This window comes from Megalodesulfovibrio gigas DSM 1382 = ATCC 19364 (genome assembly GCF_000468495.1).
GTDB lineage: Bacteria > Desulfobacterota > Desulfovibrionia > Desulfovibrionales > Desulfovibrionaceae > Megalodesulfovibrio > Megalodesulfovibrio gigas.
In genome coordinates this window covers 2,390,614-2,437,598 of the sequence record NC_022444.1, presented here as the reverse complement: position 1 = coordinate 2,437,598, position 46,985 = coordinate 2,390,614, and the positions used below count along the sequence as shown (strand labels likewise).

Annotated in this window: 41 protein-coding genes; 17 read left to right on the top strand and 24 right to left on the bottom strand. The window is 64.1% G+C overall.

The window, feature by feature from the left end; all coding sequences use genetic code 11:
* Positions 1-15: 15 nt before the first annotated feature.
* The 8 genes from DGI_RS10685 to DGI_RS10650 form a co-directional block, all read right to left on the bottom strand.
* Positions 16-213 carry a hypothetical protein gene (locus DGI_RS10685; RefSeq protein ID WP_027193017.1) on the bottom strand — a complete coding sequence of 66 codons (198 nt, stop codon included), beginning with the start codon at positions 211-213 and terminating at the stop codon, positions 16-18.
* 29 nt (positions 214-242) lie between these two features.
* On the bottom strand, positions 243-689 hold the full coding sequence (mlaD, locus tag DGI_RS10680) for an outer membrane lipid asymmetry maintenance protein MlaD (protein ID WP_021761032.1): 447 nt from the start codon (positions 687-689) through the stop codon (positions 243-245).
* A 105-nt stretch (positions 690-794) separates the two neighbouring features.
* On the bottom strand, positions 795-1,574 hold the full coding sequence (locus DGI_RS10675; RefSeq protein ID WP_021761030.1) for an ABC transporter ATP-binding protein: 780 nt from the start codon (positions 1,572-1,574) through the stop codon (positions 795-797).
* The gene (locus DGI_RS10670) at positions 1,571-2,380 is read right to left on the bottom strand and encodes an MlaE family ABC transporter permease (RefSeq protein WP_021761028.1); all 810 of its coding nucleotides are present in this window, start codon (positions 2,378-2,380) and stop codon (positions 1,571-1,573) included. Before DGI_RS10670 ends, DGI_RS10675 begins: the two co-directional genes overlap by 4 nt.
* Positions 2,381-2,445: 65 nt before the next feature.
* The gene (locus DGI_RS10665) at positions 2,446-2,997 is read right to left on the bottom strand and encodes a pyruvoyl-dependent arginine decarboxylase (RefSeq protein WP_021761027.1); all 552 of its coding nucleotides are present in this window, start codon (positions 2,995-2,997) and stop codon (positions 2,446-2,448) included.
* Between the two features lie 40 nt (positions 2,998-3,037).
* Positions 3,038-3,892, bottom strand: a complete 855-nt coding sequence (locus tag DGI_RS17270; RefSeq protein ID WP_021761025.1) for an SPOR domain-containing protein — start codon at positions 3,890-3,892, stop codon at positions 3,038-3,040.
* 15 nt (positions 3,893-3,907) lie between these two features.
* On the bottom strand, positions 3,908-5,587 hold the full coding sequence (gene argS / locus DGI_RS10655) for an arginine--tRNA ligase (RefSeq protein ID WP_021761024.1): 1,680 nt from the start codon (positions 5,585-5,587) through the stop codon (positions 3,908-3,910).
* Positions 5,588-5,683: 96 nt separating this feature from the next.
* Positions 5,684-6,637, bottom strand: a complete 954-nt coding sequence (locus tag DGI_RS10650; protein ID WP_021761023.1) for an ACP S-malonyltransferase — start codon at positions 6,635-6,637, stop codon at positions 5,684-5,686.
* Between the two features lie 191 nt (positions 6,638-6,828).
* Between DGI_RS10650 and DGI_RS10645 the strand changes: the two genes are divergently transcribed.
* Positions 6,829-7,464, top strand: a complete 636-nt coding sequence (locus DGI_RS10645; RefSeq protein WP_051349742.1) for a 16S rRNA (guanine(527)-N(7))-methyltransferase RsmG — start codon at positions 6,829-6,831, stop codon at positions 7,462-7,464.
* Here the strand turns inward: DGI_RS10645 and DGI_RS10640 are convergent.
* The 3 genes from DGI_RS10640 to DGI_RS10630 are packed head-to-tail and all read right to left on the bottom strand — an operon-like array spanning position 7,374 to position 9,544.
* A complete protein-coding gene (locus DGI_RS10640) occupies positions 7,374-7,676 on the bottom strand; it encodes a hypothetical protein (protein WP_021761021.1) in 303 nt (100 codons plus the stop codon). The two genes, DGI_RS10645 and DGI_RS10640, sit on opposite strands and share 91 nt — an antisense overlap.
* A gap of 33 nt (positions 7,677-7,709) precedes the next feature.
* Complete coding sequence (locus DGI_RS10635) at positions 7,710-9,113, bottom strand: ferredoxin reductase family protein (RefSeq protein ID WP_021761020.1); 1,404 nt, start codon at positions 9,111-9,113, stop codon at positions 7,710-7,712.
* Positions 9,113-9,544: a hypothetical protein gene (locus DGI_RS10630; protein ID WP_144284171.1), complete on the bottom strand. Its 432-nt coding sequence runs from the start codon at positions 9,542-9,544 to the stop codon at positions 9,113-9,115. Before DGI_RS10630 ends, DGI_RS10635 begins: the two co-directional genes overlap by 1 nt.
* Before the next feature lie 181 nt (positions 9,545-9,725).
* On the opposite strand from DGI_RS10630, the gene DGI_RS10625 reads away from it, so the two are divergent.
* Positions 9,726-11,873 carry an STT3 domain-containing protein gene (locus tag DGI_RS10625; protein ID WP_021761018.1) on the top strand — a complete coding sequence of 716 codons (2,148 nt, stop codon included), beginning with the start codon at positions 9,726-9,728 and terminating at the stop codon, positions 11,871-11,873.
* On the opposite strand, the gene DGI_RS10620 is transcribed toward DGI_RS10625, so the two are convergent.
* A complete protein-coding gene (locus DGI_RS10620) occupies positions 11,874-12,344 on the bottom strand; it encodes a 23S rRNA (pseudouridine(1915)-N(3))-methyltransferase RlmH (RefSeq protein WP_021761017.1) in 471 nt (156 codons plus the stop codon). It abuts the gene before it with no gap.
* On the opposite strand from DGI_RS10620, the gene DGI_RS10615 reads away from it, so the two are divergent.
* The gene (locus DGI_RS10615; RefSeq protein WP_021761016.1) at positions 12,337-13,002 is read left to right on the top strand and encodes an L-threonylcarbamoyladenylate synthase; all 666 of its coding nucleotides are present in this window, start codon (positions 12,337-12,339) and stop codon (positions 13,000-13,002) included. The genes DGI_RS10620 and DGI_RS10615 overlap by 8 nt on opposite strands.
* Before the next feature lie 421 nt (positions 13,003-13,423).
* Positions 13,424-14,101, top strand: coding sequence for an MgtC/SapB family protein (locus tag DGI_RS10610; protein ID WP_235621131.1), 678 nt, complete (start codon positions 13,424-13,426; stop codon positions 14,099-14,101).
* Here the strand turns inward: DGI_RS10610 and DGI_RS10605 are convergent.
* Positions 14,029-14,997 (bottom strand): glycosyltransferase family 9 protein, encoded by a 969-nt coding sequence (locus DGI_RS10605; protein ID WP_021761014.1) that lies wholly within the window; start codon positions 14,995-14,997, stop codon positions 14,029-14,031. The genes DGI_RS10610 and DGI_RS10605 overlap by 73 nt on opposite strands.
* A gap of 72 nt (positions 14,998-15,069) precedes the next feature.
* Between DGI_RS10605 and DGI_RS10600 the strand changes: the two genes are divergently transcribed.
* From DGI_RS10600 to glgB, 3 genes are all read left to right on the top strand, one after another.
* Positions 15,070-15,498 (top strand): NUDIX domain-containing protein, encoded by a 429-nt coding sequence (locus DGI_RS10600; protein WP_021761013.1) that lies wholly within the window; start codon positions 15,070-15,072, stop codon positions 15,496-15,498.
* Between the two features lie 193 nt (positions 15,499-15,691).
* The gene (gene glgA, locus DGI_RS10595; RefSeq protein WP_027193022.1) at positions 15,692-17,143 is read left to right on the top strand and encodes a glycogen synthase GlgA; all 1,452 of its coding nucleotides are present in this window, start codon (positions 15,692-15,694) and stop codon (positions 17,141-17,143) included.
* 111 nt (positions 17,144-17,254) lie between these two features.
* On the top strand, positions 17,255-19,213 hold the full coding sequence (gene glgB / locus DGI_RS10590) for a 1,4-alpha-glucan branching protein GlgB (RefSeq protein WP_021761011.1): 1,959 nt from the start codon (positions 17,255-17,257) through the stop codon (positions 19,211-19,213).
* Between the two features lie 266 nt (positions 19,214-19,479).
* On the opposite strand, the gene DGI_RS10585 is transcribed toward glgB, so the two are convergent.
* Both DGI_RS10585 and DGI_RS10580 read right to left on the bottom strand, forming a co-directional pair.
* Positions 19,480-21,477, bottom strand: coding sequence for a monovalent cation:proton antiporter family protein (locus DGI_RS10585; RefSeq protein WP_021761010.1), 1,998 nt, complete (start codon positions 21,475-21,477; stop codon positions 19,480-19,482).
* A 381-nt stretch (positions 21,478-21,858) separates the two neighbouring features.
* On the bottom strand, positions 21,859-22,887 hold the full coding sequence (locus tag DGI_RS10580; protein WP_021761009.1) for a UDP-glucuronic acid decarboxylase family protein: 1,029 nt from the start codon (positions 22,885-22,887) through the stop codon (positions 21,859-21,861).
* A 232-nt stretch (positions 22,888-23,119) separates the two neighbouring features.
* Between DGI_RS10580 and DGI_RS10575 the strand changes: the two genes are divergently transcribed.
* The 3 genes from DGI_RS10575 to DGI_RS10565 all read left to right on the top strand — a co-directional run bounded on the left by DGI_RS10575 (position 23,120) and on the right by DGI_RS10565 (position 26,897).
* Positions 23,120-23,800, top strand: a complete 681-nt coding sequence (locus DGI_RS10575; protein WP_021761008.1) for a response regulator transcription factor — start codon at positions 23,120-23,122, stop codon at positions 23,798-23,800.
* Between the two features lie 102 nt (positions 23,801-23,902).
* Positions 23,903-25,351, top strand: coding sequence for a sensor histidine kinase (locus tag DGI_RS10570; RefSeq protein ID WP_235619927.1), 1,449 nt, complete (start codon positions 23,903-23,905; stop codon positions 25,349-25,351).
* Positions 25,352-25,475: 124 nt separating this feature from the next.
* A complete protein-coding gene (locus DGI_RS10565) occupies positions 25,476-26,897 on the top strand; it encodes a DegQ family serine endoprotease (protein WP_021761006.1) in 1,422 nt (473 codons plus the stop codon).
* A 125-nt stretch (positions 26,898-27,022) separates the two neighbouring features.
* Here DGI_RS10565 and DGI_RS10560 read toward each other — a convergent pair whose 3' ends face one another.
* The 5 genes from DGI_RS10560 to DGI_RS10540 form a co-directional block, all read right to left on the bottom strand.
* On the bottom strand, positions 27,023-28,240 hold the full coding sequence (locus DGI_RS10560; protein ID WP_021761005.1) for a replication-associated recombination protein A: 1,218 nt from the start codon (positions 28,238-28,240) through the stop codon (positions 27,023-27,025).
* Positions 28,230-28,970, bottom strand: a complete 741-nt coding sequence (locus tag DGI_RS10555; protein ID WP_021761004.1) for an RsmE family RNA methyltransferase — start codon at positions 28,968-28,970, stop codon at positions 28,230-28,232. Before DGI_RS10555 ends, DGI_RS10560 begins: the two co-directional genes overlap by 11 nt.
* A 200-nt stretch (positions 28,971-29,170) precedes the next feature.
* A complete protein-coding gene (gene gcvT / locus DGI_RS10550) occupies positions 29,171-30,256 on the bottom strand; it encodes a glycine cleavage system aminomethyltransferase GcvT (protein ID WP_021761003.1) in 1,086 nt (361 codons plus the stop codon).
* Between the two features lie 13 nt (positions 30,257-30,269).
* Positions 30,270-32,015 (bottom strand): hypothetical protein, encoded by a 1,746-nt coding sequence (locus tag DGI_RS10545; protein WP_021761002.1) that lies wholly within the window; start codon positions 32,013-32,015, stop codon positions 30,270-30,272.
* Positions 32,016-32,240: 225 nt separating this feature from the next.
* Positions 32,241-32,585, bottom strand: a complete 345-nt coding sequence (locus tag DGI_RS10540) for an IscA/HesB family protein (protein WP_021761001.1) — start codon at positions 32,583-32,585, stop codon at positions 32,241-32,243.
* A gap of 155 nt (positions 32,586-32,740) precedes the next feature.
* Here DGI_RS10540 and recD2 point away from each other — a divergent pair, with 155 nt between their 5' ends.
* From recD2 to tyrS, 7 genes are read left to right on the top strand one after another with little or no spacing between them, the layout of a single operon-like run.
* Positions 32,741-34,993 (top strand): SF1B family DNA helicase RecD2, encoded by a 2,253-nt coding sequence (gene recD2, locus DGI_RS10535; protein ID WP_021761000.1) that lies wholly within the window; start codon positions 32,741-32,743, stop codon positions 34,991-34,993.
* 34 nt (positions 34,994-35,027) lie between these two features.
* Complete coding sequence (locus tag DGI_RS10530) at positions 35,028-36,590, top strand: response regulator (RefSeq protein WP_158407321.1); 1,563 nt, start codon at positions 35,028-35,030, stop codon at positions 36,588-36,590.
* A 25-nt stretch (positions 36,591-36,615) separates the two neighbouring features.
* On the top strand, positions 36,616-38,004 hold the full coding sequence (locus DGI_RS10525) for an NlpC/P60 family N-terminal domain-containing protein (protein WP_021760998.1): 1,389 nt from the start codon (positions 36,616-36,618) through the stop codon (positions 38,002-38,004).
* A gap of 14 nt (positions 38,005-38,018) precedes the next feature.
* Positions 38,019-38,732 carry a molybdopterin-guanine dinucleotide biosynthesis protein MobB gene (locus DGI_RS10520; RefSeq protein ID WP_021760997.1) on the top strand — a complete coding sequence of 238 codons (714 nt, stop codon included), beginning with the start codon at positions 38,019-38,021 and terminating at the stop codon, positions 38,730-38,732.
* A 9-nt stretch (positions 38,733-38,741) separates the two neighbouring features.
* Positions 38,742-40,028 carry a molybdopterin molybdotransferase MoeA gene (locus DGI_RS10515; RefSeq protein ID WP_021760996.1) on the top strand — a complete coding sequence of 429 codons (1,287 nt, stop codon included), beginning with the start codon at positions 38,742-38,744 and terminating at the stop codon, positions 40,026-40,028.
* A 6-nt stretch (positions 40,029-40,034) separates the two neighbouring features.
* Positions 40,035-40,805 carry a TIGR00282 family metallophosphoesterase gene (locus DGI_RS10510; protein ID WP_021760995.1) on the top strand — a complete coding sequence of 257 codons (771 nt, stop codon included), beginning with the start codon at positions 40,035-40,037 and terminating at the stop codon, positions 40,803-40,805.
* 27 nt (positions 40,806-40,832) lie between these two features.
* On the top strand, positions 40,833-42,020 hold the full coding sequence (gene tyrS / locus DGI_RS10505; RefSeq protein WP_021760994.1) for a tyrosine--tRNA ligase: 1,188 nt from the start codon (positions 40,833-40,835) through the stop codon (positions 42,018-42,020).
* Positions 42,021-42,084: 64 nt separating this feature from the next.
* Here tyrS and DGI_RS10500 read toward each other — a convergent pair whose 3' ends face one another.
* From DGI_RS10500 to DGI_RS10485, 4 genes are all read right to left on the bottom strand, one after another.
* A complete protein-coding gene (locus DGI_RS10500; protein ID WP_021760993.1) occupies positions 42,085-42,549 on the bottom strand; it encodes an EVE domain-containing protein in 465 nt (154 codons plus the stop codon).
* Positions 42,550-42,573: 24 nt separating this feature from the next.
* A complete protein-coding gene (locus DGI_RS10495) occupies positions 42,574-44,139 on the bottom strand; it encodes a DUF3369 domain-containing protein (RefSeq protein WP_021760991.1) in 1,566 nt (521 codons plus the stop codon).
* A gap of 50 nt (positions 44,140-44,189) precedes the next feature.
* On the bottom strand, positions 44,190-46,310 hold the full coding sequence (locus tag DGI_RS17265) for a PAS domain-containing sensor histidine kinase (RefSeq protein ID WP_021760989.1): 2,121 nt from the start codon (positions 46,308-46,310) through the stop codon (positions 44,190-44,192).
* A 163-nt stretch (positions 46,311-46,473) separates the two neighbouring features.
* Entirely contained in the window at positions 46,474-46,923 is a 450-nt protein-coding gene (locus DGI_RS10485; protein ID WP_021760988.1) for a metal-dependent hydrolase, read from the bottom strand.
* Between the last annotated feature and the right edge of the window lie 62 nt (positions 46,924-46,985).

Sequence of the window (46,985 nt, the reverse complement as noted above, 5' to 3'; positions counted from 1 at the left end):
GAGAATTGTGGGTAATCAGGATGCGTTTTGATTGGGACCACCCTTGAAGTCCGGATTGCGCAGGATACCCAGGATTTTGTCCACAGACGTCTGCAGCGTCTGCTGGGCATCGGGTGCGGCACTGGCGGGGGAAACCCGGCACAGCGTGCCTGCCGTCAACAGCAAGGCCAACACAGCAACAGCAGCGCAAACACGATACGGAGGCAACAGCATGATCAACTTCCTTGGATTCTTACGGCACGCTACACATTTCCGAAAATATACTTGCTGATGAGTTCCTCAAGATCAACGGCGGATTCTGTTTCCGCAATCACACCGCCATCCGTGAGCGTCTCGTCGCCGCCGCCAGGGGAGAGCTTGATGTACTTGTCGCCAATGAGGCCGGCAGTTTTTACAGAGGCTATGGTGTCTTCAGCAAGAGCCACGCCAGGATTGATGCGCATGGAGACGACGGCCGCGCCGGTTTCCTGTTCCAACGCAATGCCGGCAACCCGGCCAATGGGCACGCCGGCGACTTCCACATCAGCCCCGGTGCGCAATCCGGCAACCGACGCAAACTTGGCGCGCACCGTGTAGCCATCACCCCCCATCACTTCCATGCGTCCCAGATTGATGGTGAGGTACGCCACACACAGCAGCCCGGCAAGAACAAAGCAGCCCACCAGCGTTTCTTTGCGGTATTTTTCCATGGTGTTCAGGCCTCAAGCAATGCGGAAAGGATCTCTTGCATTGCGATTCAAGAGTACATGCAATCGATACCGACTGCAATAAAAATCTACAACGCTATAAAAAGTCTAGAAATTTGCCGGGCGACGGGAAAGAAACGTCCGGACGTACGGATCATCGCAGGCCAGGAGTCCTGGAACATCGCCCTGATACAGCGCCCGACCCTCATGCAGCAGGATCACATGCTCTGCAAGAATGCGGACGCTTTCCAGATCGTGACTCACGGCTACAATAGTGGCATTGAAGCGCTGATGCATGGCCTTGAGCAATGCATCCATGCTGGCGGCGTTGATGGGGTCCAGCCCGGAGGTGTGTTCGTCGCACAGGAGCACGGGGGGATCCGTGGCCAGGGCCCGGGCCAGGCCTGCGCGCTTGCGCATGCCGCCGGAGAGCTGGCCGGGGTGGTAGTCCTTGAACTCTTCCAACCCCACGAGTGTCAGCTTTTCATGCACAATGTCGGCAATGCGCGCCTTGGGTAACCGGCTGTGCTCCACCAGGGGCAGGGCCACGTTCTGGGCCAGGGTCAGGGAGCCCAGCAGCGCCCCGTCCTGGAACAGCACGCCCATGCGTCGGCGCAAGTGGCGAAATTCCCGGCGCGACAATTTCGCCGTATCCTTGCCATCCAGCAGAATGCGGCCGGCCATGGGCCGGGCCAGTCCCAGAATGTGCTTGAGCAGCGTGGACTTGCCGCAGCCGGAGCCGCCCAGGATGCAGGTGATCCTGCCCGCGGGAATCTGCGCCGAGAGGGACTCCACGACCACCGTTTCGCCGTACCCCAGGCGCAAGGATTCAAGCGCGATGCTCCAGCCGGCTGGCTGGTCCGGGGGGGTGGCGGCGTGGGTGGTCATAGCAAAAAGGAGGTGGCTACATAATCGAACACCAGGGTGGCGACGCAGGATAACACCACGGCGGAGGTGGTGGCGTTGCCCACACTTTCGGGGCCGGCACCGTCGCGGCGCAGGTGTGTGTAGTAGCCTTGATAGCAGCAGATGGTGGAGACGAGCACGGCGAACAGCAGGCTCTTGTAAAAGCCGCCCATCACATCCGAAAGTTCCACTGACGCATGGATGCGATGAAAGTAGACCCCGGCGTTGACGCCCAGCAGCTTCACCCCGGTCAGGTATCCGCCCAGGATGCCGATGACGTCGAACATGGCTGTGAGCAGCGGAAAACTGATGAGGCTGGCCCAGATGCGCGGCCCCACCAGATAGGCCATGGGCGGGATGTCCATCACTTCCAGGGCGTCGATCTGGTCTGAGATGCGCATGACGCCGATTTCCGCCGCCATGGACGAGCCGGCCCGGCCCGTGAGCATGATGGCCGTGAGCACCGGCCCCAGCTCCCGGATGAGGGACAACGCCACCGCGGAGCCCAGCATCCCTTCGGACCCCACCTTGGCAAGCGCGTAATAGCCCTGCAGCCCCAGCACCATGCCCGTGAACAGGCCGATGAGGGCCACCACGAACACGGACTTCACGCCGATGAAATACACCTGCAGCACCGTGCGCCCCAGCTGGCGGGGCGAAGCAAGCCCGCTTGCGAGCCCGTCGAGCAAAAACAGAAAGACCGCGCCCAGATTGCCCACAGTGGCGATGCCGGCCCTTCCAAGAGCGGGCAGTACAGGCAGGGAGGAATGCGGCGGGGTGGGAGGCATGGTACAATGCATACATGCCGGAAGCCGCAGACGCAGGCGGCTCCCGGCATGATGGTGGTTGTGTGCTACGGCAGGAAGACCACGGCAGAAATGGTGGTGGTCCACATGCCGGCCACCCCTGTGGTGACGCAGGGGTTGGAGATGGAGTCGATGACCTTGCCGCTCATGAGGTACACTTGGCGGCGTTCATCGTACCCGGTTTCAGGATCGAAATCCACGCCCAGGGTGGAGGCCAGCATGGTGGAGGCCAGATCTTCGGCAAAGTCCCCAATTTCCTGCGCATCCATCCCGTAGGCGTGGTGCTCGGAAATGTAGCCGTAATGTTCGTGGCTGGAAGGGAACGCGATGCCGACGGACGAGCCCACCAGACGCCCCTTCTCGTCTGTGGCGTTGCGCGCCATGACGCAGAAGGTGATCTGACCCGGATGCAGTTCTTTGATGCCTTCTTCCGGGCTCAGAATCTTGACGTTGGGCGGCAGGATGCTGGAGACGTAGACCAGATTCAATTTTTCGATGCCGCCTTCTCGCAAAGCCAGCTCGAAGGACTGCAACTTGTTCTTATGACGCCCGATGCCTTTGGTGAAAAAGGCCTTGGTGGGAACGAACGAATGGCTCATGGTTCGCGTCTACCTCTCAAACATGCCGGAACATACCGGTTTAGATGGGTTTTTTGGATCGAAGCAAGGCTTTTTCAATGCCCGCTTGCCTGAGCTTTTCTTTCAGAGCCCTGGTGTCTTCGGGTGAGCCCTCAAAGTGTACCATTACTCTATGCCATGTTTTTCCGTTGTCTTCCACCTTCTGAACGCTGGCTTTCAAATTTAATCCATGCATTTTGGATTTGAAAGCGTCTGCCTTGGCGGCCTCGCTGAAGGCTGCGGCCTGGTAGACATAGGCGTACCGTTGCCCAGGCGGGCCAGTTTCGTCATCGGAAAGAGGTGGTTGCGCCGCCGGAGGAGCCGAAGGCGCCGGTTTTGGAGGGGTTGGTTTGGCTGGCGGCTGTTGCGGGGCAGGCTGGTGTTTGGCCGAGGCCGCAGGGGCAGACGCAGGATTGACGGTGCTGGCCTTGGCCAAATTCTGCACCACTTCCGCCGGCGGCAGATCCTCGTCCTCAAAGGAAGGGTGCATGCCGTCTGCCGTGCCGCCGTTCGCCGCACCGCCGGCCACTTGTTCACTGGGCAGGTGGGGCGAGACATTGCTGCCTTTTTTCAGAGCGTCATAGAACTCCAGCTCTTCGGGCGGCAGCACGCCCTGGTCCGCCAGCACCTTGCTGGCGTTCTGCTCTGCCGGCATGATGCGCGCCAGCTCCGGCACGGCGGTTTCCGGCCGGTAGCCCCGGCCCACCAGTACCCCGAAAATGAACACCCACACCAGCCCCAGCAGCGTCACAGCCACAAAGCCGATGAGCCCGGTGCGGGAAAATTCCAGGGCGTAGCGCTTGCCCCCCGGCGGCGGTGGCACGGGCCTGCCGCCACCAGGGGCAGAGGCGGCGTTTTTTTTCAGGTCAAACTTCATGGCTGCCCTCCTTGCTTACTGGGCAGGGGCGGACGGCATGCGGTCCGGTGCGTGCACGCCCAGCACCTGGAGCCCGTTGCGGATGGCCTGGGCTGTGGCGCGCAACAGGGCGAGCCGAGCCAGGGCCACAGCGGGATCTTCCGCATGCAGCACGGTGTGTTGCGTGTAATGCCGGTGCAGGGCCTGGGCCGTTTCCTGGCACCAGGTGGCCACATGGTGCGGGCTGAAGCCTTCGGCCGCCGTCCAGATGACGTCGGGAAACTGTTCCAGCTTGCGCAGGAGGGTCATGTCTTCGGGAGTGTCCAGGGGAGCCAGGGCCGGCAGATCCACGGCGGCGGTCAGCAGATCCGTGCGGCCGTCTTCCTCGGCCTTGCGCAGCACGGAGCAGACGCGGGCATGCGCATACTGGACGTAAAACACGGGGTTGTCCATGCTCTGGCGCTTGACCACTTCCAGATCGAAATCCAGCTTGGCATCGGACTTGCGGGAAAGAAAGATGAAGCGGGCGGCGTCTGGCCCCACCTCGGCCACCACTTCAGACAGGGTATCGAAGGCGCCGGCCCGGGTGCTCATGGCCACGGGTTCGCCGTCGCGCAACAGCGCCACCAGCTGCACCAGCAGGATCTGGATGGCCGAGACCGGCTTGCCCAGGGCTTGCACCGCGGCGTGCATCCGGGGCACATACCCGTGGTGATCCGCACCCCAGATGTCCACCACCAGATCGAAGCCGCGGGCGTATTTGTCCGCGTGATAGGCGATGTCCGAGGCGAAATAGGTCAGCGATCCATCGGACTTGCGCAGCACGCGGTCCTTGTCGTCACCGAAGGGGGTGGAGCGGAACCACAGCGCGCCGCCGTCTTCGAACAGGTGCCCGGCCTCGCGCAGCAGGGCCAGACCGCGCTCCACGGCGCCGTCGTCCACCAGGGACTGTTCGGAGAACCAAATCTGGTGCTCGCAGCGGAAGTCCTGCAGATCCTTCTTGATGCCGTCCAGGATGTCGTGCATGGCCCGCTGCTGGCAGATGGCCACGGCCTCGTCCTCGGGCATGGACAACAGGCCGGGATGATCCGCGAGGACGTCCGCGGCGATGTCCTTGATGTATTCGCCCTTGTAGCCTTCATCCAGGAAGGGCAGGTCCACGTCGGCGGTTTGCTGGGCGCGGCGATAGACGGACTGGCCGAGCATGCGCATCTGACGGCCTGCATCATTCAGATAGTATTCGGTGGTCACGTCGTAGCCGGCCTTGCGCAGCAGGCGGGCCAGGGAATCCCCCAGGGCGGCGCCACGGCCGTGGCCGATGTGCAGCGGGCCGGTGGGGTTGGCGCTCACGTATTCCACCTGCACCTTCTTGCCCTGGCCCAGGAGTACGGCGCCATAGGCATCGGCCTGGTCCAGAATCTCCAGCACCGTGGCCTGCCAGAAGGCAGGGGTGAAGCGGACGTTCAGGAATCCCGGGCCGGCGATGTCCACAGTCTGGATCTCGTCGGCATCCTTGAGGAGGTGTTCGCGCAGCACCTCGGCGATCTGCCGGGGCGGCTTGCCGGCCTCCTTGGCCAGGAGCATGGCCAAGTTGGCGGCCAGGTCGCCATGGGCCGGGTCGCGAGGAGGCTCAATCTGGGCCTTGGCCGGCCAGGGCCAGCCCTGGGCAGTCACGGCCTCGTGCAGGAGACGATGGAGGAGGAGACGTGCGCGCATGATTCCTCTATACTTTATCTAGAGATGCCCGTCGAGATACCATGCCGCTGCAGCAAGCGCAAGTGGAGGCGATCCGCGTGCGGCAACGATGCAGCATTACAGCGTCAGGGATGCGACGGCGTCGCGTTTGCCAAGGGAATGGATTTCGTAGGATGCAGCGTCAGCCGTGAGGTTGCCTTGCACCAGCTTGGCCAGCACGTTCTTGGGACCAAGCTCCAGGAAGCGGCGGCGGCCGTCATCCCACATGGCCTGCACCAATTCGATCCAGCGCACCGGGGAGACCATCTGCTGCAGCATGGCGGCCTTGATGCCGTCGGCATCCGTAATCTTGCCGCCGGTGACATTGGAGAAGACAGGCAGTTTCGGCGTGTTCCAAGTGCGCTTTTGCATCACGCCGGCCAGTTCCTTGTTGGCCTCGGCCATCAGGGGACTATGGAACGCGCCGGACACGGCCAGCATGAGCAGGCGGCCCTTGCGTTCCTTGGCCAGGGGCGCCAGGGCTTCCACGGCGGCCTTTTCCCCGCTCACCACATACTGGGCCGGGGAGTTGTAATTGGCCACCAGCAGTTCCTTGCCCAGGGACTCCCTGGTGGTGCTGACCATTTCCTCCACAGCTTCCCGCGGCAGCTTGACCACGGCAGCCATGCCGCCCTTGCCGGCGGGGTCGGCTTCGGCCATGAGCCGGCCGCGCAGGGCCACGAGCTCCAGCACATCATCCACGGCCAGGGCCTGGGAGGCGGCCAGGGCGGAGAATTCGCCCAGGCTGTGCCCGGCCACGCAGGGCAGGGGAGACAGGGCCATGAATTTTTCCGCCAGGGAAAGGAAGATGCTCAGGTTGACAACCGTCAAGGCCGGCTGCAAAGAGCGGGTGTCCGCCTGGGCGGTGTCGTCGCCCTCCCAATAGATTTCGCGCAGGGGCAGGCCGCTGATCTTTTCGGCCCGCTTCCACAGGTCCATGATGGCGGCATCGGCGTCGGCCAGGTCGCGGCCCATGCCGGGTTCCTGGGAACCTTGGCCGGGAAAGAGCAGGGCAGTGGCAGGGCTGGTCATGGATGGAGACCTCCGGAGGCGGCGCGCCGTACCCGGGCGCTCCGGCAAGGCCGGATGGCGGGGGGCGCCTTGTTCGATCAATCAGGGAGCGGTGTTTCTAGTGCCTTTCGCTCCGGAATGCAAGACCAGAAAAGGGGATCCACCGCATGTGTGCGCAGTCGTCCGAGTGTACAATCAATGATGTTGCCGCCTTGTTGGCATCCAGGGACTTTGCTGCCGTGCCGGCCGGGCCGGTGCATCAGTATCTTGGCCTGTTGCTGGCCTGGAACCGGCGCATGAACCTGGTGGGCAGCCAGGATTGGCGCACCGTGCTGCTGGATTTGGTGCTGGACAGCTTCCACCTGGCCAGCTTCCTGGAACTATTGGATCTTGACGATCAGGCCGCCGTCCTGGATCTGGGTGCCGGAGCCGGGTTGCCGGGCATTCCCCTGCGCATGGTCTGGACCCGCGGCGTGTATCGCATGGTGGAGGTGCGCCAGAAGCGCCAGGCTTTTTTGGCCCATGCCCTGGGGCAACTGGGACTGCCGCGCACGCATGTGTTTCCCGGCACGGCCGAGGCGGCCCTGGCGCGTTTTGGGCCGGCGCTGGTGGTGAGCCGGGCGTTCAAGCCCTGGCCGGAGGTGCTGGATCTCGTTCAGGACCATGTGCCGGGCCGGGCCGTCCGCACGGTGTTCATGACCAACGAGCCCCCGCCGGCCCAGTGGCCTGCAGGATGGCGGCTGGAGCGCTCGCACCGTTATTGCAGCGGGTTGGTGGGCTTGTCCGAGTCGTCCTCTTCGGAATCATCCTCGCGCTGGCTCTGGATGGTCGCGGCCTCGGCAGACTGAGCACCCGCCCCGCCGGCCAGCATCTCCAGCAGGCCGCCCTTGAAGATGAGGGACGTGGCCAGGGCGTCCGCGGCCTCGCCCAGTTCGATAAGCTGTTCCAACAGATCCAGGACCTTGTACCGTGTGTCTTCGGAACCGTAATCGAAATCCATGCGGGCGTCGCCGGAATCGAGGTAGTCCTTGAGCAAGGCGAGGGCGTCTGCGCGTGTCATGCAAAAACCGTCCAATGCCGAGGCGGCGTAGAATTAAAGAGAAAACCGTTCCACATGGATGCGCCGTGCCGGCATGCCCAGGCCAAGGAGGGACTGCCGGGCCACCAGCATCATGCTTGCGGGACCGCAGATGAAGGCGTGCGGGGGCGGATCCTGCGGCGTGTGCGGCAGGATGGCCAGGGCATCCTTGAGGATGCTCGGCCGCAGCCGGCCGCTGCGTTCTGCCAGATTGGCACTCATGCGCTGGCGGGAAAACACATGGATGACCCGCAGATTTTCAAGCGCCACTTCAAGTTCCCTGAGTTCCTGGGCGTGGAGCACGTCTTCCCTGGTGCGGGTGGACCACACCAGACACAGCGCTCGCGGATCCTGCTCGTGAGCCAGGGTGCGCAGCATGGACAGCATGGGGGTGATGCCCACCCCGCCGGCCACCAGCAGCAGCGGCGAGTTCATGGGGGCAAGGCCGGCATAGCTGAAGCGGCCGTACGGGCCATCCACCAGCACGGTGTCGCCGGGAGCAAGCTGGCCGAGTCTGGACGTGAAATCCCCGCAGCAGCGGATGGTGAAGGACAGCCGGGGCAGGGAGTCCGGCGCAGAGGCGATGGTGAAGGGGTGCTCCTCCGCCGGGACCGCCTTGGATTCCGGCAGCAGAAACACGAACTGCCCGGGTGTGAATTGCAGTCCCCGCGCGCCGGGCTGCGGTGCCAAGATCAGCTCCACGGCGTCCGGGAATTCGGGGCTGGGCGGCCGCACTGCCTGCACCACATGCGGCGTCCGCGCAAAGCCGAACCGCTTGAGCAGCCGCGTGCGCAGGGCCAGCACCACCAGGAACGCCAGGCCCAGCAGCGCCATGACGATGCCGGGGAAGCGGCGGTAGTCCTCGGAGACGCTCAGCACGTGCACGAAGGCGCCAAAGAGCAGAGGCCAGGCCGCCAGACGGTGCCCCAGTTGCCACCAGTGGTACGGCAGTTCCACAAAACGGCGGAACCGGGCCAGGACGGCAGAGATCCACAGCCCGGCCAGCACCAGGGAGCCCAGCACCAGGGGCCAGGCGCTCCAGGCCAGTTCCTGGGCAAACGGCCGGTAAAAATGCAGAAACATGGGGTGCAGGGTGATCAGGACAAGGATGCCCACGGCCAGCAGCCGATGCACGCGATAGACCAGATCCAGGCCGAAAAGCGCGTCCATCCACCGGCTGCGCGCCCCCAGCAGGGCCTGCACCAGCAGCAGCACCAGGGCCGCGCCGCCGCAGCCCTTGCCGATGGCGGTGGTCCAATCCAGGGCTTCCCCGTAGGCGTTGAGTGCTTCCCAGCGGATCCAGAACGGCCGCGCAGCGGCCATCCCTGCCAAGCCCGCCGTGGCCAGCCAGAACAGGCCCAGCAGGGCCCCGCGCTCAAAGGCGGGCAGCATGCGCTGACGCAGGGTGAATTCGCGCATCAGCGGCACCCCCGTTGCCCTTCCGGGCGGGGACCATGGGGGCGCATGGTCTCCAGAATCATCTGTCCCAGCGGCAGCTTGGCCAGCAGGATAATGATGTCTGGCAGGGTGGAATGCAGGATGATGGTAAGAACACTTGCCGGCCAGGTCATGGCGTGCAGGGAAAAATAGGCCATGCCCAGGGTGCCGAGGATCACCGTCAGCACGTTAAGCACACAGGCAAAGCCCACCCCGCGGGGATGCAGAAACAGCAACGGCAGCAGCAGGCAGTTGATCAGCCCCGCGCCGGTGGCCCACCAGTGGAAATAGCTCTCCACCACGGGATGGATGCGCAGATGCAGCAACAGCCCCCCCAGGGAGAGGCAGAAATGCGCGGCCACCAGAAACACGGCCAGCCGCGGCGGACGGGGATAGCGGAAGGTGTCTGTCATGCACGATTCCTGCATCATTAAGAAAACATTTGCTTCTTTACGTTGAATGTCGATGCGATGGCAAGTGAAATTCATCACCAGATGGCGGGGGCGCAATGGCTTGTGTTTTCCCAGGGGCTGACCTATGTCTGCACCCACGTGTCTGCCGTTGCGTTCATGCTTTTTCCCTGGAGTGTCTGGAATGTCCGCGCCGTGGAATGCCGTCGCCCCGGAGCAGCCTGCCCGTCAGGAGCTCAAGCTGTTCCTGTTTGTTCTCGGGTTTACCTATGCGTTGGCCCTTGCCGTCCACATGCACGAGATCTACGGCTGGCAGAACCCCGCCCTGGTGGTGGACGGCGAGTTTATCCAGGGCACACACGACTCCTACCACTGGCTGGCCGGAGCCAAGGGCGTGGGCGAGGCTGTCGGCACCCCCCTGGCCGTGATGGCGGCCGGTTTTGCCAGCCTCACGGGCATGCCGCTGGGTCTGGCCGGGTTCGTCATCCCGCCCTTGTTCGCAGGACTGGTGGGGCTGGTCATGGCGGTGTGGTGCCGGGTGCTGGGCTGGAAGGAAGGCGCGGCCGCGGGCGGGCTGGTGGCCGGCCTGCTGACCGTGCTGTCGCCGGGATTCTATTTCCGGTCCCGGTTGGGATATTATGATACGGACATGGTCACCCTGCTGTTCCCGTTGCTGTTCACCCTGGGGTTGGCCATGGCCATGGGGCGATGGATCCGCCCCTCCTGGCGACACCGCGAGCCGCTGCAGGAAGAGCCGCCCCAGACCATTGCCCGCGTTCTGGCGTGGCTGGTTCTCCTGGGATTGCTGGCGCGGTTCGGCGCGGTGTGGCACGGGCACATTCTTACGTTTGTGAAGGTGTTGTGCGGATTTTCCGTGTGCTGGGGGCTGGCGGCGGGCCGCCCGGGTGCGCGGGGCCGGCTGATGCTGGGGTTGGCCGTGTTCATGGCCAGCGCCCTGGTGGGCTGGCCGGGGTTGGCCTGTTCCTTGGCGCTGTGGGCGCTGGCCTGGAAAAAGCCGGAGATGGTCTCGCAATGGGCGCGCGCGCCCTGGCCGGGGCTCGCGGCGCTGGTGCTGCTGGCCGTGCTGGGCGGCGTGGCGCAGACGACGCTGCAGTCCGCTACCGAGCTGCTGGGCGCCTATCTCAAACCCGCGGCGGATGTGACCGGTTCCGTCAACACCACCGGCGTGATCTATCCCGGCATCGGGCAGAGCGTCATCGAGGTGCAAAACATTGCCCTGGAGCGGGTCCTGGAGCGGTTCCACACCTCCTGGCTGGTGGCAGCGACGGGGCTGCTGTGTTTTCTCGGGGTGTTGGTGCTGCGTCCCGTGGCCTTGCCCTTGGCAATTTTTCTGGTCATGGGGCTGGCCTCGGTCAAGCTGGGCTCCCGACTCACCATGTTCGGCGGCGCGCCCATGGCCATTGGGCTGGGGATGGCCGTGGGCTGGGCCGGAGTGGCCCTGTTCCGCAGCGGTCCCGGTGCCGGCTACAAGCGGTTTCTGCTGAGCTGTGCGGCCACGGTGGTGCTCGGCTGGCCGCTGGTGTCCTTCTATATCAGCCTTCCCCCCACGCCGGTGCTCTCACGGCAGCACTGCATGGCGCTGCAGTCGCTCAAGACCTCGCCACCGGAAAGCAAGGTGTGGACCTGGTGGGACTGGGGCTACCCCACGCATTATTACGCCGAACGCATTTCCTTTGCGGATGGCGGCCGCCACTACGGGCACCATATCTTTCCCCTGGGGCTAGTGCTGACCACGCCCAACCCCCGGCTTTCGGCGCAGCTCATCAAGTACAGCGCCCAGTGGAACGACGAGCCCTGGAAGGCCTGGGACGCCATGCCCCGCAACGAGATGCTGGCCCTGCTGCAAGGCCTGGGCAACGCCACGCAGCCGCTGCCGCCGTTTGCCGCGCCGCGCTATGTGGTGGCCACCTTCGAGAATATCCGCCTGGCGCCGTGGATCACCTATTATGGCACCTGGGACATGACGACCCAGCAGGGCCTCCATGGCCGGCTGCTGGAGATCCGGGACGCCTTCCGCATCAATTATGAAAAGGGCGAAGTGCAGTTCACCCAGCGCGAGGGCGTCTTGCCCGTGGCGTCCATCGATGTGCTGGACCGCAAGGAACGGCGTTCCGACGTGTTCCCCCGCAATCAAGGCCCGCATCTGGTGGTCCACATGGCCGCGCAGAAGTACTATCTGCTGGATGACCAGATCTATAACAGCATGATGGTGCAGCTGCTGCTGGAAGATCCGAAAAAGCCCCGCTTCGGCGACTACTTTTCCCTGGTGTACGACGATTTTCCCGACGTGCGCGTGTTCGAGGTGCGCTGATCATTCGTGATGATACGGCATGCCCCTGAGGATGGTCATGGCCCGGTAGATCTGCTCCAGCAGCACTACCCGGGCCAGTTCGTGTGGCAGGGTCATGGATCCCAGGGAAATCGTCTCCCTGGCGACGGCCTTCACCGCCGGAGCCAGCCCCCAGGCGCCGCCCACCACAAAGCAGGGCCGTGCGCCGGGATCGTCCAGCAGGCGGGCCAGGGTGCGGGCAAAGGCCTCGGAGGGGAGACTGCGGCCGCGCTCGTCCAGCACCAGCACCCAGTCCCTGGGCTCCAGCAGCCCCAGCAGCCGTTCACCCTCGGCCTGCATGCGTTTTTCCGGGGGCAGGGCGGCGGCGCCATCGGGGGCGAATTTTTCTTCAAAGGGAACAAAGCGGGCAATGCGTTTGCCGTAGTCATCCGCAGCCTGCTTCCACCAGTCGGCCTTGAACCTGCCCACGCTGAGCAGTCGAATCATGCGCATGGTCGCCAACATCCTTATGGACGAGTCAAAATCCTTGAACCAGACCCAGGCCGTTGCGGCATTGCGCCGGGGAGACCTGGTGATCTATCCCACAGAGACCTTCTACGCCCTGGGCTGCGACGCCCGCAACCCCGCGGCCGTGGCCCGGCTGCTGGCGGTGAAGGGACGCGAACCGGGCAAGCCCCTGCCCCTGGTGGCCGGCGAGGCCGCACAACTGGTGGGAATTGCAGCGGATGTATCCAGTCATCTTTCTGAAATAATTGAACAATGCTGGCCAGGACCCCTGACCTTGTGCCTGCCTGCCGCCCCCGGGCTGCCGGTCGGGGTCGTCTCCGAGGCCGGAGAAATCGCCGTGCGCGTGCCCGGCCATGCCGGAGCGCGAGGGCTGGCCCTGGCCCTGGGAGGGCCGCTGGTCTCCACCAGCGCCAACCTGGCCGGGGAGCCGCCTGCCAGTTGCAGGGCCAAACTCTCGCCGGCGGTGGTGTGCCGAACCGCCGGTGTGCTGGAGGATGAGACGCCTCCCGGCGGCGGAGCGCCTTCGACCATTGTGCGAATATTTGATGACAACACCTTTGAATGCTTGAGAAAAGGGGCCGTCACCTGCACCAAGCTCGAAGCCCTGGGCTTGAGCCTGCGCCGGGTTGGTCAAAAATTTTGAATGCCCTGCGGCGGGCCTGGGGGAGGGGTTCAAGGATTTTTACCTCATTTGATCCCCTGCCAGGGGCGTGATGCGGGGTCTTTTTCACAACATGCTGATTATACATGGTAATTTCAAAAAGAAAGATTTTTTTCGCACTTGGCACGACTCCTGCTATACTCAAGTCACCTTCCGACTATTGCTTTTGCCGAATCCGGCGCTGAGGGATGGCGACCCACAGCGCCGGATTCGTGTTTTCTGCCTCCACCGCCTCCTGATCCGAACGACCTTCCGTCATTCCCCGAATTTCAGCTCGGGGATTTTTTCGTTTCTTGCCTTTGTGACGATTTGGTGACAAATCCGCCAGACTCGGATTCTGCACCCGCATCGCACGGAGGCCTTCACGATGATTGCGACAATGTTTGCAGATGGTTCCCCTGAGATGGTTGCGCGGCTCGTCATTGCCGCCACCCTGGGAGGCATCATTGGCTGGGAGCGGGAATCCCATGGCCAGGCCGCCGGCCTGCGCACCAACATGATTGTGGCGCTGGGCGGTTGCCTGATGATGCAGCTTTCCTTGCACATGGAGGAGATGTTCCGCCCGCTGACCGCCACCGGGGCCGTGCGTCTGGATCCCGGCCGCATCGCCTCGTATGCCATCGCCAGCATGGGGTTTCTGGGGGCCGGGGCCATCATCAAGGGCAAGGGATCCGTTCGGGGGCTGACCACCGCCGCCGGCCTGTGGCTGGTGGCAGGCCTGGGGCTGGCTGTGGGGGCAGGATTCATCGTGCCGGCCATCGCCACCACCGTGCTGTCCATGCTGGTGCTGTTTTCGGTGTTCTTCGTCAGCAAGCGCATCAATCAAGACATCTACACCAGCCTGACCCTGGTGCTCTCGTGTGAGCATGCCCGCCTGAGCCGCATCAAGGAGAAGCTGGAGGCCATCCCGTCGTTGAAGGTGCTCACCGTCAACTACCGGCAGAATCTTGTGGAGGGCATCGTGACGTACCGACTTCGCTTGCGCTGTCGCGCCAGTGTGGCGCGGGGTCAGGTGGTGCGGGAGTTGCTCACGCTGCCGGGGCTGCAGCAACTGGCCTGGGAAGAGAGTGAGGTGCCTTGAGCTGCCATCAAGGCGTGGCAGACCATCTGCACGGTCACGGCGTCCATGCACCGGGCCTGGGGGCAGTGCAGGTCCCGCGTGGTCCGGGTGCAGGGGCGGCAGGGGGTGTCTGCCGTCAGATGCATCAGGCCCGGCGGTCCCCATTGGTGTTCGCTGGTGGGGCCAAAGATGGCCACGCCCGGCACGCCCAGCAGTCCCGCCAGATGCATGGGGCCGGAATCGTTCCCCACCACGGCCCGGCAGCCGCGCAACAGGGACGCCAGCTCTGGCAGCGCGTCCGGTGTGTGCGCCAGAAAGCCGGGAACGCTCCAGCCCTGTTCCAGCTCGTTTGGACCGAGGATGAACGCCACGGCCTCGCCGGCCTGCTGCAGTGCCTGGGCCAGGGCGATGAACCGGTCTCGCGGCCAGCATTTCCGGGGGTGGCCGGATCCCGGGAAGAGCAGCACCGTCGCATCGGGGCTCGGGCTCCATGGGCCGAACAGGCGGCGGAATTCGGCCATGGCATCCTCTTTGACGACGAGGCCATGCCGGGCCAGGGCTGCCGCCACGACCGCGGCTGGCGGGGCTTGCCCGTCCAGCATGGGCACGAACAGCACCCGCGGATCTGCAGCCAGGGCCGGGGGCAGGGGGTTGCGGTCCAGGCCGAACCAGACAAGCCGGGCTTCGGCCAGCGGATCGGGGAGGGCGGTTGCGCCGTAACAGGCAGCCACAGCCGCGCGCAGGGGGGCATCGGCCGGCTTCACCCCCAGCGGTGCCACAAAGGGGAAGTAGCCCGGTTTTCCGGCCCAGTACACCGGCGATCCTCCCTGCCGCACCACGGCCAGCATGCCGGCCCAGGCCAGCAGAAAATCGCCCAACGCGCCCTGGTGGATCAAAATGATCTTGCGTCCGTCCATGCCCTCCAGTACCCAAGAGAAGGCAGCGAGACAACCCGGCCCAGCGCAGCGTCTGGGCAGCAGGAGGGCGACATGACACAGCAATTCAGGAATCCCACCCCCACGGTGGATGTGGTGATTTACGATCCCGCCCGCGGCGTGCTGCTCATTGAGCGCAAAAATCCTCCTCCTGGCTGGGCCTTGCCCGGCGGCTTTGTGGACGAAGGCGAAACCGTGGAAGCCGCCGCCATCCGCGAAGCCAGGGAGGAAACCGGCCTGGACGTGGTGCTTACCGGGCTGCTGGGCGTATATTCGGATCCGGCCCGGGACCCGCGCAAGCACACCATGAGCACGGTGTTCATCGGTCAGGCTGTGGACCCGGGGGCCTTTGCCGCCGGGGACGATGCCGGCGCCGCCCGCTTCTTCCCCCTGGGCGCCTGGCCGGAAGTCGTGGCCTTTGACCATCGGCAGATTCTGGAAGACTTCCGGGCCCTGCTGCGCCGGTACAACCCCGGGATATAGGCGACGGGAGAGAGGGGGCGGGGCCGTCACATTCTTCATATTGCGAGCCACATGGAGAAACTCCTTGCGGTATTGCCCCCGGCATGTCAGATGATACCGAAACGCGCACCGTGTGGTTGACGTGGTGGCGGCGACGGGTGCGGCCTTCCCCGCGACGGCCACCACAGGCGTTCTTGTGGAGGGACGCATGCCGATACGGCCTTTGGTTCTGTTCGTGGCATCCGAAATCTACCCGTTTTCCAAAACAGGTGGACTCGGTGACGTGCTGGGAGCCCTGCCGCTGACGTTGCACCGGCTGGGTGTGAATGTGGCGGTGGTGACGCCGCTGTACGGCCGTTTGAAAACAGCCGACATTCCCCTGCACCTCATGTATTCGGATTGTCACGTGGGCTACCCGTGGTCGCCCACTACCTGCGATGTCTACCTGGCGGACTTCCACGGCATGCCCGTGTATTTTATCCACCGGGAAGAATTCTTCGACCGTCGCTTCTACTACAATACGTACAAGGGCGATTATTTCGACAATTGCGAACGCTTCATCTTCTTCTGCCGCGCCACCATGGAACTGGCCTGCCTGCTGGCGCATCCGCCGGCCGTCATCCATGTGCATGACTGGCAATCCGGCCTCATTCCGGCGTACCTGCACTTCTGGCGGCAGACCGGGGAGTGGTGGAAGCAGACCAAAAGCGTGACGACCATCCATAACCTGGCCTTCCAGGGCCGCTTCTCCTCCCGCCTGTTCGAGGGCTGCGGCCTGCCCCCGGAATCCTGGGGAATGAACGGCGTGGAGTTCTGGGGCGACCTGAACATGCTCAAGGCCGGCATCGCCTACTCGGATATGGTGACCACCGTGAGTCCCAGCTATGCCGAGGAAATCCTTTCCCCGGCCTTCGGCTGCGGACTGGAGGGCATCCTGTCCAGCCGGCGGGATCATCTGACGGGCATTCTCAACGGTGCGGATTACGAGGTCTGGAATCCCAGTCAGGACAAATACCTTCCCGCCACCTACAGCGCCGACGACATCGCCGGCAAATACGCATGCAAGAAGGCCCTCATCGAGGAATTGTGTCTTTCTCCCGAGCTGATGGATCGTCCCATCCTGGGCTTTATCGGCCGGCTGCGGGGGCAGAAGGGCATTGATCTGCTCATCAACATCCTTCCCGAGCTCATGCGCCTCAATGTGGGCGTGGTGGTACTGGGCGAGGGCAAGCTGGAATACGAACAGCACATTTTGGGGATGATGGAGGATCATCTGGGAAGACTCGCCGCCCGGGTGAGCTACACCGAAGATCTGGCCCACCGCATCCAGGCCGGATCCGACATCTTCCTTATGCCCTCGCGCTACGAGCCCTGCGGCCTGACCCAGATGTACGCCCTGCGTTACGGCACCCCGCCCGTGGCCACGGCCGTGGGCGGCCTGCGAGACACCATCACCCCCTGGCCGCATCCCCAGGCCACGGGGTTCACCTTCCCCATTCCGCAACCGGCCAGCTTCCTGGACGCCGTGCGTCAGGCAGTGGCCCTATGGGAAGACAAGGACCAGTGGGCTGCCCTGCGCGACCGGGCCATGCGGCAGGATTTTTCCTGGACCCGTTCCGCCATGCAATACATGGACGTCTACCGCACGCTCGGCGCGGCACTGTAACCTGCGTTTCCGGAACGTCCCGGGCAGCGGGAGCGCCGCCCTTGCGCGTTGGCGCGCGTTGGCGGGCGTTGCTGCTTTCCTGTTTCCCGAAGAACGTTGAGAGGTTGTTTTATGGAATTGATTACGCATCCCACCCCCATTGAGCCGTTCGACCTGTATCTCTTTGGTCGCGGGGAGCACTGGGATATTTATCGCATCCTGGGAGCACATCCGCACGAGCAGGAAGGGCTGGCAGGCTACCGCTTTGCCGTCTGGGCGCCCAGCGCCAAGGAAGTGCATCTGGTGTGCGAATCCAACGACTGGCGCTGGGGCGAATTGCCGCTGTTCCCCGTGGGCGTGTCCGGCATCTGGGCCGCCTTTGTACCGGGCATGCCAAAAGGCGTGCTGTATAAATATGGCATTCTCCAGACCAGCGACCGCATCATCTACAAAACGGACCCGTACGGCCAGTGCACCGAGCTCCGGCCCGGTGTGGCCTGCAAAACCTGGACGCTGGAAGGCTACGCCTGGCAGGACGATGCCTGGATGCAGCGCCGTCAGGAGGCCGGGCTGCTCCTGGACAAGCCCATGAGCGTGTACGAGGTGCATGCCGGTTCCTGGCGCAAGCACGAAAACGCCCCGGGCCGCGGCTTTTATTCCTACCGGGAACTGGCGGACACGCTGGTGCCCTATGTCAAGGAAATGGGCTTCACCCACATCCAGTTCATGCCCCTGGCCGAACATCCCCTGGATGAAAGCTGGGGCTACCAGACCTCCCACCACTACGCCCCCACTTCCCGCTTCGGCGAGCCGGACGACCTGCGTCATCTCATCGATCGCTGCCATCAGGAGGGCATCGGGGTGCTGCTGGACTGGGTGCCCGGCCATTTTCCCAAGGATGAATGGTGCCTGGGGCGTTTTGACGGCGAGGCCTGCTACGAGCACGCCGACCCCCGCCAGGGCGAACACCCGGACTGGGGCACGTACATCTTCAATTACGGCCGGCATGAGGTCCGCAACTTCCTCCTGGCCAACGCCTTGTACTGGCTCAAGGAATTCCACATCGACGGCATCCGCATCGATGCCGTGGCCAGCATGCTGTACCTGGACTACTCCCGCAAGGACGGTGAGTGGATTCCCAACATCTACGGCGGCAACGAAAACCTGGAAGCCATCGACTTCCTGAAAGAACTCAACCGGGTGGTGCACGAGCAGTTCCCCGGCGTCATCACCGTGGCCGAGGAAAGCACGGCCTGGCCGGGGGTGTCGCGCCCGCTGTACACCGGCGGCCTGGGGTTCACCTTCAAGTGGAACATGGGCTGGATGCACGATACCTTGCTGTATTTCTCCAAGGAGTCCGTGCATCGGCAGTTCCATCACAACAATCTCACCTTCTCCATGCTGTACGCCTTTTCGGAAAACTTCGTGCTGCCGCTTTCTCACGATGAGGTGGTGCACGGCAAAAAGGCGCTCCTGGCCAAGATGCCCGGAGACATGTGGCAGCAGTTCGCCAATGCCCGGGCCATGCTCTCGTACGTGTACGCGCATCCGGGCAAGAAGCTGCTGTTCATGGGCTCGGAGATTGGCCAGTGGAACGAGTGGGATGCCGGCAAGGAACTTGACTGGATGCTGCTGGAGTACCCCACGCACCAGGGGCTGCAGCGCACCGTCAAGGAACTTAATCGGATGCACTGCGAAGAGCCGGCCATGCACCGCCATGACCACGACTGGGGCGGCTTCGAGTGGGTGGATCTTTCCGATTACACGTCGTCCGTGCTCAGTTTTCTGCGCAAGGCGCCCTGCACCTGGCAGAACGAGAAGCAGTGCGCCGCCGGCCGGCCGCTGTTGTGGGTCTTCAACTTCACGCCCGTGGTGCGCACCAATTACGCCATCGGCTGCCCGTATCCTGGTGTCTGGAAGGAATTGTTCAACTCCGACAGCCACTACTACGGGGGCTCCAATGTGGGCAACGACGGCGGCGTGATGGCCCACAAGGCCGACCTGGGCACCTGGCCCTATTACCTGGAACTGACCCTGCCCCCCCTGGCGGCCATGGCCTTTGCGCCGGAGCGCTGGCAGCCGCAGGAGTAGGGGAGAGAAACGATATTGCGAGGGGGGAAATCTTTTGAAAAAAGGTTTCCCCTCTCTTGCGTTCCCCTTCCAAAACGTTGGGAGTATCCCGTAACCCTGGCAAAAGTCTTTGGAAAGAGGGCTCGGGGGAAGAACCTTTCTTCAGAAAGGGTTTCCCCCGAGAGCTCTTTTCAAGGAAACNAAAAGTCTTTGGAAAGAGGGCTCGGGGGAAGAACCTTTCTTCAGAAAGGGTTTCCCCCGATAACTCTTTTCAAAAACAACACGCCCTAGGCCCAGGCCTTGTGCCGGACCTCGAAGAGTCCCACGCGGGAGGCGAAGTCCTGCTGCGAGCCGAAAAGGTACGCCACATCACCGGCCTGGAGTCGGAATGCGCCGTCGGGATTGGCGAAGAGTTCCTCCCCGCGCTGCACGGCCACCACGGTCAGGCCATGGCGCTTGCGCAGGCCGGATTCCTCCAGGGTCTGCCCGTCCAGCACGGCCCCTTCCTCCACCGTCAGGCCGCTGACCTCGAATCCAGAAAAGGCATTATCCAGGGTGTGCAAGGGGTTGTGCACGGGCTGACCGCGACGCAGCAGCTCGTAGCCCTCCTGGCGCACTTCCCGGGCATAGCGTTCGATGGTCACATGGGGAACCAGATAGGCGCGCAGCACCCGGGCGAACACCTCGATGGACGTCTCGAACTCCTCGGCCACCACGTCATCCGCGCCCATGTGCCGCAGGGGATCCACCTCGGCCACGTAGCGCGTGCGCACCACCAGGCGGATGGCGGGATTCAGGGACTTGGCCACCTGCGTCACCCGGCGGGCGGAGAGGGGATCCGCCACCACCACGGCCAGCACCTTGGCCTGCTCCACACCCAGGTGCTTGAGCACCTCGGGCAGGCCGGCATCGCCATGGCTGATGGGTTCGCCCTTGGTTCGTTCCGTGCGCACCGTGTCTGGATTCATCTCCACAATGCAGTAGGCGATGTTGGAGGACTTGGCCGCCTGGGCCAGTTGCCGGCCGCCCAGGCCAAAGCCCACGATGATGAGGTGATCCTTGAGGGTGGAGCGCGGTTCTTCCTGGACCATGGACCGTTCCCGCCAGGCCCCCAGGCCGGGCAGCTCGCTCACCCAGCGCGACACCCGGTGCGAACCGGCGATGCAGAACGGCGCCGCCAGCATGGTCAGGATGCTGATGGCCAGGAAAAGCTGATAATTTTCTGGCGTCAGCAGGCCGGCATCCGACCCCACCTTGGCCAGCACGAAGGAAAATTCCCCCACCTGCGAAAGGCCCATCCCCACCAGCACGGCGATGCGCAGCGGGTACCCCAGCACCACCGTGGCCCCGCCGGCCACCACGGCCTTGCACAGCAGCACTGCCGCCGCCGCCCCCAGCACCAGGGGCAGATTGTTCACCATGAACTGCACATCCAGCAGCATGCCGATGGAGACGAAGAACAGGCTGGTGAACACGTCCCGGAACGGGTGCACCCCTTCCAGGGCCGAGAGGGCGTAATCCGTCTGGGCAATGATGAGCCCGGCCAGGAAGGCCCCCAGGGAGATGGAGAGCCCCACCCAGGCTGTGAACATGGCGATGGCCAGGCACAGGACCAGCACGCTGAGCAGGAACAACTCCCGGCTGCGGGTGCGCAACACGGCCAGCAGCAGCCGTGGCACCACAAATTTGGCCAGGAACCAGACGACAACGATTACCCCCACCGCCTTGGCCCCCAGCAGCATCATTGAGCGGCCAAGATCCGGCGAGTCCGACCCCAGAAACGGCGTCAGCAACATCATGGGCGCGACGATGATATCCTGGAAAATCAACACCGCCAGCATGATGCGGCCGTGCGGCGCCGCCAACTCCGAGCGCTCCTGCAGCAGCTTGATGACGATGGCCGTGGAGGACAATGCCACCAGAAAGCCGGCCAGGATGGCCGGCCCGGTGTCGAATCCCTGGGTCAGTCCCAGCTCGAAAATCAGGGCGATGGTGAACAGCACCTGCAGCCCGCCGCCGATGAGCACAGGCTTTTTCAAGGCCTTGAGCTCGCCCAGGGAGAGTTCCAGGCCGATGGTGAACATGAGCAGAATGACGCCGAGTTCGGCAATGGACTCGACGGCATGCGGATCGTCCACCACGCCGAACCCGCCGGGCCCCACCAGCACGCCGGTGATGAGCACGCCCACAATGGCCGGGAGCTTCACGCGGAAACACAAAAAAATCGCAATGATGCAGAAACCAAACACAATGATGAGTTCCGGCAGCAACGGAATGTGCGGCACGTTTCCTCCGGGAATCTAAAATTTCCTCATTTGACTGGATACACGCCTGTATATGTGGTGCACTGGCGTGGTGTCAAAAGAACTTCTGCACCTGATTCACGAGGTGCCGCGTGCGGTCCTGTCGTCTTTCTTGATGGGCTGCGTGCTGCAGGTGCGCCTCCTGCACATGCCCTGGAGAATTTCTGCTTGGCGCGCTGTTCGTCAGCGCGGGAGGGGTGATTTTGGCGGCCACGGTGGTCACCGCGGCGGTACCGGCTGTGCGGGTGCTGGCGCATCCTTTCCGTCAATGGAGGCAGGGGAGAGGGGGCGAAGGGGTGGCCGGCACCTGCCATGTGAACTGCTGAGTGCCGGCCACCTTTCTTTATGTTCCCGCTTCGTTCTTCAGCACACGCCTTTGCCTTCGGGCAGATGGTAGCCCAGGATGGCTTCCAGCACGTTGCGGTTCTGAACATCCTGGCGGGTGCAGCTTTGCAGCAGTTCTTCGAAATAGGCGATGGTCTTGCGCAGGCCTTCTTCCAGTTGCACCAGGGGTTCCCAGCCCAGCTGTTCCCGGGCCAGGGCAATATCCGGCTGGCGGCGGCGCGGGTCGTCCGAGGGCAGGGGCTTGTAAACGATCTTGGACTTGGATCCCGTCAGCTCCAGCACCTTTTCCGCGATTTCCTTGATGGTGTATTCGCCGGGGTTGCCCAGGTTCACCGGGCCGGTGAAGTCGTCCGCCGAATGCATGAGCCGCACGAAGCCGTTGATCATGTCGTCCACATAACAGAAGGACCGCGTCTGGCTGCCGTCGCCATACACGGTAATATCCTTGCCCAGCAGGGCCTGGATGATGAAGTTGGAGACCACGCGGCCGTCGTTGGGGTGCATGCGCGGGCCGTAGGTATTGAAGATGCGGGCCACCTTGATTTGCAGCTTGTGCTGGCGCCAGTAATCGAAGAAGAGCGTCTCGGCGCAGCGTTTGCCTTCGTCGTAGCAGGAGCGCACGCCGATGGGATTCACGTCCCCGCGGTAGGATTCCGGCTGCGGGTGGATGGCGGGGTCGCCGTACACTTCGGAGGTGGACGCCTGCATGATCCTGGCCTTCAGGCGCTTGGCCAGGCCCAGCATATTGATGGAGCCATGCACGCACACCTTGGTGGTCTGCACGGGATCGGACTGATAGTGGATGGGCGAGGCCGGACAGGCGAGGTTGTAGATCTCGTCCACTTCCAGGTACAGGGGGAAGGTGATGTCGTGGCGGATGATTTCGAAGTCCGGATTGTCGATCAAATGTTCGATGCTGCGTTTGGACCCGGTGTAGAAGTTGTCCACGCAGAGGACTTCGCAGCCGGCATTCAGCAGCACATCGCACAAATGCGAGCCGAGAAAGCCGGCGCCGCCCGTCACCAGAACCCGTTTTTTCAGATGCATGCCTTGCTCCTTGCGCAGTATTGCATTGTGCCCGCGTGATGTACACCAAAGGTATGCGGATGTCATCCTGACCCGGGCCACCCCCTCCTGATCCGGGCATGGTGCGCCGCCACAGGTTACGCTCTGTTCATATCCCCCTGCAGCCGCTTGCGCCCGCAGGCGAATGTTGTATAGTCTTGCAGCAATTGAATGCTGCGCATTCTGAACCACTTGCCCCTCAAGGAGCCTGCCCATGCGCATCCTCGTCGTGGAAGACGACATGGAAGCCGCGGCCTATATGGCCAAGGGCCTCAAGGAAAGCGGCTACACCGTGGACCACGCTGCCGATGGCAAAGACGGCCTGTTCAAGGCCGCCAGCGAGAACTACGACGCCATTGTCATGGACCGCATGCTGCCCGGCGTGGACGGCCTGACCATCCTGCGCACCCTGCGTTCCGCCGGCAACATGACGCCGGTGCTCATCCTCTCTGCCCTGGGCGAGGTGGACGACCGCGTGACCGGCCTGAAGGCCGGCGGCGACGACTACCTCACCAAGCCGTATGCCTTTTCCGAACTGCTGGCCCGTCTGGAAGCCCTGCTGCGTCGCGGGCAGGACGGCGCAGCGGTGACGCGTCTGAAGGTGGCAGACATGGAAATGGACCTCATTGCCCGCAAGGTTTCCCGCGGCGGCAAGGTGGTGGAGCTGCAGCCCAAGGAATTTTCCCTGCTGGAATACCTCATGCGCCACGCCGGGCATGTGGTGACCCGGACCATGCTGCTGGAAAATGTCTGGGACTATGCCTTTGATCCGCAAACCAACGTCATTGATGTGCACATCTCCCGGCTGCGCCAGAAAATCGACAAGGGATTCCAGAAGCCCCTGCTGCACACTGTGCGCGGCGTGGGGTACACGGTGCGCGAGCCGGCAGAATAATTCCTGTCGCGTGCCAATGCCGGGAAGGCGTCTTTACGAGCTGTCCCGGCAGCGGTATGATGATCCCCTGCGCCCCCGTTGCCACGCTGTGTTCAGCGCTGTTTGCTCAAGAACCTCTCCAGGCATTCCACCACCCCCGTGATTCCCGCCAGCCTGCTCCGTTCCTCCACCTTCCGCCTGGCCATGCTCTTTTTGTGCGTGTTCGGGGCGTCTGCGTTGCTGTTGTTGTATTTCATTTACTGGACCACGGCCGGCTTCATGGAGCGGCAGACCGTGGCCACCATCACCGCCGAGATCCAGGGTCTCCGGGACCGCTACGAACTGCTGGGGCTGGCCGGGCTCATCCAGGTCATCAACGAGCGCATTTCGGACAAGGAAAATCGGGACTCGCTGTACCTGCTGGCCAAGCCGGACTATTCCCCCCTGGCCGGCAACCTGGACCAGTGGCCCGAGGTGGAGCTGTCCGAATCGGGCTGGCTCACCTTCACCCTGGCTGCGCCGCGCCGCCGCCAGGAAATGGCCATGGCCCGCCATTTTCTGCTTACCGGCAACTTCCATCTGCTGGTGGGACGCAACATCTCGGAAAAGACGGACATCCAGCGCCGCATCATCAAGTCCCTGTTTTACGGGCTGGCCCTGGCCGTGGTGCTGGGCCTGGCCGGCGGGGTGTTCATGAGCCGCAAGATGCTCCGGCGGCTGGACGTCATCAACAAAACCAGTCTGGAGATCATGGCCGGCAACTTCTCCAGGCGTATCCCGGTCAAGGGCACGGGCGACGAGTTTGATCAGCTCATCGCCAATCTGAATGAAATGCTGGACCAGAATGAACGGCTCATGGGCGGCGTGCGCCAGGTGAGCGACAATATCGCCCACGACCTGCGCAGCCCCCTGACCCGCATGCGCAACCGGCTGGAACTGGCCCTCATGGAGACCAGCAACCTGACCCTGTGCCAGGAGGCCCTGGCCCGGACCGTGGAAGAGACGGACGAAATCATCCAGACTTTCAACGCCCTGCTGCAGATCGCCCAGGCCGAGTCCGGCGCAAAACGTGGCGACATGACCCGGCTGGACCTGACCGCCATCGCCCGGGACATCGGCGAACTGTACGAACCCTCGGCCGAGGAAAAGGATCTGGCCATGACCATGGAGCTGGACCACGGCGCCACGGTCATGGGCAATCGGCACCTGCTCTCCCAGGCCATGGCCAATCTGCTGGACAACGCCATCAAGTACACTCCTGCCGGCGGACGGGTGCTCCTGCGCATCCGCAACACGCCCCAGGGACCGGAATGCACCGTGGCGGACACCGGGCCGGGCATTCCACCCGAGGCCCGGGACAAGGTGCTGGAACGCTTCTTCCGTCTGGAATCCTCCCGCTCCGCCCCGGGCAGCGGCCTGGGCCTCTCCCTGGTGGCAGCGGTGGCGCGGCTGCACCGGGCAGGTCTGTCCCTGGCCAGCCACCAGCCGGACGATCCGCAGCGGCCCGGGCTGGAAGCTGTCATTCGTTTTCCAAGACTGGCGGAACTGAAAAAGGGCAGGGAGCAGGCCTGACCCTGCTGTTTACAGGATGGTAATTTCCCGGCAACACAGGCGACAGGTTTGCTCTTTACCTCTCTCGCCAGTTGCGTATTCATGCAACAAGACCGATAGATGTCCTTCAAGGAGGCATATGCATATGATTCGATCCATTCAGGCGATCTCACTGCGTGTGGCGTTGGTGATGTGCTGCGTCATGCTTCTGGGAGGCGCCGCCGAAGCCCGCAGTTTTCCTGAACTGGCCGACCTGGTGGAAACCGCCGGCAAGGCCGTGGTCAACATCAATACGGAAAAGCAGGCCGTGCAGCGCCAGCCCGAGCAGCGCTTTCGCCGCAACGATCCCTTCAACGATTTCTTCCGCGAATTCGAGCGCTTTTTCGGTGATCAGACCCGCCGCCGGCCCCAGCGGTCCCTGGGGTCCGGGTTTCTCATTGCTGCCGATGGGCTTATCGTCACCAACAACCATGTCATTGCCGAGGCAGACGTCATCAAGGTGACGCTGCACAACGAAAAGACATACAATGCCAAGGTCATCGGCCGTGACGAGGAAACCGATCTGGCCCTGCTGAAGATCGAGGCCAAGGAATCCCTGCCGTTTTTGTCCTTCGCCAACTCCGACCGCGCCCGGATTGGCGACTGGGTGGTGGCCATCGGCAACCCCTTCGGCCTGCAGCACAGCGTTACCGCGGGCATCATCAGCGCCAAGGGCCGCAGCCTCGGGTCCGGCCCCTATGACAACTACATCCAGACCGACGCCTCCATCAACCCCGGCAACTCCGGCGGTCCCCTGCTGAACCTGCAGGGCGAGGTGCTGGGCATCAATACGGCCATCCTCGCCTCGGGCCAGGGCCTGGGCTTTGCCGTGCCCAGCAACATGGCCAAGAGCGTCATCGAGCAGCTGCAATCCGGCAAGGCCGTGCGCCGCGGCTGGCTGGGCGTGACCATTCAGGATGTGGACGAGAACACCGCCAAGGCCCTGGGACTTGACGACACGGCCGGCGCGTTGGTGGCCAATGTCATGCCCGGTGAACCTGCTGACAAGGCCGGGCTGAAGGCCGGGGATGTCATCCTCAAGATCAATGATGATGCCGTGGTCGGCACGGCCGATCTCCTGCGCCGCATTGCCCAGGTGCAGCCGGGCAAGTCCGCCACCCTCACCATCTGGACCGACGGCAAGACCCGCGATGTCCGCGTGACCGTGGGCGAACGCAGCAAGGACAAGCTGGCCCAGATGGACGAAGACGGGACGACCCCGGACGGCTCCGAAGCCACGGAAAGCGCCCTGGGCCTTTCCCTGCGTCGCTACAGCCGCGAGGAGGCCCGCCAGTTGGGCATGCGTGAGGCCAAGGGCCTGCTGGTGACGGCAGTGGAGCCGGATTCCCCCGCAGACGGTGCCGGCATCCAGGCCGGTGACGTGCTGCTGAGCGTGAATCAGCGCCCCGTGAACCAGCCCGAGGACGTGGCCCAGATTGTGGAGCGCGAGGGCCGGGCGCGCGGCGCCGTCATGGCGCAAATTGTCCGCAAGGGCCGGGCCTTCTTCCGACCCATTCCGGTGGAATAAGGCACCATATTGTAACCAAGTAAAAGTACTTTTGAAAAGAGCTCTCGGGGAACCCCTTTCTGTAGAAAAGGGTTCCCCCAGCCCCCCTCTCGCAAAGTCCTTTTTCAAAATTACAATGCTCTAGACTATTCGTCCGGCTCGCTCCAGCCGTTGAGGCTGGGTTCCGCGCCCTGGTCCTTGGCGTGGTAAAAGCGCGTACCGGCCACGGCATCGGGCAGGTACTGCTGTTCCACCCAGGCCCCCGGGAAATTGTGCGGATATTTGTATCCCTTGCCGAATCCCCATTCCTTTTGCAGGGCCGTGGCGGCGTTGCGCAGGTGCAGGGGCACGGGGGCCGGGCCGTGCTTCTTCAGGTGCGCCTGGGCGGCGTGGTAGGCCAGGTAGGTGGAATTGCTCTTGGGAGCCAGGGCCAGATACACCGCGGTCTGGGCCAGGGGGATGAAGCCCTCGGGCATGCCGATGGATTCCACGGCCTGCAGGCAGGCCACGGCCAGGGGCAGGGCCTGGGGATCGGCCAACCCCACATCCTCCGAGGCCGAGAGCACCAGCCGGCGGCAGACGAAGCGCGGATCCTCCCCCCCGGTAAGCAGGCAGGCCAGATAGTAGACGGCGGCGTCGGGATCGCTCCCCCGGATGGACTTGATGAGGGCCGATGCCAGCTCATAGTGACTGTCCCCGGCCTTGTCGTGCCGGAGCAGCAGTTCCGGCAGCCGCTCCTGAAGCGATTCCAGGGACCGCGCATCCTCGGGCAGAGAGGCGGCATGTTCCAGCAGGTTGAGCAGGGTGCGGGCGTCCCCGTGGCTGGCGGCGGTCAGAAAGGCCAGGATATCCTGATCAAAGCAGACCCCCAGTTCATCGCAGGCCCGGCCGGCCACCTGCAGCAGGGCTGCACGATCCAGGGGGGCCAGCTTGAGCACGTGCAGCCGGGAAAGCAGCTGCCGGGTGATGGAAAAGGACGGGTTCTCCGTGGTGGTGGCGATGAGCGTCACCTCGCCGGATTCCAACACAGGCAGAAAAAAGTCCTGCTGGGCCTTGGAGAAGCGGTGCAGCTCGTCCAGCACCAGCACGCTCACGCCCTGGAGCCGCTTGCGCAACTCGGGCAGCCCGGCTTCGGGCGCACTCACGCGCACATGCGGCCGGCCTGTGGAGGCGGCCAGCAGCAAGGCCAGACTGGACTTGCCGCACCCTGGCGGGCCGAAGAGCAACAGGCTGGGCAGGCGGGGGGCATCCAGATAGGCTTGCAGTTTCTTGCGCAGATGTCCCTGGCCGGCCACGTCTGCAAGGCTGGCCGGCCGCAGGCGCTCGGCCAGGGGACGCCTGTCCTGAGGCGCTTCAGGCGTCACCGGTTGCTCCGGCCTGACCCCAGAAACGCAGGGCCAGCACGGTGAGGGCGGCCGTTTCCCAGCGCAGGATGGAAGGCCCCAGGCTGGCGGCGAGGGTCTGGGCGTGCTGGAACACCTGTACCTCCCGCGGGCTGAAGCCACCTTCCGGGCCGAGCAGGAAGCAGCATGGCGCAGGCAGGCGGATCACCGCCTGGGGCAGGACGGGGGCCGGCTGGTCCTGTTCTTCCCACAACACCACCGTCTGCATGGCGGCTGTTTCCTGCAGCACGGCCTCCAGGCCGCCGGGGAAGGTGCGCACGTCCGGAAGATGCGAGACGCCGCACTGCTTGCCGGCAGCCACCAGCGCCCCCTGCCAGCTTTCTTTCACGTCTTCAGGGATGCGGCCCTGGCTGCGATCTGCCTGCCAGAACCACAGGCCGGCCGCGTTCAGCTCCACGGCCTTTTCCAGCAGCCAGCTGCGGCGGATGGCCTTGGAAAAGCCCAGGGCCAGGATGGTGGGCGCTGCCGGCGGTGGATCCTGGGCCTGCTCCAGCACTTCCAGGGCGAGATGCTGTTTTTTGACATCCAGGATGCGACACACGGCGCGCCGGCCCTGGCCATCAAACAGGGCGATGTCCTCGCCTGCTTCCAGACGCAACACCCGCGCGGCGTGGTGGGCTTCCGGCCCATCAAGACGCAGCACGTCGGCGGCGGTGTCCCAGGCCTCTGGCGGAAGATGAAATCGATGCATGGAAATCCGTATGGTTGGCTATCTGGCCAAATAGTGTTTTTGCCAGCAATGCGTTACGTTGAAAAGAATATTCGGGGGAAGAACCCTCTTTCCAACGACTTTTTTTATTGTGATGCAAGGTCGCTATCACAGTTTTGGAAGGGGAGAGCGCGAGNAAAGGTTTCCTCTCTCGCAACGTCCTTTTCCAAAATTAAAATGCCCTAGGCCAGTTTTTTCCGGGCAGTGCCGGCTTTGTGGAAGGGCAGGTCAGCGGGAACGGCCGGCAGCTCGGCCCGGGCGGTGCGGATGACGTAGCCCGGCGCGCCGGCCTTGTCTGCCCGAATGAAGGCCAGGGCCGCGGCGCAGTTGAGGCTGGGGCAGAAGGAGCCGGACGTGATCACGCCCACCTGTTCGCCGTCCAGAACCACGGCATCGCCATGGCGGGCGCTGCGGCGGCCGTCCAGGAGCAGGCCCACGAGCTTCTCGCGTACGGCCGTGGCCTGGACCTTGCCGATGTAGTCTGCCGTGGAGGTGAGCAGGCCGCCGTAGCCGGCCTCGGCCGGGGTGTGCGTCTCGTCCAGGTCGTGCCCGTACAGCGGCAGGCCCATTTCCAGGCGCAGGGTGTCCCGCGCGCCCAGGCCGGCAGGTTTGACGGCGGCGTATCCCAGCAGGGCATCCCACAGGGGGCCGGCCTGGCTGGCGGGGCAGTACAGCTCGTAGCCCAGCTCGCCAGTGTAGCCGGTGCGGCTCACCAGCAGGGGCTGGCCCTGCCATTCCAGCTGGGCAAAGCCGAAGTAGGGGATGTGCCGCAGGGAGCGGTCCAGCAGGGCTTCCAGCACGTCCAGGGAGGCCGGTCCCTGCAGGTCGAGCTTGGCGGTGTCGTCGCTCACGTCTTCGAAATGGGCCTGTGCCAGCCGGGTGCTGATCCAGTCCCGGTCCGCCTCGATGCGGGCGCCGTTGACCACCAGCATGTAGTGATCCTGGGCCAGACAGTACAGGATGCAGTCGTCGATGACGCCGCCGGTCTCGTTGAGCAAAAAGCCGTACCGACAGCGGCCCGGGGCCAGGGTTTCGAGGTTGTGGGTCAGCAGGTGGGAAAGCTCGGCCTTGGCGGCCTCGCCGGCGATGAGGAATTCGCCCATGTGGCAGATGTCGAACAGCGACGCCTGAGTGCGGGTCTGGGTGTGCTCGGCGATGATGCCGGCATACTGGATGGGCATGAGAAAGCCGGCAAAGTCCGCCATCTTGGCGCCCAGGGCCTGATGGCGGGCGGTGAGGGGCGTGGTGTTGAGGGCGGCGTCGGTCATGGCGAGATCCTCGTCAGCCCACTTCTTCCAGGGCTGGTTGAATTTCCTTGCGGGATTTGCGGATGGCCTTGAATTCGTCGATGAGGGAGACGAGGCGGCCGTATTGGTGCTTCACTTGGCGCCCGTATTCCGTCAGCTCGTCGTCCCTGGGTTCGATGTACTGCTTGATGACGTAGCGATCCGTAACCATCCGTTCGCCGATGCGAATGGCCGTCAGTACTAGTTCATCGAAATAATTGACGATTTCGAATTTCAGATCATGCAGCAGGCTCACGGCCTCGCGGAAGCGGTCCAGGTACGGCAGTGGCTTGCCCTTCCTGTCCTGTCCTTCATCCAGATCCTCAAGATTGCGGACTTTTCTGGCCTGCTGGATGTAGCTGTAGCGTGACCAGACCTCGTGATACAGCTCGAACATGGACTGGAAGACGTCGTAATTGTCCGGGTTCAGCAGGTAGTTGTCCAGCACCTGCACCACTTTGGCGAAAAATTCATCGGAATAGGCGATGATGCGCCGCTGATGCTTGGAGAGCCAGGCGTAGAGGAACTTGAGGCGTTTTTCGTCCGTGTCTGTGTTCTCCACCACCTCATGACGCTTGTAGATGATGCGGCCCTCATATTCCCCGCGCACGATGTCGTTCAGGCGCAGGAACATGGTGGTGGTGTCTTTGATGATGTTGCACTGGCTGAAGGACTGTCCGGTGAGGGGGTGGAGCACTTCCTGCAGCTCCACGGAAAGGGCGCGGTCCTGGCGGACGTTGTCCGGGTTGTATTTGTGCTGGCGGTAGCGCACCCGCAGCAGCACCACGCGCCGGGCTTCGTCCACGAAATAGCCGCCGCGGGAAAGCAGCTCGATGGCTTCTTCCTGGTCCTTGTCCACGCGCACCAGGGCCAGCTTTTCCACCCGGGGGTAGAACTTGGCCGTGGGGTGGGAATACAGGGTGGTGAGGGTGCGGTCGGACTGGCCGAGCACGCGCACCAGGAAGGTTTCCCCCAGCTTGTGCAGCCGGCGGGCAAACAGTGCCGAGGACGTGCGCCGCTCCGAAACAATGGGGAAGCCGTACAACTCCATGAGGAACTGGTACACAAACGGGCGGTACAGCTCATAGCGCAGGTTGTCCCCGGGCCGGAACTTGCCGATGCGCAGGCCAAAGCGCTTGATTTCCGAGTCCAGATCCGAGGGGAAGGAGGCGTACACCCCGTGCAGGGAAAAGTTGCCGTACGCGTCCGTGGCCATCACCTGGGCGCGGTCGAGATCAAGGAGATAGTCCAGAAGGTTCGGGTAGTTCTCCAGATCTGTGATGTCGGTGTGCTGGTAGGCCTGCTTGAAGGGCTCCTGCAGCTTCTTGGGCAGCCGGTTCAGCAGCATCTGCACGTTGCGCTGCAGCACGTTGCTTTCCAGGGGGCAGGCGCTGCCCTGGGCCGCAGTGGTCTGCTCCAGGATGGAGTGCAGCACGTCGAACTGGAAAATTTCCTGAAAATAGTCCAGGGGGCGTTGCAGGGCCACCAGGGAGAAGCCGGGCAGGTGCGCGTATTCAAAGGGGTCTGCATCGAAGGAAGGCAACAGCTCCCTGGATTCCACCAGCGGGTAGTCCGCATGCTCGAAATAGGGCTTGATCAGGCAGTGCTTGGCGTGGACAAAGTCCAGAAAGAGCTTGAGATGGGCAATGGTTTGGATCTGGACCGGATTTTGTCCGTCCAGGCTGTAGCGCCAGGAAAAATCCGGCGCTTCGCTGAAAGCGTCTTCCCAGGAAGCGAGCATGGCCATTGCACCTTGAGCGCCAGCAGGGCGTTGCCGCCACCACCGTGGCCGCGGCAAGACACACCATAGAACAACGGAAGCTCTGCCACAAGCAGGCAAGGTTGTGCAAGCCGTCGTACGCCGGGAACGGGAGAGGGAGGCGCGATCGTTGTCATCAGGCCCGAGGGTCGCCCCCGGAGAACCCGGACATGTGCAGGTTCTCCGGAAAGGCGATCCAACGCCGGGCTACTGGCAACCGCAGCCGCTGCTGGAGGAGCCGCTGCCACAACTGCTGCCGCAGCCGCTGCCGCAGCCGCCGCCGCCGAGTTGGAGATTGGAGTCCACGGAAAAGCCCATGTGGGAGACGTCGATTGTCAGGGGCTTGGCCTGGGCGTAGAGTTGTTTTTCCATCACCAGGGTGTAGTCGCCCTGGGTCACCACTTCATCGGCGTCGCTGGCTTCGTCCAGCGCCAGGGCCAGCCGGGGGCCGGAGCAGCCGCCGGGTGCCAGGTAGATCCGGATGGAACTTTTGGGTTTGTCAGCAAAGTAGGCGTCCAGTTCGGACACGGCATTGTCGGTCAAATGAATCATAGGTTCCTCCAATGGAATGAATTTGATGATTCTATGCATTCCTTGGCCGGCGTCAACTCCCAAACAGGCGGTCGCATGGGCCGACAGTCTTTTCTTGCGCCCGGGCATGGGGTGCGGTAGCAGAGTGCCATCCTGAACAGTTATTCCCTCGCACTATGAAATCTTCCCGCACCAAACGCCCCCGCAAAAATGAACCTGCCGCGCCCCAGGAGACGCCGGCGCAGGCCTCCCTGCCCCTGGCCGAGACCGATGGCATGCAGGAACTGGCCGGCCGCATCGAACGCGTCACCTTTTCCAATCCTGAAAACGGCTTCACCGTGGCCCGGGTGCGACTGCCCGGTTCTCGTCATCCGGTAACGGTGGTGGGCGCCATGCTGGATGCCCTGCCCGGCCAGGAGTTCAAATTCACCGGTCGCTGGAAGGAGGATCCGCGCTACGGGCCGCAGTTTTTGGCGGAATCCGCCGTGCAGGCCTTGCCCGTGGAGGAGGACGGCATCCGTCTGTTCCTGGGCTCTGGCATCATCAAGGGCGTGGGGCCGGAACTGGCCAACCGTATTGTCAATCATTTCAAGGCTGAAACCCTTGAGGTGTTGGACCGCTCCCCCGAACGCCTGCGCGAGGTGGGCGGCGTGGGCGAAAAGAAACTCAAGATGGTGGTGGAAGGCTGGGCAGCGCAACGCGAAGTGCGCGAGGCCATGCTGTTTTTCCAGTCCCATGGCGTCAGCGCGGCGCATGCCCTGCGCATCTTCAAGCATTATGGACCGGCGGCGGTGGCCGTGGTGCAGCACAATCCCTACCGACTGTGCATGGAGGTGCGGGGATTCGGATTTCTGACGGCCGACGCCATCGCCCGCAAGCTCAACTTCGCCACGGACAGCGACCTGCGCGTGGAAGCCGGCATCGTCTATGTGCTGGGTGAGGAAACCGGACAGGGGCATGTGTTCTCCCCCAAGGACGCCCTGATGGAGCGCGCCGAGCGCATGCTGGAGGTGCCCGAGGACCTCTGCCGCAAGGCGCTGGAAAATCTCGTCTTCGAGGGTCGGTTGATCCTGGAGGAACTGCCTGAGGTCGGCGAGGCCGTGTATCTGACGAACTTCCACACGGCAGAGCGCCGGGTGGCCTCCCGGTTGCGGACCCTGGCCGCGGCCCCGCGCCGGTTGCGCCCCATGGACCCGGAGGACGCCATCCGGGAAGTGGAAAAATCCCTGGGCATCGCCCTGGCCCCGCGTCAGGTGGAGGCCGTGGAACAGGCCGGCCGCTCCAAGGTGCTGGTGGTGACCGGGGGGCCGGGCACGGGCAAGACGACCATCATCAAGGCCATCCTGGCCCTGTACCAGTCCATGGAGGCCACGGCCCTGCTGGCTGCGCCCACGGGCCGGGCGGCCAAGCGCATGGCCGAGGCCTGCGGGCAGGAAGCCATGACCATCCATCGCCTGCTGGAGTTCAGCCAGCAGACGGGCGGATTCTTTCGCGGGGAGGAAGATCCCCTGGATTGCGACCTGCTGATCATCGACGAAAGTTCCATGATCGATCTGATGCTCATGCATCACCTGCTCAAGGCCGTGCCCCTGGGGGCCACCATGGTGCTGGTGGGAGACGTGCACCAGCTGCCCTCGGTGGGGCCGGGCAACGTGCTCAAGGACATCATCGGCTCGGGGGTCGTGCCCGTGGTGGAACTGGATGAAGTATTTCGCCAGGCCCGGCAGAGTGATATCGTCCTGGGGGCGCACGCCATCAACCAGGGGCAGATGCCGTACCTGGAAACCAGCCGGGAACGGCTTTCGGACTTCTATTTCATTGAGGAAGAAGACCCCGAGCGCTGCGCCCAGCGCATTGTGGATCTGGTCAAGAACCACATCCCCAGACGCTTCAAGCTGGACCCCATGGAGGACATCCAGGTCCTTGCGCCCATGCACAAGGGCTCCGCCGGAGTGGAGCGGCTCAACGAATTGCTGCAACTCTCTCTCAATCCACAGGAAGTTGCCCTGGTGCGCGGCGGCAGGCGTTTTCAGCTGCACGACCGCGTCATGCAATTGCGCAATAACTATGATCTCGACATCTATAACGGCGACCTCGGCCGCGTGGTGGCCGTGGATCCCCAAGGTCCTGGATTACTGGTGAAATTCGATGGCAGGGAAATTTTGCTCGAAGGGGCGGATCTGGACGACGTCGCCCCGGCGTACGCCATTTCTATCCACAAATCGCAGGGTTCAGAATATCCCGCCGTTGTTGTTCCCGTCTTGACGCAGCATTTCGTCATGCTACAACGTAATCTTCTGTACACGGCCGTCACGCGCGGTCGCAAGCTGGTGGTGCTGACAGGTTCGCGCAAGGCCCTGGCCATGGCTGTACGGAATAACGCAACGCTTGCCCGGCACACCTGGCTTGCCCGGCGCCTTCAAGGGTAGGCGGGCGCGAACCCTGATGTTTGAAGAGGTGGAAATGTCTTCCCACGATGACGAGCTGCCGCCCCCTGCCGGCGATCCGCTGGAAAGTCCCTTTGCCGTACTGGCCATCTGCCCCGGTGGCGAACTGCGTGAATGCAACAAGGCGGCCACCACCCTGCTGGGCACCTGTGCAGAGCCGGTGCAGGACGTGGTCAAACGCCTTATGGAGATGATGCAGGCCAGCGGCTGCCAGCCCGGGCGCACCCGGAACGCCATTTGCCGGCTGCCCCTGAAGGGCGGCGGTTCCTGCGATCTGTCGGTCCATATCTGTGCCCTGGTGGACGGCGGCGCCGTCCTGGGACTGGCGGATGTGACGGATCTGGTGGAATCCCGGGAGGTGCTGCGCTGCACCATTTCCGAGCGTGAGCACGCCCTGGAAAAGGCCCTGGCCGCCAAGCGCGATTTTCTGGCCAACATGAGCCATGAGCTGCGCACGCCCCTGAACGGCATCCTGGGCATGACGGATCTGCTCTCCATCACCGAGACCACCGAGGAACAACGGCTCTATATCGAAGCCGTGCGCCGCTCGGGCCGGGATCTGCTGCACATCGTCAACCATCTGCTGGATCTGTCCGCCTCGGAACGTGGCATGCTCACCCTGCGGCCGGCGGAATTCACCCTGCGCGAAACCCTGGCGCCGGTGTTCGAGACCCTGGGGCGTTTGGCCACGGAAAAGGGCCTGGGCTTCGAGGTCGCAATCCAGGCGGACACGCCGAACTATCTGGTGGGCGATACCGAACGGCTCAAGCAGATCGTCTACAACCTGGGTGACAATGCCGTGAAATACACCCGGCAGGGTCATGTGGCCATCCACGTCCGCCCCGGGACCGAGGCAGACAGGCCGGCGGCCAATACTCCCGCAAACGGCGCCCACGCGTTGCTGGTCTTCCAGGTGCACGATACCGGCCCCGGCGTGCCCGCCCATAAACGGGACCACATCTTCGACGCCTTTTCCCTGGGCGAGGAAATCCTCACCAAGAAGCACGCCGGTGCGGGCCTTGGCCTGCCGGTTTCCAAGACTCTGGCCGAGATGATGGGCGGTTCCCTGGTGCTCTCCAGCGCCGGCGAGGGCACCGGTTCCACCTTCACGTGCACCGTGTGCCTGGGCAGGGCCCAGGAGCCGGCCGCGGCTGAACGGCTGGCCCCAAAGGCCTGGGAGGCGGCCACGGGATCCTTGCGGGTGCTGCTGGTGGAGGATGAGGACGTGAGCCGCATCTTTGCCAAGGTGTTTCTGGAAAAGCAGGGCCACAGCGTGGAAACCGCCGTCAACGGCCTGCAGGCCCTGGAGAAGCTGGCCGCCGCCCGTTTTGACGTGGTGCTGATGGACGTGCAGATGCCGGAAATGGACGGCCTGACCGCCGCCCGGGAAATTCGCGATGGCAAAAGCGGTGGCGATCCCGAAGTGCCCATCATCGCCCTGACCGTCTTCTCCTCCACCGAAGACCGCCAGCGGATCAAGGATGCCGGCATGGATGAATACATCTCCAAACCGGTGGATGCGGAACGGCTGGACCGCGCCCTGCGCCGCGCCCTTGCCAGAACTCGCCGCGCCGTCTAAACAGGGACCCTTCAACGGGGTCATCATGGACGGCATTCTTCATCGCATTGCATACCGGCTGCGTCCGGCGCTTCTGCTGCTGGCCTGCGCGCTGCTCCTGGGCGCGTGCAGCGCCAAAACGCCAAGCCCATTGCCGCCGCCCACGGCGGAGGTGGTGGCGGATCTCACGGCCTTTCCGCAGGATCCCCGCCGTCTGACCGGCACGGGCCGGCCCTGGCCCGAGGGCGAACCTGTCTCCCCGGCCCTGCAGGCCGGGCTGTACGCCAAATTCCGCGAACGCTGGCTCGCGCCGTGGAATCCCGGGGCCAAGCCGCAATCCGCCAAGGACGCGTTGTGGGGCATAGCCACCTATGGCGGCAAGCAGGCCTGGCAGCGCAACGGCGCGCCCCGGCCTGCTGGCTGGAGCACCGCCATTGCCGCCAATTGCGCCGCCTCCACCTTCCCCTCCATGCGGCAGCCGGGCATTGTGCTGTCCACGGGGGATCTCAGGGTGCTGCCCACGGCCGAGCCCTTTTTCCTGGATCCTGCCCGGCCGGGAGAAGGGTACCCGTTCGACTATTTCCAAAACTCCGCCATCTGGGCCGCCACTCCGGTGCTGGTGACGCATCAGAGTGCAGACGGCCTGTGGCTGCACGTGGAAAGCGCCTATGCCGCGGGCTGGCTGCCTCGCCAGCAGGTAGGGTTTGTGGACCAGGGATTGATGGATCTGTTCCGCAGGGCGCCCTGGGCCGCAGTGACGGCCGAACACGTGCTCCTCACCGCGGCAGACAAGCGCGCCAGCGTGCGCCTGGGCATCGGCGCGGTGCTGCCCGTGCTGGAGCAGGGCCCCTTCGGCATCCGGGTGGGCATTCCGCGCCGTACCGGAGATCTGACGGCCCTGGATCAGGCCCTGCTTACCAATGCGCAGGCCGCCGCCATGCCGCTGGCGTTTTCCCGGGAGCGGGTGGCCGTCCTTGCTGCGGCCATGCAGGGCCAGGCCTATGGCTGGGGCGGGCTGGACGGCCTGCGGGACTGCTCCTCCCTCATGCGCGATCTCTTCACCCCCTTTGGCGTCTTCCTGCCCCGCAATTCCTCACAGCAGGCCAGGGCAGGGGACCAGCGCCCCCTGGAGGGCCTCTCGCCCGCGCAAAAAGAGGCGACCCTGCTGCGGGACGGGCTGCCCTTCCGCACCCTGGTGAACAAGAAGGGCCATGTGATGCTGTACGTGGGCCAGCACAAGGGCAGGGCGGCGGTGTATCATGCCATCTGGGGCGTGCACAGCCGGGAGCCCGACGGCAGCAGCGGCCGCGTGGTGATGGGCCGCACCTGCATCACCGGCCTGGCGCCGGGTGCGGAGCACGAGAGCGTCAAGCGCCTGGGATCCACCCTGGTGGATACCCTGTCCTCCTTCACCATCCTGCAAATACAGCCGTAAGGGGAGATGCCGCCATGCCCGTGACGCGCGCCCTGGCCCTGGTGGGCTTCAAGAAATCCGGTAAAACCACTGCCACCCTGGCCCTGGCCCGTCGCCTGGGCGAACGCGGCCTGCGCGTGGCCGTGGCCAAGTCCAGCCATCATGGTCTGGACAAAGCTGAGACGGATACGGACAAGCTCCTGGCCGTGGCTGAAAACGTGGTGTTCATCAGTCCGGAGGAAACAGCCCTGCTGTGGCCCAAATTCACGCACCTGCCCGATCTCATCCCCTTGCTGGATGCGGATATCCTGCTGGTGGAGGGCGGCAAGTCCCTGGGCTGGCTGCCGCGGGTGCTGCTGCTGCACGAACCGGCCGAAGCCGCCGCCCTGGAGCCGGGTCTGACCCTGGCCACCTACGGCGACGTTGCCCATCCCGAGCTGCCGCATCTGGAAACCCTGGACGCCCTGGCCGATCTGGCCATGACCCGCAGCTTCCTGCTGCCCGGCCTGGACTGCGGCGGCTGCGGCAAGACTGACTGCGCCGAGATGGCCGAGGAAATCGTCGCCGGACGCCTGACCCCGGACGCCTGCACCGCCCGCCGCATGGAGGTCACGATCATGGTCAACGGTCAGCCCCTGGCCACGGGGCCCTTCGTGGGCCGGCTCATTGCCGGCACCTTGCGCGGCATGCTGGCCGAGCTGAAGGGCTACACGCCCGGCTCGCCGGTGCACATCACCTTGGACGGATAGGGGGGATTTGTGGAAGGATTTTTCAACGTCGTCTCTGTGACGGCCTTTCAGGCGCTGCTGGAGGGCGTTGCGCCCCTGCCGGCCGTTTCCCTATCCATCGAAGACGGCCTGGGCCTGACCTTGGCCCGGGATGTGACGGCCGACGAGGATCTGCCCCTGGCGGACCGTTCCTCCATGGACGGCTATGCCGTGGCCGCGGCGGACACCTTCGGCAGCGGCGAGACCAATCCCGGCCTGCTGGACTGCGTGGGCGTGGTGGACATCCAGACCCCGCCGACATTTTCCCTGGCTCCCGGCCAGTGCGCGGCCATCGTCACCGGCGGCATTCTCCCCCGTGGCGCGGATGCGGTGCTGCTGGTGGAGCAGACGCAGATCGTCGGCGCGCCGGAAAACAACGTCCTGGGCCAGGCGGGCGACGTCATCGAGATCCGCCGGGCCGTGGCTCCGGGCGAGGCCGTGATGCGCCAGGGGGAGGACGCCCGCGCCGGCGCGGTGCTGCTGCCCGCGGGCACGCTCCTGCGGCCGCAGGAACTGGGCCTGCTGGCGGCCCTCGGGGTACTGGAAATTCCTGTCCATCGTCGGCCCAGGGTGGCGGTCATTTCCACGGGGGATGAAGTCGTCCCGATCACCGAACGTCCCCGCCTTGGTCAGGTGCGCGATGTGAACAGCCTCACCCTGGCCCAGCTCTGCCGCCAGTGCAGCGCCGAGCCCGGTCTTCGCACCCATGCCGGGGACGATCCCGCCGCCCTGAAAGCCGCCCTTGACGCCGCCTTGGATGACGCCGAGGAAGGCGGACACGACGTGGTGCTGCTCTCCGGCGGCAGCTCCGTGGGCACGCGGGATTGCACCCTGGCGGCCATTCAGGCCCGGCCCGGAGCCGAGGTGCTGGCCCATGGCGTGGCCATGTCGCCGGGCAAGCCGGTCATCCTGGCCCGGGTGGGGCACCGCACCGTCTGGGGGCTGCCGGGGCAGGTAGCCTCGGCCATGGTGGTCATGCTGGTGCTGGTGCAGCCGCTTTTGCGCCGGCTCATGGGCGATCCTACTTCCCTGCAGTGGGAGCGCCGGCCCGGGCTGACGGCCCGGCTTGCGCGCAATGTGGCCTCGCGCCAGGGACGGGAAGATTACGTCCGGGTGCGGGTCGCGCCGGGGGAGGACGGTCTGCAGGCCACGCCGGAGCTGGGGCCGTCCGGGTTGCTGCGGACCCTCGTTGGATCCCACGGGCTGGTGCGCATCCCGGCCGGCCTGGAGGGCCTGGAGGTCGGGGCCATGGTGGACGTCAAGCCTTTCTGGATGTAGGCAGGCATGCACATTCTGTTTCTGGGGGATGTGATGGGCCGGCCCGGTCGCGAGGCCCTGCGCCGGGAACTGCCCGGATTGCGGGAGCGGCATGCCCCGGATCTGGTGATCGTCAATGCGGAGAACGCCTCCGGCGGCGTGGGGCTGGCTCCGCCCGAGGCCCGGGAGCTGCTGGCCCTGGGCGCGGACGTGCTCACCGGCGGCAACCACACCTTTCGGTTCAAGGAATTGCAGGCGCTCATGAATGCCGACCACCGGGTGCTGCGCCCGGCCAATCGCCCCCCCGGCACCCCCGGCCAGGGCATGACCGTGGTGCGCACCGCCGCCGGCGTGCCCGTGGCGGTGTGCAGCCTGTTGGGCCGGGTGTTCATGGAGCCTGCAGAGTGCCCGTTTCTGGCCGTGGATGCATTGCTGGCGTCCCTGGATCCAGAAATCAGCCATGTTGTTGTGGATTTTCATGCCGAGGCCACCTCGGAAAAGCAGGCCATGGCCTGGCATCTGGATGGCCGCGCCACTCTGGTGGCTGGCACGCACACCCATGTGCAGACTGCGGACGCCCGCATCCTGCCCCATGGCACGGCAGCCGTCACCGATGCCGGCATGTGCGGCGTGGCGGCATCCGTCCTGGGCATGGATCCGGCCATCATCGTCAAAAAATTCGTCACCAGCCTGCCTGCCCGTTTCGAGCTGGCCAAGGGTGAAGGCACAGTGCAAGGCCTGCTGGTGCATACGGACGACGCCACCGGCCGCGCCACGGCCGTTTTCCCCATCTCGTGACCCCAACCACAAAAGGATCATCGCATCGTGGACGCCGAACTCAAGCAACTGCTGCGCGGCTGCGTGGACTGCATCGACATCGAAGAACTCAAAAAAAAGCTCGCCCGGGGCAAGCCCCTGCGGGTGAAGATCGGTTTCGATCCCACGGCGCCGGATCTGCACCTGGGCCACACCGTCTGCCTGCAGAAGCTCAAGCATTTTCAGGACGCCGGCCACCAGGCCATCTTTCTGATCGGCGATTTCACGGGCATGATCGGCGACCCCTCCGGCAAGTCCGAGACCCGCCCCCCCCTGACCCGCGAACAGGTGCTGGCCAACGCCGAGACCTACAAGCAGCAAATTTACAAGCTGCTGGACAAGGACAAGACGGAAATCGCCTTCAACTCCACCTGGATGGATCAGTTTTCCGCCTCGGACTTCATCCGCCTGTGCTCCCGCCACACCGTGGCCCGGATGATGGAGCGCGACGACTTCTCCAAGCGCTTTGCCGACGGCCGGCCCATCGCCATCCATGAGTTCCTCTATCCCCTGGTCCAGGGCTACGATTCCGTGGCCCTCAAGGCGGATATCGAGCTGGGCGGCACGGACCAGACCTTTAACCTGCTGGTGGGCCGGCATCTGCAGTCCCACTACGGGCAGGAACCCCAGTGCATCATGACCATGCCGCTGCTCGAAGGCCTGGACGGCGTGCAGAAGATGAGCAAATCCCTGGGGAATTACGTGGGCATCGACGAGCCGGCCAAGGACATCTTCGGCAAGCTCATGAGCGTGTCCGACGTGATGATGTGGCGGTATTACGAGCTGCTCTCGGACAAGGGCCTGGAAGAAATCGCCGATCTCAAGGCCCAGGTGGAGGGCGGGGCGCTGCATCCCATGGAATGCAAGAAGCGCCTGGCCTGGGAGATGGCCGCCAAATACCACGATGCCCCGGCCGCGGACCACGCCCGCCAGGAGTTTGAGACCGTGTTCAGCAAGGGCGCGTTGCCCGAGGACATGCCCGAATTCACGGCCGCCGCGGGCGATGCCAGCCGCCCCGTGCAGTTTCTGGCCGATGCCGAGCTGGTGGCTTCCCGCAGCGAGGCCCGCCGTCAGGTGAAGGCCGGCGCCCTGAGCGTGAACGGCGAGAAGCTGGACGACCCGGAAACCGCCCTGGCCCCGGGCGAGTATGTGATCAAGCTGGGGAAGAAGCGGTTTCTCAAGCTCACGGTGGTGTAGCGCCTGCTGTCACACTCTTGAGGAAGGCGGGGGGATTTCTTGAAAAAATCTCCCCGCCTCACGCTTATGCCTGATGCGCCAGTTCCATGATGCGTTGGAACGCTGCAGCCGACACGGGCATGACCGAGAGCCGCGAGCCTTTTTTCAGCAGTTCCATTTCCTCCAGTCCCCGCACCTGGCGGAGCAGGGGGAGCGGCAGGGGGCGGGGGAAGGTCTCCAGCCACTGGATGTCCACCATGTCCCACAGGGGTTTTTCGGGGCTGGATTTGGGGTCGTAGTGCTGATCCGCCGGATCAAAGGCCGTGTGGTCCGGGTAGGCCTCCCGCACCACCCTGGCCAGCCCCACGACGGCGGGGTTGGTGACGCTGTGGTAGAACAGCACCGTGTCCCCCTGCTGCATCTGGCGCATGAAGTTGCGGGCCTGGTAATTGCGCACGCCGCTCCAGCAGGTGGCGCCGTGTTCGGACGCAGCCAGATCGTCGATGGAAAAACAGCCCGGTTCGGACTTGACCAGCCAGTGCGCGGTCATGGCGTTCCTTTACGCAGCGGCGGCTCAGCGCGTGCCGGAGCAGACGGTTTGCACCCGGTTGCGGCCCTGCTCCTTGGCCCCGTACAGGGCGGCGTCCGCCCGCTTGAGCACATCGTCGAAGGATTCGCCGGGTTGATGCGTGGCAATGCCGAAGCTGGCAGTGAAGGGAATTTCCGTCTTGCCGTAGAGCACGGGCAGGCAGGCGAAGTGGCTGCGGATGCGCTCGGCCACGGAGCTGGCGTCCTGGCACTGGGTTTCCGGCAGCAGCACGGCGAATTCCTCGCCGCCGTGGCGGGCCAGGGTATCGTAGAGCCGCAGGCAGGAGGCGGCGCGCAGGGCGGCCTGACGGAGGATTTCGTCGCCGGCGTCGTGGCCGTAGGTGTCGTTGATGCTCTTGAAGCGGTCCAGATCGAACAGGATGAGGCTGAACGGCACCCCCGAGCGCTGGCTGCGGCCGAGTTCCTGCAACCCCAGCTCAAAGAGTCGGCGGCGGTTGCAGATTTTGGTCAGACAGTCGGTGGAGGCCATTTCCATCAGCTGTTCGTTGGCCTTCTGCAGCTCGGCAGTGCGCTCGACCACGCGGCGTTCCAGGTCTTCGTTGGCCAGGGTCAGTTGCTCGTTGGCGGCCAGGAGCTTTTCGTACAGCAGCACGTTGGTGAAGCTGGCGGAAATCTTGGAAGCAAAGAGTTCCAGCAGGCGGCGGTCATCCTGGCGCAGGGGGCTGCGCTGCAGGGCCAGGGCGGCCACTTCGTTGCCATCCTCGGCGCGCAGGTACAGGGTGGTGGCATTGTCCAGGTACACGTTTTCGCGCCGCTCAAAGGCCGTGCGGATGGCGTCCTGGACGTGGGGGTCCTCCAGGGCGTCCAGGGTGGAGCGGGCCAGGGCGGAGAAGCGCCCCGCGCCGGCGATGATGGTGGGCGGGCCGCCATCGGCCTTCTGCAGGCAGATGACGCCCTCGGGCTTCTGCTCCAGCAGCGAACAGACCTGTAACAGCGCGCCGTCGGCGAATTCGGTCATGGAGACCATTTCCATGAGCTGGTCCGAGGCGCGGATGATCTTCTCCAGGCCGGCGCGGTTGGCCTCGATGGTGATGATGTCCCGGTAGGAGCGCAGGGCCGCAATGAGGGTGGTAAAGAGCTTCTGGGTGGTGAGTTCCGTCTTGGCCTTGTAGTCGTTGATGTCGTAATCCACGATGACGCGTTCTTCCGGGGCCTGACCGGGCTGGCCGGTGCGCAGGATGATGCGCGTGGCCTTGATGCCCATTTCCTCGCGGATTTTCTGCGTCAGCCGCAGGCCGGCATCCTCGGTTTCCATGACCACGTCCAGCAGGATCACCGCGATGTCGTGGCGCTGGCGCAGGATGGCTTCGGCCTCGGCCGCGGAATAGGCACTCAGGAGCTGCAGGCGCCGGTTTTTGTACGAGACCTTGCGCAGGGCCAGCCGGGTGACGGCATGCACCTCGGCGTCATCATCCACAATGAGCACGGGCCAGCCTTCGTCCTGGGAGGCGGTATGGACGGCGGGTTCCGCGGCGGATTTGGCGTCTGCTTCAGGCGCAGCTTTTTTGGGGGCAAAGAGAAATTGCGTCATGACAAGGCTCCGTCAAGGCTCGATCTGTTCCGCAACATCCGGCGCGCAGGTCAGGCGGTGGGGGCAGGGGTTCTGGGGAAAGTGATGGTGAACGCCGTGCCTTTGCCTTCGGTGCTGTCCAACGTGATGGTCCCGCCAAGGGAGTTTACCACCAGATTGTAGACGATGTGCAGGCCAAGTCCGGTGCCGCCCTGGCCGCGGCGGGTGGTGAAGAAGGGATCGAAGGCCCGACGACGCACGGCCTCCGGCATGCCGAGGCCGTTGTCCTCAAACCGCAAGGTGACCATATCCGAAGCCGGGGCGGACACAATGCCCAGGCGCATGGCGCCGGAGGTGCCGTTGAACGCGTGATTGAGCGAATTCATGACCAGATTGCTGACAATCTGGGCCAGGGCCCCGGGATCGCAAACCACGTTGAGCAGCTCGGGGCAGTCCACTTCCAGGGTGTGCGGGGTGCGCTTGAGCTGGGGCCGGAGGCTGAGGACCAGATCATCAAGATATTCCTTGAGATCGATGGCGCGCAGCTCCTGCACGCTCTGGTCCGCAGCCACCTGCTTGAAGGAGCGGACAAGATCCGCCGCGCGGGTGCAGTTGGCCACCATGAGCCGGGTGGCCTCGCTGGCGTCGGCGATGAATTCGGTCATCTGCTCGGCGGTGAGGGTCTGATCGTCAAAGGCCTGGGCCACCTGGGTCACGTCTTTGTCCAGCTGGCTGGCGGCAGTGAGGGCCACGCCCAGGGGGGTGTTGATTTCATGGGCCACCCCGGCCACCATGGAACCAAGGGAGACCATCTTTTCCTGCTCCTGCAGGGCGGAGTGGGCCTTCTTGAGCTCTTCCTCGGCCTCAATGTGTTCAGTTTCGTCCAGAAACACGCCGTTGATCACCAGCCGGCTGCCGTCTTCCTGCTTCAGGGGCTTGACCCTGGCGCGGATGCGCACCCAGCCTGTGCGGCCGGCCCGATCCGTGAATTGGCTCAGGTGCTCCCATCGGGGCGGCGAATCTATGGCCCGCTGCAGGGACTCAAGAAAGGCCGTGGTGGGGTGCATCAAATTGGCGATACAATCCAGGGTGGCCAGCTCCGGATTCAAGTGGAACAGCCGGTGCAGGCGCTGGCTGATGAAGGCGAAGCGGAACCGCTGTGACAGGACCGTGGCGGCGGGGTCGACCTCCTCCAGGCGGAAGAGCACGCCGGGCACGCTGGCGGCCATGTCCATGAGCTGGCCGCGGCTCTCCTCCAGGGCTTTGGCAGCGGCGACGAGGTCGGAAATATCCCGCCATTCCACCAGAATGTATTCCACATGATCGTGCTCGAAAATGAGCGGCTTCACGCTCACGTCCACGGGAAACGCCCGCCCCCGGGCATCCACATTCTGGCTCTGAAAATGCGAGGGTCGGCCCGCCAGGGCCTCCATGACCGCCTGACGGGTTCTGGCGGCCTCCTGCGGTACACGCCACCAGCCGGGCCGCCAGAATTCCAGCCCCAGCACGCTGTCGCGTGGGGCGTCGATGCATTGCAGGGCCGCCTGGTTCACCTTGAGCAGCGTGCCGGCCGGATCCAGCAAGGCCACAAACTGGTTGGCATTCTCGAACAGCGCCACCAGCATTTCTTCGCTGTGCTTGTGCCCGGCCTGCCAGCGTCTGGCCCTGGCGGCGAACAGGCCCAGGAAGAATACCAGCCCGGCAATCAGGGCATTGGCCAGCACCATGCCGGTGAGGGCCTTGCGTGCGCCGAGTTGCCAGCCATGCATGGCGGCCGCACGGGGCTGCTCCAGACGGACGGTGCTGCCGGCGGTGTCGGCAACGGTCGCCACCATGAGAGACGCATTCAGGGGAGTGGAAGAGGCGTCAACCGCACGGATTTCTTGCGGCCCCCCGTCGGATTCCAGGATCAGCACTCCCTGGGGCGGCAGAAGCCGCTGCAGGGCCGCCTGGGCCTGATCGGGAGCCGTACCGTCTGCCTGCAGCAGCCGGAACCGGTCCGCCAGCGCATGCGCAGCCTGCTCCAGGCGAGCCAGGGCGTCCGCCGTGGCCTGGGCGCGGCTCTGGCGATAATGCATGATGAAAAAGCCGTTCAGCAACAGCACAAATACGCCGGCAAACAGGACGATTTGCAGGGAGTGTCTGGAAAAATGAAAACGAAGTCCGGAAGGAGTAGGGCTGTCGCCAGGCATGGAGCGCATCGCCGTTGATGGTGAAAAAAGGCACGAAGTGAATCAGATAAACTGAACCGTTCCTATCATGGCCCCCGGAGGAGGTCCAGGGGCAAGGAGTCACAAATTTGTCACAAGCCCTGTAATGACAGATATAGTCTCGGCTGGAACAGTGGCCTTGAAACTATAAGACGTTGTCCAGTATCAGATGGCTGGCGTAGCCCAACACGGCGGCGATGTACCATGGCAGCATCACCTGCCAGGGAAGTTGATAGAACCAGACGGGCAGGGTGCACACAAGCGCCGGGATGAGCACCGCCGCCCACCATCGATGCGTGAACCCCCGATGTTTGGAGACAGCCGGCAGCATGGCCACAAAGCCCAGGATGGCGGCCCATTGGTAGCGCTCCTGCACCATGAGCACCAGATCCACCACTACCAGCAAGGCGTAAAACAGATGTTTCCCTTTGGAGTTGATATCCACATCGGGAAAAAGCGAGGCCAACAACCCGACGACCATGAGCGCGGATGCGGTGAACGGATCGAATACCGCCACCTCGCAATGGTGTGTGACAGCCAGTGCGCTGCCCACCAGGGCGCCGCCACCGACCAGATGCAGTTTGTATCCTGGCATATGCAGTGTGTGTTGCAGATGAAGTGAGAATGTCCACCTCCCTTGCCTGGAACGCAATGTCA

Excerpts from the sequence above, each read along its gene's own strand:
- DGI_RS10685 (WP_027193017.1), bottom strand. The coding sequence starts at position 213 with ATGCTGTTGCCTCCGTATCGTGTTTGCGCTGCTGTTGCTGTGTTGGCC.
- mlaD (WP_021761032.1), bottom strand. The coding sequence starts at position 689 with ATGGAAAAATACCGCAAAGAAACGCTGGTGGGCTGCTTTGTTCTTGCC.
- DGI_RS10675 (WP_021761030.1), bottom strand. The coding sequence starts at position 1,574 with ATGACCACCCACGCCGCCACCCCCCCGGACCAGCCAGCCGGCTGGAGC.
- DGI_RS10670 (WP_021761028.1), bottom strand. The coding sequence starts at position 2,380 with ATGCCTCCCACCCCGCCGCATTCCTCCCTGCCTGTACTGCCCGCTCTT.
- DGI_RS10665 (WP_021761027.1), bottom strand. The coding sequence starts at position 2,997 with ATGAGCCATTCGTTCGTTCCCACCAAGGCCTTTTTCACCAAAGGCATC.
- DGI_RS17270 (WP_021761025.1), bottom strand. The coding sequence starts at position 3,892 with ATGAAGTTTGACCTGAAAAAAAACGCCGCCTCTGCCCCTGGTGGCGGC.
- argS (WP_021761024.1), bottom strand. The coding sequence starts at position 5,587 with ATGCGCGCACGTCTCCTCCTCCATCGTCTCCTGCACGAGGCCGTGACT.
- DGI_RS10650 (WP_021761023.1), bottom strand. The coding sequence starts at position 6,637 with ATGACCAGCCCTGCCACTGCCCTGCTCTTTCCCGGCCAAGGTTCCCAG.
- DGI_RS10640 (WP_021761021.1), bottom strand. The coding sequence starts at position 7,676 with ATGACACGCGCAGACGCCCTCGCCTTGCTCAAGGACTACCTCGATTCC.
- DGI_RS10635 (WP_021761020.1), bottom strand. The coding sequence starts at position 9,113 with ATGCGCGAATTCACCCTGCGTCAGCGCATGCTGCCCGCCTTTGAGCGC.
- DGI_RS10630 (WP_144284171.1), bottom strand. The coding sequence starts at position 9,544 with ATGACAGACACCTTCCGCTATCCCCGTCCGCCGCGGCTGGCCGTGTTT.
- DGI_RS10625 (WP_021761018.1), top strand. The coding sequence starts at position 9,726 with ATGTCCGCGCCGTGGAATGCCGTCGCCCCGGAGCAGCCTGCCCGTCAG.
- DGI_RS10615 (WP_021761016.1), top strand. The coding sequence starts at position 12,337 with ATGCGCATGGTCGCCAACATCCTTATGGACGAGTCAAAATCCTTGAAC.
- DGI_RS10620 (WP_021761017.1), bottom strand. The coding sequence starts at position 12,344 with ATGCGCATGATTCGACTGCTCAGCGTGGGCAGGTTCAAGGCCGACTGG.
- DGI_RS10610 (WP_235621131.1), top strand. The coding sequence starts at position 13,424 with ATGGTTGCGCGGCTCGTCATTGCCGCCACCCTGGGAGGCATCATTGGC.
- DGI_RS10605 (WP_021761014.1), bottom strand. The coding sequence starts at position 14,997 with ATGGACGGACGCAAGATCATTTTGATCCACCAGGGCGCGTTGGGCGAT.
- DGI_RS10600 (WP_021761013.1), top strand. The coding sequence starts at position 15,070 with ATGACACAGCAATTCAGGAATCCCACCCCCACGGTGGATGTGGTGATT.
- glgB (WP_021761011.1), top strand. The coding sequence starts at position 17,255 with ATGGAATTGATTACGCATCCCACCCCCATTGAGCCGTTCGACCTGTAT.
- DGI_RS10580 (WP_021761009.1), bottom strand. The coding sequence starts at position 22,887 with ATGCATCTGAAAAAACGGGTTCTGGTGACGGGCGGCGCCGGCTTTCTC.
- DGI_RS10575 (WP_021761008.1), top strand. The coding sequence starts at position 23,120 with ATGCGCATCCTCGTCGTGGAAGACGACATGGAAGCCGCGGCCTATATG.
- DGI_RS10565 (WP_021761006.1), top strand. The coding sequence starts at position 25,476 with ATGATTCGATCCATTCAGGCGATCTCACTGCGTGTGGCGTTGGTGATG.
- DGI_RS10555 (WP_021761004.1), bottom strand. The coding sequence starts at position 28,970 with ATGCATCGATTTCATCTTCCGCCAGAGGCCTGGGACACCGCCGCCGAC.
- gcvT (WP_021761003.1), bottom strand. The coding sequence starts at position 30,256 with ATGACCGACGCCGCCCTCAACACCACGCCCCTCACCGCCCGCCATCAG.
- DGI_RS10545 (WP_021761002.1), bottom strand. The coding sequence starts at position 32,015 with ATGCTCGCTTCCTGGGAAGACGCTTTCAGCGAAGCGCCGGATTTTTCC.
- DGI_RS10540 (WP_021761001.1), bottom strand. The coding sequence starts at position 32,585 with ATGATTCATTTGACCGACAATGCCGTGTCCGAACTGGACGCCTACTTT.
- recD2 (WP_021761000.1), top strand. The coding sequence starts at position 32,741 with ATGAAATCTTCCCGCACCAAACGCCCCCGCAAAAATGAACCTGCCGCG.
- DGI_RS10530 (WP_158407321.1), top strand. The coding sequence starts at position 35,028 with ATGTCTTCCCACGATGACGAGCTGCCGCCCCCTGCCGGCGATCCGCTG.
- DGI_RS10525 (WP_021760998.1), top strand. The coding sequence starts at position 36,616 with ATGGACGGCATTCTTCATCGCATTGCATACCGGCTGCGTCCGGCGCTT.
- DGI_RS10520 (WP_021760997.1), top strand. The coding sequence starts at position 38,019 with ATGCCCGTGACGCGCGCCCTGGCCCTGGTGGGCTTCAAGAAATCCGGT.
- DGI_RS10510 (WP_021760995.1), top strand. The coding sequence starts at position 40,035 with ATGCACATTCTGTTTCTGGGGGATGTGATGGGCCGGCCCGGTCGCGAG.
- DGI_RS10500 (WP_021760993.1), bottom strand. The coding sequence starts at position 42,549 with ATGACCGCGCACTGGCTGGTCAAGTCCGAACCGGGCTGTTTTTCCATC.
- DGI_RS10495 (WP_021760991.1), bottom strand. The coding sequence starts at position 44,139 with ATGACGCAATTTCTCTTTGCCCCCAAAAAAGCTGCGCCTGAAGCAGAC.
- DGI_RS17265 (WP_021760989.1), bottom strand. The coding sequence starts at position 46,310 with ATGCCTGGCGACAGCCCTACTCCTTCCGGACTTCGTTTTCATTTTTCC.
- DGI_RS10485 (WP_021760988.1), bottom strand. The coding sequence starts at position 46,923 with ATGCCAGGATACAAACTGCATCTGGTCGGTGGCGGCGCCCTGGTGGGC.